We start from the raw sequence: 55280 nt of genomic DNA, 5'->3' as shown, positions 1-55280 counted from the left end.
CGTGAGCCGGATCAGCGGCGGGATCAAGGCGTTCGACGACGCGAAGCCGGACGACGGCTGGCTGGACGTCGGCGTGGCGACCGCGCAGGGTGCCCTGGAGTGGGCGCGGGCGCTGGGCACGATGGCCGTCGGCCGGTCCGATCATTCGCCGTTCGTGCGGACCACGCGCGCTCGCAAGATCGAGGTGAAGCTGGACGCGCCGATGCCCTACGAGCTGGACGGTGGTGGCCGTTCATCGACCCGGCGGTTCAGCGCGGCGGTCGTCCCCGGCGCGGTCAAGGTCTGCGTGCCCGCGGGCGGCTAGTCAGGCTGCCTACTAACCAGCTAGCCTACCTAGGTGACCACACCTCGGCCGTGGCTGCACGGCTTCCTCGACCTGTGCCTGCTGGCGATGCTCCGCGAGCGCGCCGACTACGGCTACGGGCTGTCCCAGCGACTTGCCGCCGCCGGAGTCGCCGAGGTGCCCGGCGGCACGCTCTACCCGGCACTCCTGCGCCTCGAACAGCAAGGACTCGCCCGCCCGAGCTGGGGGCCGTCCGAGTCCGGCCCCCGCCGGAAGTACTACGCGATCACCCCACCCGGCCTGGCGATGCTCGAGTCGCAGGCGGCCGAGTGGCAGCGCTTCCGCGACGGCGTCGACTGCCTGATCGTGACCTCGGAGTCGTCGCGATGAGTGACTGGCCGACGCTCTTCGAGACCGAGCTGATCCGGCTGGGCCTGCCGCCCGCGCGGGCTCGGCAGCTCAGCGACGAGACGGCGGCCCAGGCCGCCGAACAGACGGCGGCACCGTCCGAAGTATTCGGGCCGGCGCACCTCTATGCGCGGCATCTCGTGTCCGAGTTGAGCGCGTCTTCCGGGCGTACCCGGCTGGCCGCCGGCCCGATCTTCCTCAGCCTGACCGGGGTGGCGAAACGATATCGGCGACAGACCGTGTTCGCCGACGTGAACCTCTCCGTGCGTGGTGGCGAGGTGGCCGCGATCGTCGGGGCCAACGGCTGCGGGAAGTCGACGCTGCTGCGGATCTGCGCCGGGCTGGTCCGGCCGAGCGCGGGCACGGTCCGGCGCACCCGGCGGATCGGGTTCGTACCCCAGGACGGCGGGACGGTCGGGTGGTTGACCGCCGAGGAGCACTTCACGTTGTTCGGCGCGGCGGCCGGGATCGTGCCTCGGCGGGCGCGGTCCGCCGGCGTACATCTGGCCACCCGCCTGGCCTGGCGCCCGGGCCGCGGCCAGCGGGCCCAGCAGTTGTCTTCAGGCACCCGGCAGAAGCTCAACCTCGTGCTCGGCGAGCTGCACGCCCCCGATCTCCTCCTGCTCGACGAGCCCTACCAGGGCTTCGACCAGGGCACCTACCTGGATTTCTGGCAGCAGGTCTTCGCCTGGCGCGACGCCGGGCGGGCGGTCGTGGTCGTCACCCACCTGCTGCACGACCTGCAGAACGTCGATCACGTGCTCGATCTGGGGGCGGGAAAATGACAACCCTGGTGGTGGCCACCCTGTCGGCCCGCGAGGTCGGCCGGCGCCGCACCGCGCTCGTGCTGGTGATCGCGCTGCCGTTCTGGTTCTACCTGGTGCGGCGCGACCAGACCGGCCAGTCGATGCGCATGCTGACCCTCGGCATCGGCTGGGCCGTGTCGACGCTGACCCTGTTCGTGGTCAACGCCTCCCGCAGCGTCGACCCGCGGCTGCGCCTCAACGGCGCGCCGGTCGCCGGCATCATCGGCGGGCGGCTGGTCGCGATGACCGGCGTGGGCGTCGCGATCGCCCTCGGGTACTGGACGCTGACCGCCCTCGACCAGACCGTCCCGCACCCGTGGGCGGCGGCCGTGATGATGCTGGTCAGCGCGTTTGTCGCGGCGCCCTTCGGCAGCCTGATCGGCGCGCTGCTCCCCCGCGAACTGGAGGGCGCGCTGGCGTTGCTGAGCGTCTGCGCCGTCCAGATGCTGGCCGACCCGGCCGGCACCGTCGCCAAGCTGATGCCCTTCTGGTCGGCCCGCGAGATCGGCAACTACGCGGTCGACGGCGGCGGCATCGACATCGTCGGGCAAGGTCTCGCCCACGCCGCCGCCGTCTGGCTGCTCTGCACTCTCGGCTCGATCGCCGTCTTCGGTTACCGGCTCCGCCTGGCCCGCTACGAGGAGCCCTAGCAGTTCAGCGCGAGCGCGGCAGGCAGCACTTCTTGTATTTGTTGCCCGACCCGCACCAGCACTGCCCGTTGCGCTCGGGCGGCCAGGAGATCTCCTCGCCCGGCGTGTCGGCGTAGGCGGTGCGGGTCTTCGGGTCGGTCGGGTCGCCCAGCGCGGTCAGCCCGTCGGCCGTGCCCTTGAGCAGCGTGTGGCCGCCCAGCCGCACCAGGTCCTTTTCCAGGCGGGCGCGGTGGTCGTCCCAGTCCTTGCCGTAGGCCTCGGCCAGCGCGGGCCACTGCTCGATCAGCTTGGCGAACTCGGCCTGCGGGAAGAAGACCAGGTCGGCCTCCTGCGGGGTGGTCTGCGCGTTGGCCAGCCGTGTCTCCAGCCGCTCGGCCAGGTTGTCGTGCGCGTCGTGCGGCCGGCCCAGCGCGTGCCGGAGCCGATGCCGCTGCTGCAGCAGGAAGAACAGCTGCCCGGCGTCGTCGGCGTCGGTCGGCTCTTTTCGTTCCGCCAGCGACGCCTTGACCGCCTCGGTCAGCCACTCCTCGGCCAGGTCGGGTCGTCCACCGGCGGCCAGCGCGGCCGTGAGGTAGGCGGCGGCATCCGGGTATTCGGTGAGCGTCGGACGCAGCGACTCCAGGGCGGCCAGCGCCTCGTCGTTGCGCCCGACCCGGAACAGGATGCGCGCCCGCAACGCCTTCGCCGCGGCGACCTTGCTGTCGATCCGCTCCCCGAACGCCTCGACGGCGCGCTCCACGTAGGTCAGGGCGGCGTCCAGCTTGGTGCGGCTCTCCGCGATCTCCGCGGCCAGCGCCAGCGCGAAGCCCGCGTCACTCGGGTCGCTCAGCCGCCCGCTCTGAGCGGCATCGGCCAGCTCGGCCGCCACTCCCAGCGGGTCGGCGGCCCCCAGGGCGGACTGCCGGATCTCTTCAAGGTCTGCGCTGCTCAGCTCTGTCTTCGTCGACACCTCGTCAAACTACTGCCCCCGGCGCACCGACGACTGTTGATCTGCGTCTCACTCCGGTCAAGGAGTATTGCGGGAAGCGTAACCTGTTGGTTACGCTTCCCGGCGTGGACGAGGTGACGGGGGCGATCGCCGACCCGGTGCGACGGGAGATCCTGCTGATGCTGCGCGACGAGCCGCAGTCGGCGGGGCAGATCGCCGGGCGATTCGAGATCAGCCGGCCCGCGGTCAGCCGGCACCTGCGGGTGCTGCGCGCGGCCGGGCTCGTGCACGACGCGGTCGACGGGCGCCGCCGGGTCTACACGCTGGTCACCGGGCCACTCGACGAACTGGCCGGCTGGCTGGGGCGGCTGACGCGCCCCGCCGGCTGGGAGCACCACCTCGACGCGCTGCAGACCGAGGTCTACCGCACCCGCCGCGAACGCCAGGCGGCCGAAAACGAGAACGCCCGCAACACTGGGCAAAAGGAGAGCGCATGAGCCCCACCGGCCGGCTGTTCGGCAACGACCTCGTGCTGACGCGCGGCTTTCGCGCGCCGATCGATGACGTCTGGGCCAGTTTGACCGAGCCCGAGCGGACCGCTCGCTGGTTCGGACCGTGGCAGGGCGAGGGCGCGCCGGGGCGCACGATCAAGGTGCAGATGGTGCACGAGGACGGGCAGCCCTGGATGGACATGACGATCGACGCCTGCCAGGCGCCGCACCGGCTCGTCCTCTCGGCCGGAGACGAGAACGACCGGTGGCTGCTGGAGATGGAACTGGCCGAGAGCGCGGGGGTGACCGAGTTGCGGTTCACCCAGCATCTGACCACCACCGACGCGGTGGGCGAGGTGGGGCCGGGCTGGGAGTACTACCTGGACGCGCTGGTCGCCGCCCGCGAGGAACGACCGCTGCCCGTCTTCGACGACTACTACCCGGCCCAGAAAGCCTATTTCGAGGCGCAACGGTAAGCGCCGTCCGGACGCTCAGGCGATCTGTTGCCACCAGCCGTCGACCGCCGGCGGGTTGTCGACGTCGACGCGTTCGCCCGGGCGCGGGACGGCCAGGCGCACGTCGCGGGCTTTGGCTTCGCGCCAGGTGCGGTCGGCCGGTTCCGGCCAGTCGTGGAGGGCCAGGTTGAAGGTGGCCCAGTGGACCGGAATCATCAGGCCGCCGCGGACGTCGACGTGGGTGGCCACGCCGTCCTCGGGGACCATGTGAATGTCGGGCCACGCGTCGCCGTAGGCGCCGACCTGGATCAGCGTGACGTCGAAGGGGCCGTGGCGTTCGCCGATCTCGGCGAAGCCCGGGAAATAGCCGGTGTCACCGGAGTAGAAGACCTTGCGCGTCGGGCCGTTGATGATCCAGCTGGTCCACAGGGTTTCGTCGCGGCTGAAGCCCCGGCCCGAGAAGTGGCGGGCGGCGGTGGCGACGAACTCGAGGCCCGCGACGTGGTGGGTCTCGTTCCAGTCGAGTTCGACGATGCGGGTGGCCGGGACTCCCCAGCGCTGAAGGTGGGCGCCGACGCCCAGCGGGACCAGGAACGGCGCCGCCTGCAGGTCGACCAGGTTCTGGATGGTCTCCATGTCGAGGTGGTCGTAGTGGTCGTGGGAGATCAGGACCGCGTCGAGGGGCGGGAGTTCACGCAGGGGCAGCGGGGGCTCGTGCAAGCGCTTGGGTCCGCCGAGGCGGGAGGGGGAGCAGCGCTCGCTCCACACCGGGTCCAGCAGGACGCGCTTGCCCTCGATCTCGACCATCGCCGACGAGTGGCCGAACCAGGTGACGTGCAGCCCTTCGGCGTCCGCGCCGGTCGGCGGGGTGACCACCGGGATCGGCTGGTGCGGGTGCCGGGCCTCGCGGCCGGTCATCGCCGACAGCGCCAGCGACGGGATCGAGGACGCCGGCACCTCGGTCGCGGGAACCGTGTTGCGGAACTTGCCGCCCGAGTATTGCGGGGACGCCTGCATCCTCGCCAGACGTTCGCCCTTCGCCTTGGCGCCCATCTGCCGGGGGATGTCCCTACCGACCCACACCGCCGCCGCACCCAGGGCCAGCGCGATCAGAGATCCCTTGCGTCCTCGCTTCGCCATTCCGCCATTGTTCAGGCCTTCGCCACCTCTCGCCACCGAGGTGCTGAGGATCTCCACAGATTCGCGTGGCTGTGCCACACTCCCAGGCCGTGACGGTCACAACATTGCAGACCCAACAGCAACTCATCATGCGTCAGCGAGTGCGCCTGATGGTCAACCAATACGAAGTGCACGCGGTCAGCCCGGACGGGCAGGAGGCGGGCCTGCTCGCTTTCGCCCAGCAGAAGCGGCTGGCGTTCAAGGAGCAGGTCACCCTCTACACCGACGACACGAAGCAGACCCCGGTTCTCGCCTTCAAGGCCCGACAGGTGCTCGACCTGGGCGCGACCTATGACGTCTTCGACGCGGCCGGCGCGCCGGTCGGGCTGTTCCGGAAGAACTTCGGCAAGTCCCTGCTGCGCTCGACGTGGCACCTGGAGCAGCCGGGCTACGGCGAGATGATCGGGCAGGAGCGCAGCCTGGTAATCGCCCTGCTGCGCCGGTTCGTCGACTGGCTGTCCTGGCTGCCCTACCACTTCGAGTTCATGATCGGCGACCGGCCGGCGTTCTCAGTGGTCAAGAAGTGGGGTTTGCGGGACCGCTACACGATCACGATTCACGACCCCCAGCTGGACCGCCGGCTGATCGTGGCGATGGCCGTCGGTCTGGACGCGCTGCAGTCCCGGTAACGTCTGGGGGATGGACGATCCGCGTGCTCATCGGCTTTTCGGCTCTTCACTGATCGCGCCCGGCGATCTGGCCGGCAGCCCGTTCCGCGTCGATCGGGACCGGATTGTCAGTTCTCCGTTCTTCGCCCGACTGGCCGGCGTCACCCAGGTGATCAGCCCGGGTGGCGCCGGCCTTCTCGTGCACAACCGGATGACCCACAGCTTGAAGGTGGCGCAGGTCGCGCGTGCGATTGCCGAGCGCCTGTCGGATTTTTCCGACGTGACCGAGAAATTGGGCGGCTGCGACCCCGACGTCGTCGAGGCAGCCGCGCTCGCGCACGATCTCGGCCACCCGCCGTTCGGGCATCTGGGCGAGCGAGTTCTTGATCATCTGGCCCGGGTCAGGCTGCGTCTCCGGGACGGCTTCGAGGGCAATGCCCAGTCCTACCGCATCGTCACGAGCACCGAGATCCGGGGCCAGGCCACGATCGGGCTCAACCTGACCAACGCGGTCCGCGCGGCGATCCTCAAATACCCGTGGACCCGTCGCGGCTACCCCGACCCACACCCGCGGTTCATGGATCCCACCCCCCGGGGCGCCGCCGCACCACCCGACGACCCGGACGGCGGCTCGATGAAATTCGGCGCCTACTCCACCGAGGTCGACGACATGATCGCGGCCCGGGCGCCGTTCGCCGGCCGGGTCGCCGACTGGCAGCAGACCGTCGAGGCCTCGATCATGGACACCGCCGACGACATCGCCTACGCCATCCACGACCTCGAGGACGTGCACCGCGTCGGCGTCCTCCAGCAGGGGGCGGTCGCCGCCGAACTGATGGCCTGGCAGCGCTGGGGCCCCGACACCGACCTCGGACGGGCCGGCGGCGCCATCGAATCGCTGCGCCGCCAACTGCACCGCAAGGACGCCTGGATGGTCAACGACGAAACATTCGCCGCCGCGGTCGAACTCGTCCGCGCCGAACTGGTCGACGGCCTGCTGGCGCGCCCCTTCGACGGTTCGCTCGAGTCGGAGTCCCGGGTCGCCGCCTTCTCCGCCACCTGGACCCAGCGGCTGGTCGAGTCCATCGAGGTCATCGAGCAGCCCGCGATCCGCTCCGGCCACGTCCAGCTGGCCACCGCCCAGTGGCACGAGGTGCAGATCCTCAAGTTCATCCAGAACAAGTTCGTCCTCGCCCGCCCCGACCTGGCCCTGCACCAGCGCGGCCAGGGCCGCCTGCTCGCGTCGCTGGTCGAGGCGCTGCTGGAGTGGCTGACCGACCCCGACGAGGAGGAGCGCATCCCGCGCCGCCTGGCCGACCTGGTCGAGCTGGCCGAGGCCGAGCTCCCCGAAGGCACCCCCGAACGCATCACCCGGGCCCGCGGCCGCGCGGTGGTCGACTTCGTCGCCGGGCTCACCGACAACCAGGCGATCGCGTTGATGGAGGCCCTGTCGGGCCGGTCGCGGCAGCTGTGGACGGATGCGTTCGTGCTTTGAAGATCAGATGTCGTAGCGGGGTGGTGGGTGGCGGACCGTCGCTCCCGCCGAGGGCCCGGCCGGGGCGAGCAGGGCGCTGGCGCGCCCAGAACGCTCACCCCACCCGGGCGACGTGCGTAAATGGTTGCGCCCGAAACCCGAGAACCCGCTCCCGCGGAGTCAGAGTGCCCCGAGGAATTCGATGCTGCGCTGCCACGCCCGGCTCGCCGCCGCCTCGTCGTGCTCGTCGACGCCGGGGTCGGTGAAGAAGTGCCGCACGCCGGCATAGGTGAACACCTCGACCGCCGCACCGGCCGCCGTCATCGCGCTCCGCCAGGCCGCCACGTCCGCGGGCGGGAACATCGTGTCCGCCTCCCCCACGTGCACCTGCACCGGCAGTCCGCGGCGCACGTCGCGGGGCCGGCCACCGACGCCGTGCAACAGCAGCAGTCCGGCCGTGCCCGGGCGCTCGGCCAGCAGCTCCCCGACGACTCCGGCGCCCATCGACAGCCCGGCCAGCACCGCATCGGCCGGGACATCCCGCACCGCGTCGCGCGCCCGGCCCACGATGACCTCCCACCCGACGCGCTTACTGATCTCGAAGCCTTCCTCGATCGACCGCGCCACCGGCCCGTCGTACAGATCGGGCGCGGTGACCCGGTGCCCGGCCGCCCGCAGAACTTCGGCCGTGTCCAGGACGGCGTCCCGCAGTCCGTAGAGCGAATGAAACAGCACGACGTCCTTCACAACGGTCAGCGTAGGACCGGCTCAGGGCATGGCGGCGGCAACCAGCTCCTGATAGGCGGCGACACCGTCCGGGTCGGCGTAGCCGCCGGTCGGGACGGTTGTCGCGCCGAGGTACCAGTTGTCGAGCTGCCAGTAGCACACGATGTGGAAGTTGTGGGCTGTCAGCCACGTACGGGAAGCGCGGATCGCCGGGCCGCGAGAGGCCCGTGTGCCCTGGTCGTCGTCGATGCCCCACTCGGGCAGCGTGAGCGGCCGGCCGAGGCCGCTGACCGCGTTGTACCACCGGATCATCCGCGGGTCGCTGCCCACGCTGACCGGGTCGTCCGGCTCGCTGCCCCGGGTGCTGGCCTGCCAGTACAGGTCGAGGCCGTACGCGTCGGCGTACGCGGCCGGCACGAGCCAGTCCTGGATCTCGTTGTCGCCGCCGGTGCCGTTGTTGGTGACGTGGGTCGAGCCCGACCGCCACTGGTACGACATGTAGATCGGCACGACGTTGACCGCCGGGTTGGCCGTCTTGGCCACGGTGTGGACCCGCTCGAAGGCGGCGACGAACTGAACGCCGGTCATGTCGTTCTCGGGTTCGTGGTTGTAGGTCAGGTAGCTGTTCGCGGGCATCGCCGCCGCGATGTTCTGGATCTCGGTGTCGCAGCCGCCGGCCGCCACCACGCTCGGCGTGCACGAGGTCTTGAACGAATACCAGAGTGTCCCGCCGTACGTGTTCTGGCAGGTGACGGCGTCGGCGGGCGGCAGCTGCCCGGCCGAGGCGAAGACCCGCCGGATGCCGAGGGGGCCGAGGTGGGTTCGTTCGTCGAGGAAACCGGCGCAGGTGTTGCCGCTGCCGACGGTGTCGGAGACCGACGTCGTCGCGCCGACCGCCAGCGTGGGCAGCCCGGCCCGGGCCGGCGCCGGCCCGACCGCCACGACGAGTACGGCCGCGAGGACGACCACGAGAGAGCGATGAGCCATGCCCGAAAGGTAGGCCAAACCATAGATAGATCGCCATGTGTCTATGTAATTGATCTACCCGGCCACACTCGGGGCATGGAACGGGCTGAGCTGGTGGCCGAGGTGCTGAAGCGCGAACAGGTCCGGCTGGTGGCCGAGTTCGAGGCGATCGACGGGACAGCTTGCGCGGCATCGGAGGCATCTTCTTCGACCGGCTGTCCACGGTCGACGGCGCGAGCTGGGACGGCTGCCTGGCGTACGTACTCGACGCGCTCTCGATGCCGGTGGCCGCCTACGGCCCGGTCGTCACCCGCCGATCGGCGACCCCGTTCGGCGATCGGCAACGCCGGTGGCAATTGCTGCGCCGCGGTCGCTACGTCGAGTTCAACCACCCCGAGAGACTGGGCCGCGCCTAGTTGATGCAGAGGCAGAAGGGGTGGCCGGCCGGGTCGAGGAAAACGCGGAAGGTCGTGCCCGGCTGGTGTTCGTGCTTCGTCGCGCCCAGTTCGAGCACGGCCTTCTCCCCCGCGTCGAGGTCGTCGACGTTCACGTCCAGGTGCATCTGCTGCGGATGTTCCTGACCCGGCCACGTCGGCGCGTGGAATCCTTCGACCTGCTGGAACGAGATGCAGTTGCCGTTCTCGGCGCGGATCTCGGCCCAGCCGTCGGAGGTTTCGATCTTCCAGTCGAGCATCGTGCCGTAGAAGTTGGCGAGCGTGCCCGCGTCGGGGCAGTCGATGACGAAAGCGGGGTATCGAGCGATAGCCATCACCACATGCTAGGGACGGTTCCGGACGATCCGCGTCCGGATAAAGCCCGGACCACTCCCACTATCGCTTGATCGAAAGGCGAAACCGGCAGCCCCTGGCCGGGCCCGGTTCTAGCCTCGGAAATATGGACTATCAGGTAGCGATCACCTGCGAGCAGCTGGCCGCATGGTCTGTCCGGGCGCGCGGCCTCGCCGACGCCCATCACGGCCACCCGACGGCCGATCACCTCAACGCCTTGGCCGACGAGATGCGCGACATGGTCCCGGCGGAGTGGTGGGCGTCCCAGCCTCAACCGTTGGACAACAGAGTCCGCAACTGATCCACGCCCCGCACCTGCCGGTGCGGGGCTTTTTACTCTCGCGGCGAACATCCTGGCCACCGCTCGCATTACGGCGTAATCATGTAATCAAGTAATCCTCTGGGGAGGTCATGATGCGCTACCGTCCCACTCCGCCCGGCTCCCGCACCGAGCCGCCGCCCGCCGACGACGCACCCGCCTGGGTCACCGGGGCCGTCCCGGACGGCTGGTTCAGCGAACGGCCCGAGGTCGTCATCGACCGCGACGAAATCATCATCTGGGGCCGGCTGCCCGAGCCCGCGCTCGGCGACGACGCCACCGAGGCCGACCGGGCCGCCGCACAGGCCGGCCGGATCAACCAGTTCCGGGAGGACACCCGGGAGGACCGGATCCGGGTCGCCCGCCAGATCGAGCACCGCTACCAGCGCAAGGTCGCCTGGGGGCTGCGCTGCGGCGACGCCAACGAACTGTTCACCCACCTGGCCGCGCCGGTGATGACCCGGCTGCGCCAGCCCGAGCGGCAGATCCTCGACACGCTGGTGGACGCCGGTGTGGCGCGGTCGCGTTCGGAGGCGCTGGCCTGGTGCGTGAAGCTGGTCGGGGAGCACACCGAGGAGTGGCTGGCCGATCTCCGCTCGGCGATGACCAAGGTCGACGAACTGCGCCGCCAGGGACCGAATACTGTCTAACCGTGCTACGTCAGGTCACCGCCATCCGCTACGTCACCCCGCTCCGTGAGGGCGGGTCGCTGCCCGGCGTCGTCGAAGCCGACGACGAGGGGACGTACGTGGTGAAGTTCCGCGGGGCCGGCCAGGGCCCCAAAGCCCTGGTCGCCGAGGTGATCTCGGGAGAGTTGGGCCGGCGGCTCGGGCTGCCGGTCCCCGACCTCACCGAGATCCACCTCGACCCGATCGTCGCCCGCGCCGAGCCCGATCAGGAAGTGCAAGAACTCATCAAGGCGAGCGCAGGCTCCAACCTCGGCATGGACTTCCTGCCCGGCGCGCTCGGCTACGACCCGGTCGCGCACCCGGTCGAGGCGGGGCTCGCCTCCCGCATCATCGCGTTCGACGCTTTCGTGGAAAACGTCGACCGCAGCTGGCGCAACCCCAACCTGCTGATCTGGCACGACCAGCTGTGGATGATCGACCACGGCGCGACGTTGTACTTCCACCACAACTGGCCCCGGGCGGCCAACGTCGTACACCGCGCCTACAAGTGGGACGACCACGTGCTCCGGCCGTACGCGAAAGCCCTGCCCACCGAGGGCCCGCAGCTCGCCGCCCGGCTGACCCCCGGCCTGCTCGCCGAGGTCATCGACCTCGTTCCCGCCGAATGGCTCGACGACGGTGACCGCGACGCCTACCTCGCCCATCTGACCGCCCGCGCGGCCGAGCCGGGAGCGTGGCTGCCGTGAGGGTCCCCTACGAGTACGCGGTGATCCAGGCCGTCCCCCGCATCGAGCGCGGGGAGCTGATCAACGTCGGCGTGGTGCTCTATTCGCAGGCGAAAGACTTCCTGGCCGCCCGCACCCACCTGCACGAGAACCGCCTGCGCGCCCTCGACCCGAACGCCGACGTCGCCGCCCTGCGCACCGCCCTGTCGTCGTGGGACGCCACCTGCAAGGGGGCGGGTGCGGCGGCCGACATGCGCCCGGGCGAACGCTTCCGCTGGCTGGTCGCGCCGCGCAGCACCGTGCTACGAGCCGGCCCGGTGCACATGGGCCTGGCCGCGGACCCGTCGGCCGAGCTGGACCGCCTGGTAGTGCTGCTCGTCCACTGACAGCCGCGTCCCACTCGGACAGCGCCCGACCGGCGAGACGGTCAGCACCAGCTCGCCTTGGTCGAGCACCCCTCCCCTTCATGGCAACGAGCATGGCGTCCGCCCCAGGGGCTGAGTAAGGCCCGCAAAGGCGCGCGGGGTGTCCTTCCCAAAAGCGGCGGCCGTGCTCTAGCCTCTCCCTACCGGTTGCATGTCGCAACTGGTTCGACGGAGGGGCGCGACGATGACCGGACAGGTGCTGTGGCACTTCACGATGTCGCTGGACGGGTTCGTGGCCGGGCCCGGCCACTCGATGGACTGGATGACCGGCTTCACGTTCCGTCCCGGCCTGGTCGACGACTACGTGACGACCACCGGCGCCGTGCTCGGCGGCCGCGACGGCTGGGACATGGCGGTGGACGGCAACCGGCCCTACGGCGGCGCCTGGGACGGGGCGATCTTCGTGCTCACCCACCACCCCGAGGATGCGAAACCGGCCGACGGCGTCACGTTCCTCAACTGCGGGGTGGCCGAGGCGGTGCGGATCGGTCTGGACGCGGCCGACGGCAGGAACCTCGAGGTCTTCTCGCCGACGATCGGCCGCCAACTGCTCGGACTCGGCCTGATCGACCGGATCGACCTGCACGTGGTGCCGATCCTCCTCGGCGACGGCATCCGCCTCTACGACAACCCGGGCGGCGTGCCGATCCGCCTCGACCGCGCCGGCACCGACGACCCGCAGGGCGCCGTCGATCTCCGTTTCACCCCGATCCAGGCGCGCTAGCCGGGCGCAACCACGCACGCACGTCGCCCGGGCGGGGTGAGCGTTCCGGGCGCGCCAGCGCCCTGCTCGCCCCGGCCGGGCCCTCGGCGGGAGCGACGGTCCGCCACCCCCCACCCCGCTACGACATTTTGACCGGGGCTTCCGAAAGAGCGAAGAAACGGCAGACTGGGCGAATGGAATTGCCGCTGAATCCGCCGGTCAAGCCGATGCTCGCGAAACCCGTCGCCGAGATACCGGCCGGGCAGGTCTATGAGCCCAAGTGGGACGGGTTCCGGTCGATCATCTTCCGGGACGGTGACGAGGTCGAGATCGGCAGTCGCAACGAGAAGCCGATGACGCGGTATTTCCCGGAGGTCGTCGAGGCGATCAAGGCAAACTTCCCGCCGCGCGCGGTCATCGACGGCGAAGTGATCGTGGCCGACACGGGGCGGAACACGCTCGATTTCGAAGCTCTGCAGCAGCGGATTCATCCGGCGGCGAGCCGGGTCAAGCTGCTCAGTGAGCAGACGCCGGCCGGGTTCGTGGCGTTCGACCTGCTGGCGCTCGGTGACGAGGACCTGACCGAGCGGCCGTTCGCGGAGCGGCGGGCGCGGCTGATGGAGGCGTTGAAAGACGCGAAGCCGCCGGTCTATGTCACACCCGCGACCGAAGATCTCGACACGGCGAGAAGGTGGTTCGCCGAGTTCGAGGGGGCCGGGCTCGACGGGCTGATCGCCAAGGCGAAAGACCTCACCTATCAGCCCGACAAGCGGGTGATGGCGAAGATCAAGCACAAACGGACGGCCGATTGCGTGGTCGCCGGCTACCGGCTGCACAAGTCGGGCGACGACCGGATCGGGTCGTTGCTGCTGGGGCTGTACGACGAGCGGGACGTGCTGGTCTCGGTCGGGGTGATCGGCTCGTTCTCGATGGCGGTGCGCGCGGAACTGTTCCAGGAGATGCAGGCGCTGGTGACGACGTTCGACGGCCATCCCTGGAACTGGGCCGCGCACTCCGGTGGCGAGCGCACCCCGCGCAAGAACGAGATGAGCCGCTGGAACAACGGAAAGGACCTGTCGTTCGTGCCGCTGCGGCCGGAGCGGGTGGTCGAGGTGCGCTACGACTACATGGAGGGCCTGAGGTTCCGGCACACCGCACAGTTCGAGCGCTGGCGGCCCGACCGTGACCCGCACTCCTGCACCTACGACCAGCTGGAACGTCCGGTCCAGTTCAACCTGGCCGAGGTACTCACCAGCCGCTGAGGGCGGCACTCAGACGGACCGGCTAGCCTCGTGCCGAGTCAATGTCGTCGAAAGGCTCCGCTGTGCCGCGTCTTGCCCGACTGGTCGTCGCTCTTCCCGTCGCGATCGTGGTCGCGCTGGCCGGTTGCACCGTTCCGTCCTTTGCGCCGTCCGGGGGCGCGACCGCCGGCTCGGCGCAGTCCGGGCAGAACACCGACTGGAAGCCCTGCCCCGAGATCCCGCAGGATCTGGTCGGCCAGGGTGCCTCCGGCATGGAGTACGACTGCGCGTCGGTGCCCGTTCCCGAGGACTGGAACAATCCGGGCAGCGGGCAGAAATTCAACATCGCGATGATCCGCGTGCGCTCGAAGCGGCAGCACGACCGCGTCGGCTCCCTGCTGATCAACCCGGGCGGCCCGGGCGGCTCGGGCATCGACACCGCGGTCTACCTGTCGTTCGGGCAGACCCTGGGCGGCCTGCCGACCGCGATCACCGACCGGTTCGACATCATCGGCTTCGACCCGCGCGGCGTCGGCCGGTCCAACCCGATCAAGTGCATCAGCGACACCGACCAGGACGCCAGCTTCGCGGCCGCGCCCGACCCGGTCAGCCCGGCCGCCTTCGACTCCTACGTCGCGCTGAACAAGAAGATCGCCACCGAGTGCGGCCAGAAATACGGCTCCGAACTGCCGTTCTTCTCGACCGAGCAGGCGGCCAAGGACATCGACTCGCTGCGGGCCGCGGTCGGCGACCCCAAGCTGAGCTATCTCGGCTTCTCGTACGGCACGCTGCTCGGCGCGACCTACGCCCAGCTGTTCCCCGGCAAGATCCGGGCGATGGTGCTGGACGGGGCGGTCGACCCCAAGCAGAGCTACATCACGAGCTCCGAGGTGCAGGCCAAGGGCTTCGAGCGGGCGTTCTCCAACTTCGCCTCCTGGTGCCGGAAGACGCCGGACGACTGCCCGATCGCGCCCGACGCCCACAAGGCGGTCACCGACGCGCTGAGCAAGGCGGCCAAGAACCCCGTACCGGGTGCCGACGGCCGCAAGGCCACCCCGGGCTGGATCTTCGTGGCGGTGATCTCGTCGCTGTACAGCGAAACGGGCTGGCAGAAACTCGCCAACGCGGTCGCCGACCTGCAGCAGGGTGACGCGAAGGGCATTTTCACGCTGGCCGACCAGTACGCCGAGCGTGACACGAGCGGCCACTACAGCAACCTGTTCGACGCCAACCTGGCCGTCAACTGCGCCGACACCGACGCCGCGCCTTCGGTCGACGAGGTGCGCAAGCTGCAGGGCGAGTGGCGCCAGAAATACCCGCTGTTCGGCGGCTCGCTCGCGGTCGGCATGCTGCCGTGCACGTTCTGGCCGGGCAAGCGTGATCCCTACCCGGCGGGCGCGGCCAAGGGCGCCCCGCCGATCGTCGTGGTCGGCACCACCGGCGACCCGGCCACCCCCTACGAAAACACCGCCGACCTGGCCGGCATGCTCGGCGTCGGCCACGTGCTGACCTGGGAGGGCGAGGGCCACACCGCCTACCCGAGCACCACCTGCATCGTCTCGGCGGTCGACAACTACCTGCTCGACCTCACGGTCCCGCAGGAGGGCCTCCGGTGCCCGCCGAAGTGATCTTCCGCCGGGCCACGCGGGATGACCTTCCGGCCATCATGGCTCTGCTCGCCGACGACGACATCGCCCGGGCCCGGGGCGGCTACGACACCGACCTGCCGACGGAGGCTTTCGCCCGGATCGACGCCGACCCGCGCAACGAGCTGATCGTCGCGTCCACCGAAGACGACGGCGCGATCGTCGGCACCTGCCAGCTGACGTTCATCCCCGGCCTCAGCCGGGGCGGCTCCGAACGCATGACCATCGAGGCGGTCCGCGTGCGCACCGGCCTCCGCGGCGCCGGCATCGGCCGCCGCATGATGGAGTTCGCCCTCGACCGAGCGCGCGCCCGCGGCTGCACCCTCGCCCAGCTCACCACCGACAAACGCCGGGCCGACGCCCATCGCTTCTACGCCTCGCTCGGCTTCGTGGCCAGCCACGAGGGCATGAAACTGACGCTTTAAAGCATGTCGTAGCAGGGGAGTCTTCAGTCTGTTCTGGGCGGTGGGTGGGGCGGTCGGACGGGGGTGGCGGACCGCTGCTCCCGCCGAGGGCCCGGGGCGCTCACCCCTCCCGGGCGACCTGCGTGAGTGGTTGCGCCCGAAACCCAAAAAACTTTCCGGCCGGTGTCGAATGGGCCGGCGCCCGATCGACGCGTAGGTGAGACACCCCGATGAGGACGCACCTGACATTAGGAGACAACGATGCGGTTCATGGTGATCACCAAGGCCACCGCCGAGAGCGAGTCCGGCCGACCGGCCGCCACCGAGGATTTCGAGACGGTGGGTAACTTCATCCAGGAGCTGATCGACGCCGGCGTGCTGCTGGCCGCCGACGGTCTGCACCCCAGCTCCCAGGGCGCCCGGATCTACTTCGACGGCGAGAAGAAGACCGTGATGGACGGGCCGTTCACCGAGACCAAGGAGCTCATCGCCGGCTTCTTCCTGGTCGAGACGAAGTCGCTCGAGGAGTGCGTCGAGTGGTTCAAGCGCTACCCGGTTCTGCGTCCGGGCGCGACCGAGCCGACCAACATCGAGATCCGGCGGGTCATCCAGATCGAGGACGTCGGCGAGGAGCTCACCGCCGAGCAGCGGGAAACCGTGGAGCGGCGCGACCAGGGCGCCCGGTACAACTGATCACCACGGTTGCGTCCGATCGCGCGGTCGGGTAGACGAGGTCGGTGACCACTGACACTCACCGCGCGATCGAGGCGGTCTGGCGGATCGAGGCGCCCCGGCTCATCGCCGGGCTGACCCGGCTCGTCCGCGACCTCGGCGTGGCCGAGGAACTGGCCCAGGACGCGCTGGTCGCGGCCCTCGAGCAGTGGCCGGCCGAGGGTGTGCCGCGCAATCCGGGCGCGTGGCTGATGACGACCGCCCGGCGCCGGGCCGTCGACCAGATCCGGCGCAACGAGACCTTCCGGCGCAAGGTGGAGGAGGTCGGGCGGGAACTCGAGGAGTCCACCCCGGACATCGGCGCGGCGATCGCCGAGGACGACGGGATCGGCGACGACCTGCTGCGGCTGGTGTTCGTGGCCTGCCACCCGGTGCTGTCGGCGGAGGCCCGCGCCGCGCTCACCCTGCGGTTGCTCGGCGGCCTGACCACCGACGAGATCGCGCGGGCCTTCCTGGTGCCCGAGTCGACCGTGGCGCAACGCATCGTGCGGGCCAAGAAGACCCTGGCCAACGCGCAGGTCCCGTTCGAGGTGCCGGAGGGCGACGAGCTGGCGGCCCGGCTCGCCTCAGTACTCGAGGTCGTCTACCTGATCTTCAACGAGGGCTATTCGGCGACCGCCGGCGACGACTGGATGCGGCCGGCGCTGTGCGCGGACGCCCTGCGGCTGGGCCGGGTCCTGGCCGGGCTGGCCCCGCGGGAGCCCGAGGTGCACGGCCTGGTCGCGCTGATGGAGATCCAGGCGTCCCGGGCGGCCGCCCGCACCGGCGGAGACGGCGAGCCGATCCTGCTCGCCGACCAGAACCGGGCCCGCTGGGATCAGCTGCTGATCCGCCGCGGCCTGGCCGCGCTGGAGCGGGCCGAGCCCCTGATCGACGGCCGGCCCGGCCCGTACGTGTTGCAGGCGGCCATCTCGGCCTGCCACGCCCGGGCCCGGCGCTTCTCCGACACCGACTGGGAGCGCATCGCCGGGCTCTACGAGCTGTTGGCCGAGGCGATGCCGTCGCCGGTGGTCGAGCTGAACCGCGCGGTGGCGCTGTCGATGGCGTTCGGGCCGGAGGCCGGGCTGGCCCTGCTCGACCAGCTGGTGGCCGTCCCGGCCCTGCAGAACTACCACTTGCTGCCCAGCGCACGCGGCGACTTCCTGGCCCGGCTGGGCCGGCACGCCGAGGCGCGGGCCGAGTTCGAGCGGGCGGCGTCGCTGACCCGCAACGGGCGGGAGCGGACCCTACTGCTGGACCGCGCCGCCGCGTCACCACCCGACCACCAGTGACCGGCGGCGTCCCACCAGCAGCAACGCGAGGAGCAGGCCGCCGGCCGCGGCGACCCGCAGCGCGCCGGCCGATCCGAACCGGTCGGCGGCCACGCCCGCCAGGGCCGACCCGACGGCAATGGTGCTCAGCCCCGCCGCGGTGATCATCGTGAAGGCTTCGACGGCATGGCCGGCCGGCGCGAGACGTCCGGCCAGGGCGTAGCCGAGCACCCCCGCCGGCCCAAGGCAGCTGCCGACCAGAAAGAGCGAGCCGGCGAACACCACCGGCGCCGCCGCGACCGAGGCGGCGCCGACGGCAACCGCGCACCCGGCGGTCAGGGCGGCCAGGCGCCAGGCCGGTCGGCCGGTCTGCAGCCGGGTCCCGGACACGACGGCGCCGGTCAGGCTGCCCGCAGACAGAGCCGCATACATGAACCCGGCGTGCCCGGTGAAGCGCGCAGCCGCCGACACCTGAACCACCCCGATGATCACCCCGTGCCCAGCCGCGACCAGCAGCAGCATCCGCACTCCCGAGCCGGCCAACGCCCCGACAAGACCACTGCGCCCACGCAGCCGGCGGCCGCCCTGCCCGCGCCCGCCCTGCCTGCGCTGATCCTCCCCGCACTGGACCTCCCCGCGCTGGCCGACCCCGGGCTGGCCCACCCCGGGCTGGCCCACCCCGGGCTGGCCCTCTCCGTGCCAGGCTCGCGACGCGCGGCTGGTGGCCACCATCGCGGTACCCACCGCGAACAGCACCGCGCAGAGCAGGATGACCCCGGCGGGCTCGGTGACCAGGAGGAGCGCCGTCACCATCAGGGGCCCGAGCAGCAGGGTCGTCTCGAACAGCACCGACGACAGGGTCATCGCCGCGGGAAGCAGAGGCGGCGGCAGCAGGGTGGGCCACAGCGCCCGCAGGCTCGCATTGACCTGCGGCTCGCAGGCCCCGCTCAGGAACGCGAACACCTGCACGGCGGCGCCGGCACCGGACCGGCCGGCGACCACCAGCCCGGTCATCGCGGCCAACTGCGCGCCGGCCGCCCCGAGCAGGATCGGCGTCGGCCCGAACCGATCGATCAGCCGGCCCTGAACCAGCATGCCGACAGCCGTCCCGGCGCCAAGCATGCCGACGGCCAGCCCGGCCGCCGCGAATCGCCCTTGCGAGCGCTGCACGAGCAGCAGCACCGCCAGCCCGAGCATGCCGATCGGAACGGAGGCGATCGCCGCACCAGCGGCCGGGCGCCCAGCACCGGGCCGCCGCAGAACAGTGAGAAATGCACCCGAAGCCACCGGAGTCACCTCGAAAGACGAAGGTCACCGGTGTCCGGCCGGGCACCGCGCACGGTGACGACGAACGCACCGTGGCGCACCCCCATCCGAGCACGGCAGCGCCCGCCCGCACAACCCAGCAGCCGGGCAGGCCGTCGGCGCTCCAGGAAGACTTGCACCACGCTCCATTCCAAGAGCGATAGGTGCCGAACAGCCGATCGCGCTGCCGCAGAAACGACCACTGTGGTGCCGTGTGGCGGTCGCGAGTTTGACCGGTTCGGCAGCAGCCAGCCGCCGTAACCCAGCCTCGTGGAAGCCGACCGGCCTCCGGATCGCCCGCGCAGCGCCCGGATCGGGCCTAGCGGTGGCTGGGGGTGCGGCCGACGACGAAGTACGACAGCGGGGCGAGTCCGGCCGTGTTGATGAGCGCCGTTGACGCCCACAACCATTTCGGCCCGCGTACCTGGTTGGCCGGCCGGCGCCGGAGGTCGATCAGCATCGCCGTTTTGAGGGCGGTCTCGAAGACGGCCGCCACGATGATGATCTGACGTTGTCGGTCGCTGAGGTTGCTTCGCTGCTTGGCCATGACCGCTCCCGGCCTCCTGTTGCGGCTACCCGTGCAGCCTAGCGGCCCCGCGACGACCCGGCGGGGCGAGACGTTCGGTCACGGGATAACAGCGCCTGCTAGCTCTTGTCCTCCCAGTTGGCGTGGTTCATCTTGCTCGGCTGCACGCGGGGCGGCTCGCCCGGCATCTTGGGGTGGTCGGGCGGGTAGGGCAGGTCGCCCAGCCCCGCCTTCTCGTCGCGCTCCGACCACTCGAGGAGCGGGGTGATGTCGTGGGCCACGTCGTCGATCGTGGCGTGCGGATCGCCGATCTTGGCGAAGCGGGGCGGCATCGTGCGCAGGTCGAAGTCGTCCGGCTCGACGTCGGGCAGTTCGTTCCAGGTGACCGGGGCCGACACGGTCGCCCGGGGGTTGGCCCGCAGCGAGTACGCGCAGGCGATCGTGCGGTCGCGGGCCATCTGGTTGTAGTCGAGGAACACCTTCTCGCCGCGCTCCTCCTTCCACCACGCGGTGGTGATGTGGTCGGGGCGGCGCCGCTCGACCTCGCGGGCCAGCGCGATCGCCGCCCGCCGCACCTCGATGAACGACCACTGCGGGGCGATGCGGATGTAGACGTGGGCGCCGCGACCGCCGGAGGTTTTGGGGTAGCCCGTCCAGCCCAGGTCGGCCAGCACCTCGCGCACCACCTGGGCGGTGCTGACCACGTCGCCGAAGTGGGTGCCGGGCTGCGGGTCGAGGTCGATGCGCAGCTCGTCGGGGTGGTCGGGGGCGTCGCCGCGGACCGGCCAGGGGTGGAACACGATCGTGCCCATCTGGGCGGCCCACGCCACGTGGGCCAGGTCGGCCGGGCAGAGTTCCTGGGCCGTACGCATGCTGGGGAACTTGATCGTCGCGGTCTGGATCCAGTCGGGGACGCCGCGGGTGGGTATGCGCTTCTGGAAGAACGTCTCGCCGTCGATGCCGTCCGGGAAGCGTTGCAGGGTGGTCGGGCGGTGGCCCAGCGCCCGCATGATGCCGTCGCTGACCGACCGGTAGTAGTCGAAGACGTCGCGCTTGGTGTAGCCCGGACCCGGGAAGACCATCTTGTCGGGGCTGGTCAGCCGGACCGTGTGCCCGGCGATCTCGATTTCCTCGGCTGCGGCTTTCGGCATGATGCGAACCCTAGGCCACCGGACCGACAAAAAGGCCGCCTGGTGAGAACCAGGCGGCCTTGTGCGGCGTACGCGATCAGGCGTTGCGCCGCCGGCGCGTGTACCAGATCGAGGCCGCACCCGCGGCGAGCAGGATGCCGCCGAGGGAAGCGAGCGCACCGGTCGTCGGACCGGTCACCGGCAGGGCACTGCCGGCGCTGACGCCGCCGCCCGGCTTGCTGACGGTCGGCACCGGGGTGGCCGAGCTCGGGCTCACCCCGCCCGGCGGGACGGTGTTGGCGTGGCCGGTCGGCGTGGTCGTCGGCGGCGTGGTGGCCGGCGAGACACCGCCGTAGCCGCCGTGCCCGCGCGTGTGGGTGGTGCCCGGTGTGGTGGCGGCGGACGTCCGGTTGTGGGTCGGCGCCGGCGCGGTCGTGGTCGGCAGCGTGCCGCCCGGCGTCTCGTTGCCGTAGCCCTGGGCGCAGTTGGCGCGGTAGCCCCCGGTGCACGGCGTGGCCATGGCGACCGGGCGGAGTCCCGCGACGTCGGCCGGCGCGGCCGAGGCCGGCGCCCCGGAGAGGGCCAGCGCGGCGAGGACGGTCACGCCGGCCGCGGGCAGTCCGGCGGCGATCATCCGGCGAGTCAGGCTCATGAGGAGTATCCGTTTCTGTTGCGTCGGTTCCAGGTCCGAAAGGCGAGCTTAGCGCGGATCGCCCGATTTACCCGCTAATGGTGTCCGGCGGGTCATCATCCCGGAAGTCCACCGAAACGGTGACTACGCCACAGATGGGACAAAGCGAACATTTTGCTCTCGAAATGCGGGTCCGCGGCGAACAACTCGCCGCTGTAGGGGGCTTGAAGTTGCAGACTTGCCCCGGAATCGAGGTAGACCGAGACCACGGTCCGCCCGCCGCGCCGCTCGGCCCGCAGGTCGACGACCCGGTTCCAGGGTGCGATCCCGTCGGCGAAGACCGAGTGGATCCGGATGCCCCCGGCACAGATCTCGGTGCCGGTGCGCCGGGCGACCGGCGGCCCGAGCATCGCACCGGCCAGCGGCGGCCCGACCGCCAGCACCGCCCACACCCACGACGGTGGCGCCACCACCGCGGTCAAGGTCACCGCGGCCGCCGTGGCCAGGGCCAGCGAGACGACGCCGACCAGCGCGATCAGGGCGCCGAGGTAGAGGCCACGGGCCAGCGCCTGCTGCCAGGTGGGACGGAACGTTGCGGGCGACGCATCTTCCATAACCTTTCAACGGGCCCGGCTGTGTTGTTGGCCGCACTCGTCGTCCGTCAGCGCTCATCGACGTACATTTGTGCTATGGCAAACGAGACCACCCTGCCCACCACCGAGGACGAGTGGCGGGTCCGCCTTTCCCCGGCCGAGTTCCGGGTGCTCCGACAGGCCGGCACCGAGCCGGCCTGGTCCGGCGAGTACGTCGACACCAAGACCGAGGGCATGTACAACTGCCGCGCCTGCGGTGCCGCCCTCTACCCGAGCGACGACAAGTTCGACTCGCACTGCGGGTGGCCGTCCTTCGACGACGCCATCCCCGGCGCGATCCGCGAGATCGACGACACCAGCCACGGCATGGTCCGCACCGAGATCCGATGCGCCCGCTGCGACTCGCACCTGGGTCACGTCTTCCGCGGTGAGTTCATGACCGCGAAGAACACCCGGCACTGCGTCAACAGCCTGTCCATCAAGCTCGACCCCAAGGCCTGAGCCCGCCTGGCGGGTCGTCAGCGGCGACCCGCCAGCTCCACCGATTCGATCCCGTCGGCGACGCGGCGCGCCGCCTCGTCCTCGGTGTCCATCGCGACCAGGAACTGCGGCCGGTTCTGGCTCGCCGCATAGATCCGGCCGATGTATTCGCCCAGCAGACCCAGACAGATCAGCTGGATGCCGCCCAGCAGCAGCACGGCGATGTAGAGCGAGGTCCAGCCGGGCACGACCGCCCCGAAGCCCCACGCGGCCAGGCCGCTGACGATCAGCGCCAGGCAGAGCAGGAAGCTGAACAGGCCGAGCCACGTCGCGATGCGCAGCGGGGCGGCCGAGAAGCTGGTGACGCTGTCCAGCGTCAGCTTGATCATCTTGCTCAGCGGGTACTTCGTCTCGCCGGCCACCCGCTCGGCCCGCGTGTACGCCACCTCGGCGCTCGAGAAGCCGAGCGACGGCACCACGAGTCGATAGACCGGGCGCTGCTCGGGCAGATCGTTGAGCACGTCGACCACGGCCCGGCTCATCAGCCGGAAGTCGCCCGCGTTGTCGCTGACCCAGGGGCCGACCAGGCGGCGCATGACCCAGTAGTACAGGCCGGCGGTGTTGCGCTTGAACACGGTGTCGGTGCTGCGGTCGCCGCGCACGCCGTAGACCACGTGCACATCCTGCTGCCGGGCGGCATCGAGCATCTCGCCGATGACCTCGGGCGGGTCCTGCAGGTCGGCGTCGATGCTCACCACGTAGGCGCCGTGAGCACTCCGCAGCCCGGCCCGCAGCGCGGTCTGGTGACCCACGTTGCGCCGCAGCGCCACCACCCGCAGCTCGGGCCACTCCCGCCGCATTTCGATGAGACGGGCCACGGTGGCGTCGCGGCTGCCGTCGTCGACGGCGACGACCTCGTACGTCACTCCCAGCCCGTCGAGCACCGGGCGGAGGCGGGCCACGAAGTGGTCGACCGCCTCGCGCTCGTTGTACATCGGAGTGACGACCGACAGGGTCACTGATGCGAAGCGCTGCGGCATAAGAGTTTTTCCTCCGGCGTCGGACCGCCGAAAATTACGGCGTCGGCCGAGCAAATTAACCGGTCATTTCGGCCCTCGCAGGTCCGAACGGGTGAATTCTTCGATAACGAAGCGAGCCCCGCTCCGCGAAGTCTGCCACCCGGAGTCGCTGGTCAGCACCCAATCCGAACTTAGTTCAGGAGCGCGTACCCCGCCCTTAACTTCGAGGTCGACCCGCGTACGCAAAATGTGCTCGGCCTTCGGGAGAAATGCTTCGTAAACGGCGGCTCCGCCGCCGATCCAGATTTCACCGTCGGAGAGATCGACGTCGGCGGCATCGTGCACCACAACCGCGCCGTCGGCCGACCACTGCCGGTCGCGGGTGAGCACGACGTTGCGCCGGCCCTCGAGCGGCCGGAAGCGGGGCGGCAGCGAGTCCCACGTGGCGCGGCCCATCACGACGGTGCCGCCCATCGTGCGGTCGCGGAAGTTGGCCTGGTCCTCCGGGAGGCGCCACGGGATGGTGCCGTCGGCCCCGATCACCCGGTCGTGCGCCTCGGCCCAGATCATGTGCACGGTCACACTGCCACCGGGGCCTTCAGCGTCGGGTGATGCTGGTAGCCGACGACCGTGAAGTCTTCGTAGCGGTAGTCGAACAGCGACGGGCGCTCGGCGATCTCCAGGCGCGGGAACTCGTAAGGCGAGCGGCTCAGCTGCTCTTTCACCTGGTCGACGTGGTTGTTGTAGATGTGGCAGTCGCCGCCCACCCAGATGAAGTCGCCCGGCGCCAGCCCGACCTGCGCCGCCATCATCTGCGTGAGCAGCGCGTAGCTGGCGACGTTGAACGGCACGCCGAGGAACAGGTCGGCGCTGCGCTGATAGAGCTGGCAGCTCAGTTTGCCGTCGGCGACGTAGAACTGGAACATCGCGTGGCACGGGGCCAGCGCCATCGACGACAGGTCGGAGACGTTCCAGGCCGAGACGAGCATGCGCCGGGAGTCGGGGTCCTTGCGGAGCGTCTCGAGCACGCCGCCGATCTGGTCGATGTGACCGCCGTCGGGGGCCGGCCAGGAGCGCCACTGCACCCCGTAGACCGGGCCGAGCTCGCCGTCGGCGTCCGCCCACTCGTCCCAGATCGTCACGCCCTGGTCGCGCATCCAGCCGACGTTGCTGTCGCCCCGCAGGAACCAGAGCAGCTCGACCGCGATCGACTTGAAGTGCACCCGCTTGGTGGTGATCAGCGGGAAGCCCTCGGAGAGGTCGTATCGCAGCCGCTCGCCGAACAGGCTCACGGTGCCGGTGCCGGTGCGGTCGTTCTTGGCGGTGCCGCTGGTCAGCACCTTGCGCAGCAGGTCTTCGTACTGGGTGTCGACGGACATGGCCGCAACGGTAGCGGCTCTGCCGCCGCCACCCCAGGTGGCAGAGGGGATGGCGACGGCAGAGTGTCTTAACCCGCCCAGGATTCCGTCAGCGCGGGCACCGAGTGGCCGTTCATGTCCGCCGACTGCGGGTGAGCGGTCGCCGCGGTGGCCGCGACCACGAAGCCGAGGTCGGCTCCGAGCTGCTGCCAGCGGTCGTAGAGGACCTGGTCGTGCAGGATGTTCTTGATCTCCTGCTGGGCGGCCCGCATCTCGTCGAGCGCGGCCTCGTACCGCTCGACCCGCTTGTGCAGGTCGGAGGAGCCTTCGTACATGGTCATGTGCTCACGTTAAGCGATAAATGAGGACTTATTCGTGTTTTCAGTGAGACGGGAGGAGTCGCGCGGCGATCGTGACCACGCGCTGGGCCAGATGGGTCAGAGCGGCATCCTCGACCGGGGTGAGAGGCGCGTCGTTGGCCGGCCCGGTGACGTGCGAGACGCCGTACGGATTGCCGTCCGCGAACTTCAGCGGGTCGGTGTAGCCGGGCGCCACCACGATCCCGCCGAAGTGGTAGATCGTGTTGTACAGCGCGAGCAGCGTGGACTCCTGGCCGCCGTGCGCGGTCATCGACGCGGTGAAGCCGGCGTAGACCTTGTCGGCCGACTGCCGGCCCAGACCACGTCTGCCTGCAAAGTCCGAGCATCCCCGGGGAGGGCCGGCGAAACGGGTCAAACCCGCAATTCGCTCCCGGCCTGGTCGTCGTCGAGCCAGATGCCGTCGGACGCCAGGTAGCGGAACGAGTAATGACCGGGCGAAAGAGTCACGCTCACGGTCCGCGTGCCGTCCCGGCGCGGGACCAGCTCGTGCCGGCCCGGCTCCCAGTCGTTGAACGTGCCGACCACGCTGACCGCCCCGGCCGGCTCGCCGACCGGTAGGCAGAAGGTCACTCGGGTCTTGTTGCCGAAGAGCCTGCTCCGCTTGATCATCAGTCCTCCATCCCAACAACGCACGGGAGACGGTACGGGTGACGGGCGGCCGAACACCCCGGCCCGCATACCCTGGGCGGGTGCATCCGGAACCCCACGACGAACTGCGGTCGGCGACCTTCCGCGACCTCGACACCACCACTCTCTACGCGATCCTCAGGCTGCGCAGCGAGGTCTTCGTGGTCGAGCAGGAGTGCGCCTACGCCGACATCGACGGCCGCGACGACGAACCGGGCACCCGGCACGTCTGGTTCGAACGCGACGGCGAGGTACGCGCCTACCTGCGCATCCTCCGCGAGGACGGCCACGAGCGGGTGGGCCGCGTAGTCACGGCCAAGGACGCTCGCGGCGCCGGACTGGCCGGTCGGCTGATCACCGAAGCGCTGGAGATCATCGGCAACCGGCCGAGCACGCTCGACGCCCAGGCCCACCTGACCGCCTTCTACGCCCGCTACGGCTATCAGCCGTCGGGGCCGGAATTCCTGGAGGACGGCATTCCCCACGTCAAGATGTTCAGGGCAGCGACTCGACCAGCTCACTGATCGAGCGCCGGCGGCCGGTGTAGAACGGGATCTCCAGGCGCGTGTGCCGGCGCGCGCTCGCCGCGCGCAGGTCACGCATGAGGTCGACGATGCGGTGCAGCTCGTCGGCCTCGAAGGCGAGCAGCCACTCGTAGTCGCCGAGCGCGAACGCGGCCACCGTGTTGGCCCGCACGTCGGGGTAACCGCGGGCCAGCTTGCCGTGCTCGGCCAGCATGGAGCGGCGTTCCTCGTCGGGCAGCAGGTACCACTCGTAGGAGCGGTTGAACGGGTAGACGCAGATGTAGGACCGCGCCTGTTCGCCGGCCAGGAACGCCGGCAGGTGGCTCTTGTTGAACTCGGCCGGCCGGTGCAGGGCCATCTGCGACCAGACCGGGGACAGATGCCGGCCGAGGCCGGTCCGGCGGAACAGCCCGTACGCCTCCTGCAGCGCGTCGGACGAGCTGGAGTGCCACCAGATCATGACGTCGGCGTCGGCCCGCAGACCCGACACGTCGTACGTACCCCGGATGGTCACGTCCTTGCCCGACAGCTGCTCGAAGAGCGAGTCGACCTCGCCCGCGAGCCCGTCGCGCAGCGCCGGCAGCGGGGTGGACGCCTTGAAGACCGACCACATCGTGTAGCGGATCGTCGCATTCAACTCGTTGATGCGCGCCGCGTTGCTCTGCTCGCTCATGCTGCCTCCTCCAAGGCCTTGTGCACGTCTTCCGCCGCCCGCTCGCCGCTCGCGATGCAGGCCGGGATGCCGACCCCGTCGAGCGAGGCGCCGGCCACCGCCAGCCCGTCCGGCAGCGCCCCCCGCACCTGCGCGACCCGGTCGAGGTGACCCGGCGGGTATTGCGGCAGGCCACCACCCCAGCGCTGCAGGAACGTCTCCGCGGGCGCGGGCAGCGCAACACCGGTCAGCTCGCACAGTTCGCGGTGCGCCCGCTCGAGCAGCACCGTGTCGTCGAACTGCAGCCGCTCGGCCTCGCCGGCCCGGCCCAGCGACGCCCGCACCAGCACCGGATCGTCGGCGCCGGCCAGGTGCGGCCACTTGCGGGTGACGAAGGTGGCCGCCTTGACCAAGGTGCCCTCGCTCGGCGGCACCAGCAAACCCGACAGCTCGGGAAGCTTCGTGCCGGCTGGGAACGCCATACCGACCAGGGCCACGCTCGCGTAGTCCAGCACGCCGATCGCCTCGCCCGCCTCCGGGGCGACGCCGGTCAGCAGCTTGGCGGCTGCCCGCGACGGCACGGCGAGCACCACGGCGTCGACCTCGTCCAGCTGCGGCGCCGCGGTTGGACCCAGGACCAGACGCCAACCGTCGCCGGTGCGGGCCACCTCGCGTACCGGAAGACCGAGAGAGATCCGCGCACCGCTCGCCGCCGCCGCGGCGGCGACCAGGCGACTCATGCCGCCGTCGAGCGCGCCGAACACCGGCCGGCCGGGGGCGCGCCGGGCCGCCGCCTCGGCCTGAGCCGTCCGCACCGCCGCTTGCAGAGTGTGTTCGATCCGGGCGGTGCGAGCCAGCTGAGGAATGGTCACCGCGAGTGAGAGCCGGTCGGCCCGACCGGCATAGATGCCGCCGAGCAGCGGGTCGACCAGGCGATCCACCACCTGGTCGCCGTAGCGCGCTCGAACCAGCTCACCGACCGCGACATCTTCGCCTGCGGCGAGCAACGGACGGCCCTCGTCGAGGTCACGGTCCGTCGCCGGCTGCGCGACGCTGCCCACGTCCGCCACATTTCCCGGTACGCCGATGAGCGTCCCGCCGGGAATGCGCGCCAGGTCGCCGCCGATCGCCAGCGCGGCCGGGACCGCCGCCGGGTGCCGCAGAGCGCCCTCGAGCTCGAGCCGGCGCACCAGCGCGAGAGCGGCCGACTCGCTGCCGTCGGGCGCCGACATCAGGAACGACTCGGCGCCGCGCTCGGCCGTCACCCCGCCCAGCTTGCCGGTGCGGAGCTTGCCGCCCAGCGCGCCCGACTGCTCGTAGACGATCAGCTCGGTCCCCGGCGGCGTGAGATCACGCAGGCGCACCGCGGCGGCCAGGCCGGACACGCCCCCACCGATGATCGCGACTCGCTTGCGCACGTTCTCAACCCTCGCAGGTCAGTTCGTCCTGCCACCACCGGGGTAGCACGGGTGTGACGCCCGGATCAGCGGGCCGACTCCTCGTGGATCAGCGCGACCAGCCGGGTCAGGACGTCCGGGTCGGTCTCGGGAAGCACGCCGTGGCCCAGGTTGAACACGTGACCGGGGGCCGCGCGGCCCTGGTCGAGCACCCGCCGGGCCTCCCGGGCGACCACCTCCCAGTCGGCGAACAGAACGGCCGGGTCAAGGTTGCCCTGCACGACCCCGACCCGCTTGGACGCCTCGTCGAGCGGCGTACGCCAATCGACGCCGACCACGTCCGCCCCCGCCTCCCCCATCGCGCCGAGCAGCACCGTGGTGCCGACGCCGAAGTGGATGCGGGGCACTCCGGCGTCCGCCAGGCCACCGAGCACCTTGGCCGAGTGCGGCATCACGTACTGCCGGTAGTCGGCCTCGGAGAGCGCGCCGGCCCACGAGTCGAACAGCTGGACCGCACTCACCCCCGCCGCGACCTGGGTCCGCAGGAAGGACAGCGCGATGTCGGCGAGGCGGTCGAGCAGGGCGTGCCACAGCTCGGGCGCGCCGTACATCATCGCCTTGGTCTTGAGGTAGGTGCGCGACGGCCGACCCTCGATCAGGTAGCTGGCCAGCGTGAACGGGGCGCCCGCGAAACCGATCAGCGGAGTCGCTCCGAGCTCGCCGACCAGCATCCGCACGGCCGCGTCGACGAAGCCGACGTCGTCGCCGCTGATCGGCCGGAGGCGGCCCAGGTCGGCCTCGCTCCGGATCGGCTCGGCGACCACCGGTCCGGTGCCGGGCACAATGTCGAGGTCGACGCCGGCTGCCGCCAGGGGCACCACGATGTCGCTGTAGAGGATCGCGGCGTCAACCTGGTGACGGCGCACCGGCTGCAGGGTGATCTCGGTGACCAGCTCGGGTCGCCGGCACGACTCGAGCATGCCGATCCCCTCCCGGATCTTGTGATATTCCGGCAGCGAGCGCCCGGCCTGCCGCATGAACCAGACCGGGGTGTGCGGCACGTCCCGCCCCCGGCACGCCCTGACAAACGCAGAATCCTCGAGCACTGAAGTCACCGAGCCATCGTGCACCACCCAGACCCCACACCCCCCGCCGCCCTCACAACCACGCGAAGCACACCAGCAACCGTGCGATCGCCAGCCACCGCACAACCACGCGAAGCACGCCAGCAACCGTGGCGATCGCCGCCGGTGTTATGGCACGCGGTTCCCGCCGCTCGCCGGGTTTGCGAGTGTCGGAAACCGCGAGTCATGACACCGGGTCAAAGGCGATCGCCCGCGCAGCGAAGCGGAGCGGAGCCAGCAAACACAGCGATCGCCCGCGCAGCGCAGCGGAGCCAGCAACACAGCGATTGCCCGCGCAGCGAAGCGGAGCCAGCAACACAGCGATTGCCCGCGCAGCGAAGCGGAGCCATTAAACAGAGACTCGCCGTGTTGCTATCGATGGAGTCCAGCACGTAACGGCATACGCTTCGTTCATGGCGTCCCCCTCCGCTGTCCCCGAGGCGTTCACCCGCGCCGTCGCTGGGCTGCGGGCCGCCGCACCCCGTCCCGAAATCCTGCTCGAAGAGATCGCCGCCCCGCAGAAGCTGGCGCCGTGGGCCTTCGCGCTCAGCGCCACCGTCCTGCGCAGCGGCGAGGAGGTGGCCGGCGGGCGGCTGATCCTGCTGCACGATCCGGCCGGGCACGAGGCGTGGCGCGGCAATCTGCGGCTGGTCACGCTGGTCACCGCCGAGCTCGAGGACGATCTGGCGAGCGATCCGCTGCTATCGGCGGTGGCTTGGACCTGGCTCATTGACGCGCTCGACCAGCAGTCGGCGGCCTACACCGCGATCGGCGGCACGATCACCCAGACCACGTCGACCAGGTTCGGTGAGCTGGCCGGGCCGGCGCCGACGGCCGATCTCGAGGTGCGCGCGTCGTGGACGCCGACCAGCGACGGCCTCGAGACGCACCTGCTCGGCTGGTGCGCGATGCTCGCCTCGACCGCGGGGCTGCCGCCGCCGGGCGTGACCGACCTGAGTGACCGCCAGCGGGCGTCCGCGAGCTAGCAGACCGACCGAGCCAGCAGACCGACCGAGCCAGCAGACCGACCGAGCTAGCAGACGGAGAAGGTGTCGCAGGCCGTCTTGATCGGGATGGCCAGGCCGATGCCCTCGGCGTCTTTCGCCTTGGCCGTCGCCACGCCGACCACCTGGTGGTCGGCGTTGAGGAGCGGGCCACCCGAGTTGCCGGGGTTGATCGCCGCGTCGAACTGGATTGTCGTGCCGTCGGGGTCGCCCGGCCGGTAGGCGCTGATCACCCCGCTGGTCACCGTGTCGTCCAGGCCGAGCGGGGCGCCGACCACGACCACCTGCTGACCCGGCTTGACCTGTCCCTCCGAGGTGCCGAGCGGGGCGATGCCCTGGCCGGCCTGGAGCAGCGCGAGATCCTTGCCCTTGTTAACCTTCACGATCGTCGCGTCGATCTGTGTGCTGCCGCGCTCCAGGGACACCTTGCGGCCGCCGTCGCTGTAGATCTCGGCGACCACGTGATAGTTCGTGATCAGGTTGGCTTTGCCGCCGGACGCCTTGTCACCGACCGAGAACGCGGTGCCGGTGAAGTCGCCGGCCCGCACCCGGAAGACGCTCGGCAGCGCCTTCGACGAGACCGCCTCGGGGTCGAAAACTCCGGCCAGCTGCTTCTCCAGCTGGTCGGTACGGTTGCGCTCGTCGCTCAGGCCGGACGTCAGCGACTGGTTGTCGCGGGTCATTCCTTCGATCCGGTACGCCTGCCACGCCGCGACCACGATCAGCACCGCGACCAGTCCGGCGACCGCCGGGCGCACCCAGGAGCCCCGGGCCGGCTGCTCGCGAGGGGCGTCCTGCAGCGGGGCGCCGGACACGGGGTAGCCGGATGTCGGCGCGTACGCCGGACGGCCCGGCGCCGGGCGCGCATCGCCCGACCACCGCGGGTCCTCGGTCCAGTGACCGGCGGGAACGCCCTGCTGCTGCTGGCCCCAGTGCTGGTCTTCGACCCAGGTGGCCTCTTCGGCGCGCCGCCGCCCGCCGTAGCCGCCCTCGCCGGACGCACCAGCGGGAACGAACGGGTCGTACGTCGTGGTCATCCGGCACGGCCTCCCGGTCTCGGCGCTGGCGCCAGGTAGTACGGACGCCACTGTCATTCGGTTGAATGCGGGTCGTCCGGATGTCCCAAGTCGATCGAGAACCGACGCGCCGGGAGCCTGCTGCGCGCGCCGGGGGCGGTACCCCCGTACGGTTACGGAGTGACCGACGAAGCACCCCTGGGCCGTCGGGACGCGCCGGAGTCTGCAGATAACGGACCGCACGCAGTGCCGCCCGACCCGACGTCTGGTGGTCCCGAGTCCGTTGCCGCCCCCACCGCGGTTCCGCTGACCGCGCCCCGCGAGGGCACCCCACGCCCGGTTGAGACCGCGTCCGAACTGGCCGAGGTCGTCGCCCGGATGGCCGCCGGCAGCGGACCGGTGGCCGTGGACGCCGAGCGAGCCTCCGGCTACCGCTATACCCAACGCGCCTATCTCATCCAGTTACGCCGGGCCGGCGCCGGGACTGTTCTGATCGACCCGATGCCGCTCGATGACCTGCGCACCCTCGACGCCGCCCTGGCCGAGACCGAGTGGGTGCTGCACGCGGCCAGCCAGGACCTGGCCTGCCTGGCGGAGATCGGCATGCGACCGCGTCGCCTGTTCGACACCGAGCTGGCCGCGCGGCTGGCCGGCTTCGAGCGGGTGGGCCTGGCCGCGCTGACCGAGCAGCTGCTCGGCTTTTCCCTGGAGAAGCATCATTCGGCGGCGGACTGGTCGACCCGGCCGCTGCCCGAGTCGTGGCTGACGTACGCGGCGCTCGACGTCGAACTCCTCACCGACCTGCGCGACCTCCTGGCCGGTGAGCTGGAACGCCAGGGTAAGGCGGCGTGGGCGGCCGAGGAGTTCGCGGCGCTGGTCGCGGGGGCGGATCGTCCGCCGCGTGTCCGCCCCGACCCGTGGCGCCGCACGTCGGGCATCCACCGGGTTCGCGGGGCCCGGGCCCAGTCGCGGGTGCGCGCTCTGTGGTACGCCCGTGACGGCGTGGCCGCCCGCCGCGACTCCGCTCCTGGCCGGGTCCTGCCGGATTCGGCGATCGTGGCCGCGGCCGAGTCCGATCCGAAGGACGAGCGGACGCTGCTGGCCATTCCCGGTTTCGGCGGCCGATCGGTGCGCCGGCTGGCCCGGGTGTGGCTGGACGCGCTCGACGAGGCCCGGTCGCTGCCCGACGACGAGTTGCCGGTCAATCAGCCGGTCGACGGGCCTCCGCCGCCGCATCGGTGGGCGGAGCGGGATCCGGTGGCGGCGGCCCGGTTGCAGCGCTGCCGGGGTGTGGTCGTGGGCACCGCCGAGGCGCACACGTTGCCGCCGGAAAACCTGATCAGCCCGGACTTCATCCGGCGGCTGGCCTGGTCGCCGCCGGAGGAGATCTCGGTACAGACGGTGGCCGACACGCTGCGGGGCTTCGGCGCCCGCAACTGGCAGGTCGGCCTGATCGCCGACGGCCTGGCCCGGGTGCTGCCGGAACCGACCGACTGAGCTGCCGGGGGCGCTTTCAGCGCCCCCGGCTGCGTGTGCAGGGCCTGGGAGTGCTGCGCCACGAGTTCGGCGTACGTGCCGTCGCGCTCGGCCCAGCGGTGCATGAGGCGTCGATGACGCGATGGTCTCCTGACCCCGAGCCCGGCATCGGCGGGCTGGGGTAAGAAGTGCCTTGCTGTTCCGGGTACTGCCGGACGGGTCCCGCGTTGTCCGCGATGGTGGTCGTATGGCGTTTGGTTTTCGGGGTTTCGGGTCCGCTTCGATGAACTCTCTCCTGGGGTCGATGTGACGTTTCCGGATCGCTCTGGCACCCTCTAGTTACTGACGAGTAGCATTTCGCACACTGATGGGCTCGCCCGCAAGGAGGCATGCTGTGCCCCGTGAAGTACGTGAGGTCGTCTTTGTCGACGGCGTCCGCACACCGTTCGGCAAGGCGGGCGGCATGTATGCCGAGACCCGCGCCGATGACCTGGTGATCCGTTGCATCCGTGAGCTTCTGCGCCGCAATCCGCAGCTTCCGCCCGAGCGGGTGGACGACGTCGCGATCGCGGCGACCACCCAGATCGGCGACCAGGGTCTGACCATCGGGCGCACGGCGGCGCTGCTGTCCGGCCTGCCCAAGACGGTGCCCGGCTATGCGATCGACCGGATGTGCGCCGGCGCGATGACCGCGGTGACGTCGGTGGCCGGTGGCATCGCGATGGGCGCCATGGACATCGCGATCGCGGGCGGTGTCGAGCACATGGGCCGGCACCCGATGGGTGAGGGCGTCGACCCCAACCCGCGCATCCTGGCCGAGAAGCTCGTCGACCCGTCGGCACTGGTCATGGGCTCGACGGCGGAAAACCTGCACGACCGGCTGCCCGGGATCACGAAGGAGCGGGTCGACCGCTACGGGCTGAACTCGCAGCTCAAGACCGCCAAGGCGTACGCCGACGGCAAGCTGCAGCCCGATCTCGTGCCGGTGGCCCTCCGCAGCACCGAGCAGGGCTGGGGCCTCGCGACCGCCGACGAGGCGCCCCGCGAGACGTCGATGGAGAAGCTGGCCACGCTGAAGACTCCGTTCCGCCCGCACGGCCGGGTGACCGCGGGCAACTCGGCCGGCCTCAACGACGGTGCCACCGCGGCGCTGCTCGCCGACGAGGCGACGGCACGCTCGCTGGGCCTTCCCGTGGCGATGCGGATGGTCAGCTACGGCTTCGTCGGTGTCGAGCCGGAGGTCATGGGCTACGGCCCGATCCCGTCGACCGAGAAGGCGCTGAAGAAGGCCGGCCTGACGATCGACGACATCGGCCTGTTCGAGCTGAACGAGGCGTTCGCCGTGCAGGTGCTGGCGTTCCTCGACCACTACGGCATCGCCGACGACGACCCGCGGGTCAACCCGTGGGGCGGCGCGATCGCGATCGGGCACCCGCTCGCCTCGTCCGGCATCCGTCTGATGACCCAGTTGGCGCGCGAGTTCGCCGAGCACCCCGAGGTCCGCTACGGCCTCACCGCCATGTGCATCGGCATCGGCATGGGCGGGACCGTCATCTGGGAGAACCCGAACTGGGAGTCGAAGTGATCGAGCACCCTAATGAGGTAGTGACCAAGGCTCTCGTCCGGTTCGTCGGAGTACCCGGCCTCGATCGGCAGGCCGCGATCATCACGCTGGACAACGGGTTCGACTACAAGAAGCCGAACAGCTTCGGGCCGGCCGGGCTGCGGTCGCTGGACGCGGCGTTTGCCACAGCGGCCGCCGCGGAACCGGCATTTATTGCCATCACCGGCAAGCCGTTCATCTTCTGCGTCGGCGCCGACATCACCGGCATCCCGTACCTGACCACCCGCGAGCAGGCCCTGGAGCTGGGCGAACTCGGTCACCGGGTGTTCGCCCGGTTCAAGGACTCGACGATCCCGACCTTCGCGTTCATCAACGGCGCGGCGCTCGGCGGCGGCCTCGAGGTCGCCCTGCACTGCCACTACCGGACGGTCTCCAGCGGTGCGGCCGCGCTCGGCCTGCCCGAGGTGGCGATCGGCCTGGTTCCCGGCTGGGGCGGCAGCCAGCTGCTGCCCAACCTGATCGGCGCGCCCGGCGCGGCCCAGGTCATCCTGCAGAACCCGCTCACCCAGAAGGTGCTGCGCCCGTCCCAGGCAACCGAGCTCGGCGTGGCCGACGTGCAGTTCGAGGCGGCCGACTTCCTGGAGCGCTCGCTCGAATGGGCGGCGGGCGTCGTGCGCGGCGAGATCGAGGTGAACCGGCCTGAGGTCGACAAGGACATGTGGGACGGCGTGCTGTTCTTCGCCCGGCAGCAGCTCGACGAGAAGCTGCACGGCGCCGTCCCGTCGGCCAACAAGGCCCTCGAGCTGCTTGCCGCGGCCAAGGACGGCCTGCACTTCGAGAAGGAGACCGAGGCCCTCGCCGACCTACTCATGGGCGAGGAGTCGCGGGCCAGCCTGTACGCGTTCGACCTCGTCCAGCGCCGGGCCAAGCGCCCGGTCGGCGTGCCGCCCGCGGACCTCGCCCGCAAGGTGACCAAGGTCGGCATCATCGGCGCCGGCCTGATGGCGTCCCAGCTCGCCGCCCTGTTCGTGCGGCGGCTCGAGGTGCCGGTGATCCTGACCGACCTCGACCAGGAGCGGGTCGACAAGGGCGTCGCGTACGTGATCGGCCAGATCGACAAGCTCGCCTCGCGCAACCGGATCAGCGAGGGCACGGCGGCCAAGCTGCGCGGCCTGATCAGCGGCTCGGTCGACAAGTCCGGCTTCGCCGACGCCGACTTCGTGATCGAAGCGGTGTTCGAGAACCTCGACCTCAAGAAGCAGATCTGGGCCGAGATGGAGAAGATCGTCGGGCCCGAGGCGATCCTGGCCACCAACACCAGCTCGCTCTCGATCACCGAGATGGCGGCCGACCTGGAGCACCCCGAGCGGGTCGTCGGCTTCCACTTCTTCAACCCGGTCGCCGTACTGCCGCTCCTGGAGATCATCCGGGGCGAGCGGACCGACGACGCCGCGCTGGCCACCGCGTTCGAGGTCGGCAAGCTGCTGAAGAAGTCGTCGGTGCTGGTCAAGGACGCCCCGGCGTTCGTGGTCAACCGGCTGCTCACCCGCTTCACCAGCGAGGTCTTCCACGCGATCGACGCGGGCACGCCGCTCGACGTGGTCGACGTGGCGCTCGACCCGCTCGGCCTGCCGATGCGGCCGATCGCGCTGCTCCAGCTGGTCGGGCCGGCCGTCGCCTACCACGTGGGTGAGACGCTGCACAGCGCCTTCCCGGACCGGTTCGGCGACAGCCCCAACCTGAAGAAGATCGTCGACGCCGGGATTCCGCTCATGGTCGAGGACGAGATCAACCCCGAGGTGGTCAAGCTCATCGACGGCGGTTCCGCTCCGCTCACCGCCGACGACGTACGCCGTAAAGCCCTCGACGCACTCGCGGAAGAGATTCGCCTCATGCTCGGCGAGGGCGTGGTCGCCGAGGCACAGGACATCGACCTGTGCATGATCCTCGGGGCCGGATGGCCGTTCCACCTGGGCGGCGTCACGCCGTACCTGGACCGCAGCGGAACCTCGGAGAGGGTGACCGGCAAGCGGTTCCTGGCCAAGGGTGTGGCCGACCTCCCGGCGTGATTTCGCCCTCATCGAAGTCGGATCGCCGACGCCCCGCGCCCCTCCGGCGCGGGGCGTTGTCGTAGTGCGCGATGATTTGTCGGCACGCGGAGGCCGTTAGGGGGACCTCGTCGATAGCTACCGGCCGATAGGATTTCGCCTGGTAACCCGATCAATGGAGCCTTGATGTCGCAGCCGCCTTACCCCGGCCCGCCCTACGGCGAGCAGCCGACTTCCGGCCAGCCCTATCAGGGGCAGCCGCCATATCAGGGCCAGCAGCCCTATCCGGGGCAGCCTTACCCCGGGCAGCCTTCCTCGGGCCAGCCCTACTCCGGCCAGCCCTATCCGGGGCAGCCCTATCCGGGGCAGCCCAACCCCGACGTGCCGAGTTCGGTGCCGCCGGGTTACCCGCCCACCCAGCCTTTCGGCCAGCCCGACTACGGGCAGCAGCCGCAATACGGGCAGCCCCAATACGGCCAGCCCGAGTACGGCCAGCAGCCGCAGTACGGCCAGCCGGAGTACGGGCAGCAGCCGGGCTACGCGACGCCCGGTTTCCCGCCGCCCGCGCCGCCGAAGAAAAACCGCACGCTGCCGATCGTGCTGCTCTCGATCGCGGTCGTGCTGGTGCTGTGCATCGGCGGCACCGTCGCGCTCGTGCTGGTCGGCAAAAACTCCGACAAGAACAAGGACAAGGTCACCACCTCGGGCACCACCGCCCCGGCGGTCCCGACCAAATCGACTGACGAGCCGTCCGCCCCGGCGACCAAGAACGCCGCCTCGGTGAAGATCGTCGAGCCGAAGACGCTGGACGGGCTGCCGAAGCTCAATTACAAACAATTCGACAGCACGGTCAAGCTGCTCAAGTCGATCATGTCCACCTATCCCGGCGCCACCGGCACGGTCGGCGCCGTCTACGGCCGGCTCGGCACCAAGGACGCCGTGCTGATGACGGCGACCAAGGCCGACGTCACCGACCCCGAACTCGCGGTCGACGGCGTGGTGGCGAGTGGCGGCCAGTCCGTCAAGGTCACCGGCGTCACCCGGGTCTCGACCGGAAGCCTGGGCGGCACGGCCAAGTGCGGCAACGCCACCGACTCGGGCGAGAAGATCGCGGTCTGCTCCTGGGCCGACGAGGGCAGCATCGGGGTGGTCTTCTTCTATTTCAAGAGCACGAGCCAGATCAAGGACGACTTCCCGAAGGTCCGCGCGCAGCTCGAAAAGAAGTCCTGACCTGCGTTAAGGCGCAGTCAAGCCGACACACCGGGCGACCCGGTCACAAGGTCGCATCGCTCCCGGCACGGACCGGTCACGGTTCCGGGCCGGGGGCGGTTCTGTCACGTTCGGCCGTCAGGATGGGGCCCGCCCACGATTCCCCGACGGCCAAGGAGCGTCCCCCGTGCTACTCCCGCAACTGCGTCGCATCCGCTGGGCGGTACGAGCCACGCTGCTGCTGGGGGTGGCCGCATCCGTCCTGGCCAACATCCTGCATGCCCTCGACAACCCGATCAGCCAGGCAATCGCGGCGTGGCCGCCGGTCGCGCTCCTGCTCACCGTCGAGCTGATCTCCCGCGTGCCGGTACACCGCCGCCTGCTGGCCGCCACCCGCCTGATCGCGACGGCCACGATCGCCGGCATCGCCGCGTGGGTCTCCTACTGGCACATGGCCGGCGTGGCGGCCCGCTACGGCGAAACGGGCGCGTCGCCCTACCTGCTGCCACTGTCGGTCGACGGCCTGATCGTCGTCGCCAGCATCTGCCTGGTCGAACTGGGCGGTCGCATCGCGTCCCTGGAGCAGCCGGCCACCGCCCCGGTGACTCAGGCCGCCGCCGCGTCCCCGACGGCTGTGCCCGCCGCCGCCGCGTCCCCGACGGCTGTGCCCGCCGCCGCCGCGTCCCCGACGGCTATGCCCGCCGCCGCCGCGTCCGGGTCGGTGCCGGGCCACGAGGCCTCGCACATCATGGTCGACGCTCTTCCGGAGGAACCCGCGGACGCCGGGGTGCCCGACCCGGGCTTGATCCGGGCGGCCGCAGCCCGCACCGGCGCCAACCCGATCGTGGCGGCCAAGCCTGCTCGAGTTGGCCAGGATCGTTCGGGCGGGGTCGAGATGCCATCGCCGCTGCGGCGAAGCAGCGCCGCGGCACCGGCCCAGACGGCGCTGCCGCGGTCGACGACCGGCCTCACCCCGACCGCCACCCGCAGCGCAGGCAACGCCCAGCACCTGGGCCGGAGCCCGGTCGGCGCCTCCGGCAACCACCGTCCCGCTCCCACCCAGCGTCAGAACCGCTCGTCCGGCACGAACAGTTCCGCCACCCGGGCCCGGCGCAGCCCGGCCGAGACGGTCGCCGCGGCCGCCCGAATCAAGGCCGAGCGTCCGACCATCACCGAGGCCGAACTCGCCGCCGAGCTGGGCATCAGCCCGTCCCGCTGGCGAACCGTCCGCCGCGAGGCCGCCGACCGCGACCTCGCCGCCTGACCTTCCCGCGCCGGCCCACCGGGCCAGCGCGGTCTACCGCGTCGCCCGGCCCGGCGCGACGCGGTGTGCCAGGCCGTCCACGACGAGCGCCAGCCCGGCGTCGAACGCCGCCTCATGGCTGATCGGCGCCGCACCCGGGTCGGGATCCGCCTGTTCCTCCAGGACGCTGCCGACCGTGAAGCGACTGGCGGCGAGCATCGCGATCTGCGCCTCCCGTTCGGGCAGGCCCGAGCCGGTCAGGAACGCCATTTTGTCGGCCACCCGGTCGAGGTCGGCCGTTCCGGGGGTCGTCCCGGCGTGCAGCCGTGCGCCGTCGCGGCGCATCAGCAGCGTTCGCCGGAAGCTGCGCGTGTTTTCGAGGAACCATTCGCGCCAGTCGTCGGCCGGTGTCGGTAGCGGGGCAGTCGCGTGCGGCGCCATCGCGGCCTCCGCCATCGCGCTCAGCAGGTCTTCTTTCTTGCGGAAGTGCCAGTAGAGCGACGGCTGCTCTACGCCGAGCCGTTTCGCCAGGGCTCTCGTGCTGACCGCGTCGAGCCCGACCTCGTCGAGCAGGTCGAGGGCTTCGGCGATGACGGTCGCCCGGGTCAGCTTCGGCACCTTGACAACCTATCGGTGATAGGTGACGGTGTAAAGCAACCTATCACCGATAGATAAGGGGCAGGACATGAAGGTTCTTGTCTGTGGCGGCGGGATCGCGGGCCAGGCACTGGCCTACTGGCTGGCCCGCGGCGGCCACCGGGTCGTCGTCGTCGAACGCTTCCCGGCGCTGCGGGCCACGGGGGCCCAGGTCGACCTTCGCGGCCAGGGCATCGACGCGGTCCGGCGCATGGGGCTCCTCGACGTGGTCCGGAGCAAGCTCGTCGACGAAGCCGGCGTCGCGTTCGTCGACAACCGGGGCCGGACGCGCGCGACGATCATGGCTAACACGTCCGGCCGCGGCCGGCAGTCCCTGACCTCGGAATACGAGATCATGCGCGGGGATCTGGTACGCATCCTCCACGACGCGACCAAGGACGACGCGGAGTACGTTTTCGGCGTGAGTGTCGAGGGCTTCGAGCAGCACGGGGACAAGGTCGTCGCCCGGTTCTCCGACGGCTCGTCCGGCGAGTTCGACCTTCTGGTCGGGGCGGACGGTCAGGGATCGCGCGTCCGCCGGGCCATCCAACCCGACCCGTACTGGCGGGTGGGCATCCACATGGCCTACTGGTTCGTGGAGCGCACCGCGTCGGACACCAACATCCGGGACACCTACCTCGCCCCCGGCGGCCGGATGATCATGCGCAGGAGCCACAACGAAACCGAGACGCAGGTCTACTTCGTGTTGCGCGAGCAGTCCGGGGAAGCCTCGGCGGTGCACCGCGAGCCGGTCGAGCGGCAGAAGCAGTTCTGGGCCGGCCGGTTCCGCGACGCGGGATGGCAGACCGATCGGTTCCTCGCGGGCATGGAGACGACCGGAAGCTTCTATTCACAAGAGGTGCTGCAGGTACGGACGGACACGTGGTCGCAGGGGCGCGTGGTCCTCGTGGGCGATGCCGCACACTGCGCTTCGCCGTACAGCGGCATGGGAATCTCCGGCGGTCTGGTCGGCGCGTACGTCCTCGCCGGCGAGATCAACCGCAATGCACACGACCTGCCCGCGGCTCTGGCCAACTACGACACCGTCCTGCGTCCGTTCGTCGACGCGATCCAGGCCGAGGTCAAACCCCACCTCCTGCGGCTGGGCATGCCGACCGGGCGGCTGGGCATCGGAGTGCTGCACAACGTGACGGCGCTGGCCTGCTTCCTGCGCATCCCGGAGCTGGTCACCAGGCTGGCGAAGGATGACCGGGGCGGCGATTGGCAGCTGCCGGAATATGCGCCGGCCGGCCCGTCAGGAGGCGGCCACGCCCAGGTTCTTGGCTCGGGGAACGCTCGCTGAGGCGGCCACGACCGGGGTGGTGTCGGCCGTCGGGAGAGCGACCGTGACCTCCAGGCCGCCGCCGTCCTGTGCGACCGCCGAGACCGTGCCGCCGTGGGCGTCGCACACCGCGCGGACGATCGACAGGCCCAGGCCGGAGCCGCGGGAGCCGGTGCGTTCCCAGCCGCCCCGGCGGAACGGCTCGAACAGCCCCGGCACGTCGGCCGGCTCGACCTCGTAGCCGGTGTTGCCGACGATCAGGCGGGCCTGGCCGTCGACCGAGTCGGTGCGCAGCCAGAGCTTGCCGAGCAGGTGGTTGTAGCGGATCGCGTTCTCGATCAGGTTGCCGGCCAGGCGGTCGAGCAGGCTCGGGTCGCCGACCACGTGGGCCGGCTGGAGGTCGGTGGTGACGTCGAGTTTGAGGCGCTCGGCCTCCGCCCGGACCGCGGAGAGAGCGTTGTAGACACTGGTGGCCAGGTCGGCCGGGACCTTGCGTACCAGGCGGCGGCCGGACTGGGCTTCCGAGCGGGCCAGCACCAGCAGGGCGTCGACCAGCCCGTTGGCGCGTTCCGAGGCGTTGCGCACGACCTGGGCCATCCGGCGGTATTCGGCGACGTCGGCCTCGTCGTCGCTGAGGGTCACGTCGATCTCGGTGCGCATGACGGCGAGCGGGGTGCGCAGCTCGTGGGAGGCGTTGGCGACGAAGCGTTTCTGCGACTCGAACGCCCCGGCCAGCCGGTCGAGCATGGCGTCGAACGTGCGGGCCAGTTCGGCCACCTCGTCGTCGGCGCCGGAGTAGCGGATGCGCTGGTCGAGGGTTTCCTCGCCGAGGCGCTGGGCGGTCTGGGTGACCCGGTGCAGCGGGCGAAGGGCCCGGCCGGCCACCGCGTACGCCCCGGCGATGCCGATGATGCCGATCGCCACCAGCGCGACCAGGCCTTTGACCAGCACCTCCCGTGAGGCGCGGTGAACCAGGCCGGTCTGCCAGGTCAGCGCGTCGCGGGTCGAGCCGTCGGCCAGCGTGACCGTCGAGCCGTGCTGGAGGGCGTCGACCGGGTGCATCGCGTCGCCGACCAGCAGCCAGGCCAGCAGCACCAGGATGGCGCCGGCCCCGACGAGCAGGATGCCGTTGAGCAGGGTGAGCCGCAGCCGCAGGGTGGGGCGGAGGCTGAGCTCGAGCCGTCGCCGGCTTTGACCGAGGTAGACGGTCATGAGAGGACCACCGGTTCGGGCACGCGATAGCCGGCCCCGACCACGGTCTCGATCAGCGGTGGGTCACCGACCTTTTTGCGCAGCGTCATCACGGTGACGCGCACGGTGGTGGTGAACGGGTCGGTGTTGGCGTCCCACACGCGTTCGAGCAGTTCTTCGCTGGACACCACGCCGCCGCGGGCCTTGAGCAGTTCCTCGAGGACGCCGAACTCTTTGTTGGTGAGGTCGATCGGCACTCCTCCGCGGGTGACCACGCGCCGGGTCTGGTCGAGGATCAGGTTGCCGACGGTGAGCACGGGCGGGGCGGCCGGGGTGGCCCGCCGGCCGAGGGCCTGCACCCGGGCCACCAGTTCCTCGAAGGCGAACGGCTTGGCCAGGTAGTCGTCGGCGCCCAGCTGGAGCCCCTCGACCCGGTCGGCCACGGTGCCGCTCGCGGTGAGCATCAGCACCCGGGTGAGCGCGCCCGAGGTGACCAGGGCGGCGCAGATCTCGTCGCCGTGCATGCCCGGCAGGTCGCGGTCGAGGACCACCACGTCGTACCTGGTCACGTAGGCCATCTCGTGGCCCTGGAGACCGTCGTAGGCCACGTCGACGGCCATGCCCTTGCGCCGCAGACCGCGCGCGATCGCGTCGCACAGGTTTCGCTCGTCTTCCACCACCAGGACGCGCACCGCTGACCTCCGTCTATTACTTACGGGCCCCCGTTGACTACCGGCCGGCCCAGCCTCGTCGGCGAGGTGTGAAGAGACCGTAAGAGAAGGCTACCGAAGTTGCCAGATGCCGACCGAGGCGTCGACGAGGCGGCAGACGAGCGCGTCGGCGCTGGTCTGGCAGTTGCCGTTGACCGCCTCGCCGCGGCCGAGGATCGTCGCGGTGCGCCGGACCGGGTCGAGCCGGCCATAGAAGATGGTGCTCTGCCCCGGTACGAGGTGAATGCCGTACAACGTCCGCGGCACGGTGTCCGAGACGACCACGTTCCAGTTGCCGAAGGTGCCGAGCACCCGGCCCGTACGCGGTTCGAGCACCCAGTACGCCGGGGCGTCGGCGGTCCGGTTGAGCATCGCCGCGACCAGGTAGGGACCGGCCGGTTCGGCGTACGCCCAGCGGCCGGACTGCCAGAGCAGATGCCCGTCGGCCGGGTCGAGCACGATGATCCCCTGCTGCGGCCGGAACGCGCAGAGCACCGGACCGCAGTCGGTCTGCATCCAGGTCTGGCCCAGGTCGAGGTGGGTGTTCCAGATCGGCGTGAGGCCGGGCAGCCGGTAGGCGGTCACCTCACCGGCCGGCCCGCCGACGATCACGAGATCACCGGCCGACCAGACGATCGAGTCGGCGTGGGGGTCGATCGGCGGCCCATCGCGGGTGGCGGTGATCCGGCCGGTCAGCGCGTCCCGGGTCTCGACCCGCCCGTCCGCGTGCACGGTGACGAACCACTGCGGATATTCGTCGATCGGCCCGGTGACCATGGTGTAGCCGTCGGCCGGCTGGGTGGTCGCCCAGCGCACCGCGCCGGTGTGCAGGTCGACGGCCTGCCAGACGGCCTCGTTGCGGGCGCCGTAGCCGGTGCTGAGCAACGCGGTGCCGCCCGTTGCGGATGCGCCGACGAGGCCGACGGGGCGCCGCCAGAGCACCCGGTCGGTGCCGGCGGTGACGGCGAGCGTGCCCTGGCTGCCGTCCTCGTCGACCTGGTAGGAGACGAGCAGTGTGTCGCCCGCCTCGACGACGTTGGAGACCGGACCGCTGACGAGCACGGTCGTACGGCTGACCAGGTGCCCGCCGGGCAGCGAGTAAGTCGCGACGGCACCCCGGCCGACCAGGAACAACCGATCGCCGTCGATGAACATGCTGTCGGACAGGCGGGCCGGGATGACCGTGGCCGCCGGGAAGGGCACGATCGCCGCGCTTCCACCGGCCAGGGCGAGCAGCACGACCGACAGCGCCGCGAGGAGAGTCCGCCACGGCACCGGCGGGCCGGCTTCGGCCACCGGTTCGACGGAAGCCTCGCCGAGGTCGATCATCGTGTTGGCCACACCGCACTCCCACCTGTGCGGAAGACCTTCATTGTCACCCGCGGTAGGAGAAAACCTGAAGCACTCCGGTGCCCCGGCAGACGACGAACGAGGAATCGCTCGCGCAGTCGCTGACCGCGCCGTGCGTCGTGCCGAGCGGCCGCAGAGCGACCGGTGAGTCGTCGATCAGGGCAAACATGCTGTCCCTGGACTCGCCGATGCGGCGCAGCAGCAGCGGGCCGTCGTCGGCCGTCGGGGTGTCGCTGGACCAGCCCCTGAGCGCCAGCTTCTGGTCGCCGTTGCGCAGGTCGGACACGCGCAGCGCCTCGCTGGTGCCGGTGTCCTGCTCGAGCACGTCGGAGCCGATCCGCACGAGGTCGGCGCCGGAGGCGTGCCAGAGCACGTGGCCGGTCGCCGGGTCGAGCACCGAGGTCCCCGACCGATCGTCGGCGCACACCAGGCCGGAGCAGGCCCCGGGGTCGGCGACGTCCTCGGCCTGCGGCACCTGCCAGAGCGGCCGGAACGTCCGCACCGAGTAGGCGACCAGGCTGCGCCCGTACGAGACAAGCAAGACGTCGCCGACCAGGCGTCCCGACTGGGGTCTCTGCCCGGACAGAACGGGCAGCGTGGTCGTGCGCAGGACGGAGCCGGTGGCGGACGAGAGCAGCGTCAACCGGTCGGACGCCAGCACCACCACACCGGAAGGATGGTTGAAGAAAACCACTGAGCCGGGTGCCGAGGCCGTCCACGCCGTCGCGCCGGTCCGCAGATCGACGCCGCGGAACTCGGTCGTCAGCGGCGGCTCGATGTGCGGCACACCGGCGGCGCTGAAGTAGATGTCGCCGGGGGCACCGCCGGCCTGGTTGTATTCGGTGCCGGGGCGGAACTTCGGGTCCTCCACGAGACCGAACCGGTCGCCGGTCAGCGGGTGCACGCCGATCTCGCTGTGCCACCTGGTCTCGCCGGTGCGGCCGTCGACCACGGTCGTCGACGGCCCGTCGGTGATCACCACGACGTCGCCGGCGGTGCGGGCCCGCACGTCGCCGTAGGGGACCTGGTCGGGGCCGACCTCGCGGGCCGGCACCGGGGCGCTCCACAGCTTGACCGGCGGGTCGGCCAGGCTCCAGGCGCTGACCGTGCGGTCGCCGCCGAGGCCGCCGGCGGTGTAGACGCGGTCGCCGTCGAGCTGGAACGGCGACTCGGGGATCGGCGGCGACGGGATCGCTCCGAGGAACCGCCAGCGCAGCGCGTCCGGCGCCGCGGCGCCGCCGAGCACGAGAACCAGCGCCAGGGCGAGGAGCAACCCGGCGGTGCGGTAACGCCGGGCGGGTGGGATCGAGGTGGGCGCGGGGCCGGGCCGGGCGGTGAGGTCCAGCTCGATCAGCGCCAAGGGGTCACACCTTTCCGTACGCCCAGATCGTCAGCTGCCCGTACATCGAGCGGCAGACCAGCCGCCCGGGGGCCGCCTGGCAGTCGCCGGTGCCGGTGGGCAGCGGGGCCAGCACCTGCGGTTGCGTGTCACCCGGCCGGGCGACGGCGACCATCGTACGGGCTCCGCCCGCCTCCGTCCGTGTCACCAGCAGCCCGTCGCCGCCACTGCCCTCGACCGGCCGCCAGCCGTGCAGTTGCACCTGGACGATCCCGGTCTGCGGGTCGACCACGCCGATCGGGTTGTCGGTGCCCTGCCCGCCGTACGCGACGAACACCCGCCCCTGCTGCTCGATGGTGGTCCAGCCGGGCTGCGACCACAGCCGGTCACCGGTTGCCGGGTCGATGCCGGTCAAGCCGTGCGAGCTGACCAGGCACGCGACGTCACCGCAGGGCTCGACGGCGAACGTGCCCGCGACCGGGATGGTCCAGACCTGCTTGAGCGTCGCCGGGTCGTACGCCGAGAGTTCCACGTTCTCCGTCCCGGCATGCCGCACCAGGATCTCGCCGCCGGCCACCACCGGGTTGTCGGTGCCGTAGTCGGCCAGGGTCAACTTGGCCGTGGCCAGCACCGAGCCGTCGCTCAGGTCGTGCAGGGTGGCGGTCCGGTCGTCGCGGATCAGCAGCATCCGCCCGCCCTCGTCACCCGGCCCGGGCACCCCGACCAGCACGGCCGTTCCCGGCACCGCCACGCTCCAGAGGGTCAGCCCGGTGTACGGGTCAATCGCGTCGACGGTCCCGGTCACCCGCCGCACGTTGCCGCTGCTGCTGGTGAAGCTGCGGAGTCCGCTGACGCCGAGCAGGGTCGGCGACCCGGGCACGGTCACGACGTTGCCGGCGCGGGCCCAGCGGCCGGCACCGTTGTTGATCGAGACAGCGGTGGTGCCGGGCGCGGCGCCGCCGATTGCCAGCGGCCGCATCAGCACCAGGTTGCCGACCGTGCGCAGCCGGTAGGACGGTGTCGACTCGCCGGCTTCCCAGCGCAGCCGGCCGGTGCGCAGGTCGTACGAGCTGAGCTGGCCGTAACTCTGGGCGAGCAGGGTGCCGGTTTCGGTGAGCGCGTAGCCGTCGGCTGGTCCGACCGGCAGCTGGAAGACCGCCGAGAGCGGTGATTTGGCCGGTCCGGCCGAGGCGCCGGCGAAGAGCAGCACGAGCGCCGAGAGCATCGCGACCGGGAACCAGGACGGTGTCGTCGAGCGCTGCCGGGATCGGTACGTCGGCGGTTCGCCCCGTTCGTAACCGAGATCGATGATGATCGGGGCGCTGCCGACGTCGACGTCCATGCCCCAAAGGTAACGAGACGATAACGAAGCCGCCTCGCGCGCGCCCCTTTAGGACGCGTATAGGGCGGCCTCGCCGAATTATCAAATCGTGGCAGGCGCCTCGTCGGACGTCGCGTCCAGGCCCGACACCCACTCGGTGACGTCGCGGGCCACGTCCTGCGCGGTCAGGCCGAGCCCGGCCAGGATCTCGGCCCGGGTGCCGTGCGGGTGGAAGCCGGCCGGCACCCCGATCGCGCGCAGCGGCACATCGACGTGGGCATCGCGCAGACCGGCCGCGACCGCCTCGCCGACCCCGCCCGTACGCACCCCGTCCTCCACGGTCACGACCAGTCGGTGCCGGGCGGCCAGACCGGCCAGCTCGACCGGCACCGGGCGCACCCACCGCGGATCGACCACGGTCACGCCGTATCCCTGGCCGGCCAGCCGGTCGGCGACCTCGAGACCGAGCCCGGCGAACGAGCCGATCGCGACCAGCAGCACGTCCCGCCGGGTGTGCTCGCGCAGCACGTCGACCGAGCCCACCCGGCGCACGGCCGGCATGTCGGGCGCGACCGAGCCGGTCGGGAAACGCACGATCGTCGGGCCGTCCTCGACCGCGACCGCCTCGCGCAGCTCCTCGCGCAGCGTGGCCGCGTCACGCGGGGCGGCGATGCGCAGGCCGGGCACCACGCCGAAGACGCTCATGTCCCAGATGCCGTAGTGGCTCGGGCCGTCGGGACCGGTGATACCGGCCCGGTCGAGCACGAACGTGACCGGCAGCTCGTGCATCGCCACGTCGAGCAGCACCTGGTCGAACGCCCGGTTGAGGAAGGTCGCGTAGACCGCCACGATCGGGTGCAGACCGCCCAGCGCCAGGCCGGCCGCGCTCGTCACGGCATGTTGCTCGGCGATGCCCACGTCGTACGCCCGTTCGGGATACTTCCTGGCCAGCGCGGCGATGCCGGTCGGCTCGCCCATCGCGGCGGTGATGCCGACGACGTCGGGCCGCTCGTCGGCGATCGCGACGAGCTCGTCGGCGAACACGTTTGTCCACTTCACCGACGGCTTGGCGGTCAGCGCGCCGGTGCGCGGGTCGAATGCGCCCGGGCCGTGCAGGCAGTCGGCCTCGTCCTGCTCGGCCGGGCGGTAGCCGTACCCCTTGCGGGTGACCGCGTGCACGATGACCGGGGCGTTGAAGCCCTTGGCCCGGCGCAGCGCCGACTCCATCGCGGCGACGTCGTGGCCGTCGACCGGGCCGATGTATTTGAGGCCGAGGTCCTCGAACATCGGCTGCGGGCTGACCGCGTCCTTGATGCCCCTCTTGACCGCGTGGAGCACCTCGTAGACCGGCTTGCCGACCACCGGTGTCGAGCCGAGCGCGTCCTTGACCAGGTCGAGCACCCGCTCGTAGCCCGGGTTGAGGCGCAGCGTGGAAAGGTGGTCGGCCAGGCCGCCGATGGTCGGAGCGTACGACCGGCCGTTGTCGTTGACGACGATGACCAGCCGGTTCTTCGCCGCCGCGATGTTGTTGAGCGCCTCCCAGCACATGCCGCCGGTGAGCGCGCCGTCGCCGACCACCGCCACGACGTGCCGGTCCTCGCCCCGCAGCGCGAACGCCTTGGACAGGCCGTCGGCGTACGACAGGGCGGTCGAGGCGTGCGAGTTTTCGATCAGGTCGTGCTCGCTCTCGGCCCGGCTCGGGTAACCGGAGAGCCCACCGTGCTGGCGCAGCAGGTCGAACGCCTCCTGCCGGCCGGTCACGATCTTGTGCACGTAGGCCTGGTGCCCGGTGTCGAACAACACCCGGTCGCGCGGCGAGTCGAAGACCCGGTGCATGGCCAGGGTCAGCTCGACCACGCCCAGGTTGGGACCGAGGTGGCCGCCGGTGCGCGACACCTTGGCAACCAGGAAGTCGCGAATCTCGGCCGCCAGCAGGATCAGCTGCTCGGAGGAGAGGCGCTTGAGATCACCGGGCGAAGTGATGCTCGAAAGGACGCCGGAGGGGGCAGACGGAGATTCACTCATGGGGGGCAAGTCTATCGGCGCGAAGCCGTCGCGCATCCGGCCCGAAGGGCGGATGCGACCTCCTACACACAACCTGCACACACCGGCCGGATAAGGTTGCCGCCAAGCGCGACTGGCGGCACGAGGATGGTCCAACCATCGGGGAGCCTGTCATCGGGAGTCGACCGCCTGGGCTCCCGAGGTTGGAGAAGCGCATGACCGACGCACTCATGATGCCCGGCGCCCCGGTCGCCGAGGCGGTGCTGACCGACGTCTCCGAGCGGGTCGCCCGCCTGAAGGAGCGCGGCGTCACCCCGAGCCTGGCCACGATCCTGGTCGGCGACGACGACGCGAGCGCCGGCTACATCCGGGTGAAGCAGCGCCAGGCCGCCGGCCTCGGCTTCGACTCGCCGCACGTGCATCTGGCCGCCGACACCAAGCAGGAAGACCTGCTCGCGGTGATCGCCGACTTCAACGCCGACAAGAACGTGCACGGCGTCCTCATCCAATACCCGATCCCGGCCCACCTGGAATACGACGCGGCGCTGATGACCCTCGACCCCGACAAGGACGTCGACGGCATGCACCCGCTCAACATGGGCCGGCTCGCGCTGGGCCTGCCCGGCCCGCTACCGTGCACCCCGGCCGGCATCGAGGCGCTGCTCGCGCACTACGAGATCCCGGTGTCCGGCCGCGAGATGGTCATCCTCGGCCGCGGCGCCACCCTCGGGCGGCCGCTGGCCATGCTGATGGCCCAGAAGCGCCCGACCGCCAACGCCGCGGTCACCGTCGTGCACACCGGGGTCAAGGACTGGCCGCGCTACACCCGGCGGGCCGAGATCCTCGTCGCCGCCGTCGGCGTGCCCGGCATCATCCAGCCCGAGCACGTCAAGCCGGGCGCGGTCGTGGTCGGTGCCGGCGTGCGCTACGAGGGCCGCCGCCTGCTGCCCGACGTCGACGAGTCGGTCGCGCAGGTCGCGTCGGCGATCACCCCGCGGGTCGGCGGGGTCGGCCCGACCACGATCGCGATGCTGTTCCGCAACGCGGTCGCGGCGGCCGAGCGAGCTACTCCGCAGGAGTAAGCAGAGCGACGCTCTCGATGTGCTGGGTCATCGGGAAGCAGTCGAACGCCCGGATCTCCCTCATCTGGAAGCCCAGCGACCGGAAGGTCGCGATGTCCCGCGCCAGGGCCGCCGGGTCGCAGGCCACGTAGGCCACGGCCCGCGGTCCGGCGGCGGCGATCGCCTTGACCACGACGGCGCCGGCCCCGGAGCGCGGCGGGTCGAGCACCACCAGGTCGACCGGCGCGGTGACCCGGCGGCGGCGCAGCGCGACGTCGACCCGGGCCTCGACGACCTCGACCGGCAGGTCGGCCAGGTTGCTCCGGGCCGCTTTCACCCCGGCCGCGGACGACTCGACCAGCGTGGTGCGGGCTCCGGTGTGGGTGGCCAGGACCGCCGCGAACAGCCCGGCCCCGCCGTAGAGATCCCATGACACCTCCCCGGCCTGCGGCCGGAGCATTTCCACGACCGTTGCGGTCAGCGTCTCGGCGGCGGCCGGGTGCACCTGCCAAAATCCTTCAACCGGTACGCGCCACAACCGGCCCGCCGCACGTTCCTGCACGTCCGCGGGCCCCTGCAGGAGAACGGGCTGGCCGTCCCCGACACCGGGCCCGTCGATGAGATCGTCACCGGGCAGCGCGCCGCGACCCACCGGACGGGAAAGCACCGCAACGTCACCGCCGCTGGAGGCGACAACCTCGACGGCGTCGGCCTCCGGCCATTCCCGGGCCAGCAGGTCAAGCTCCTGAATCGCCGGATGCGCGATCCAGCACCGGTCAATAGCCACCACCTGATGCGACCGGTGCTGCAGCAGCCCCGGCCGCCCAGCCGCATCCACCGCATACCGCACCCGGCTCCGCCACCCGAGCAGCCGAGCCGCCCCGTCGTCCGGCGCCGTGGCCGCTCCCTGGGTGTCAGCACCCGACGGCACGGCCTCGACCGGCCCGTCGGAGCCGGCGCCCGACGACACGGCCCGGGCGGCCGGGAGGTGCACGCCAGGGTCGGACACCGCCGGGCGGTCCGCGCCGGGCGACGGATCGCGCTTCGGCGGGGGCGAGCTCTGGTCGTCGGGCCGGGGGCGCGGCGTTGCGGTTGGGAGGGCGACGACGCGTACGTCTGCGTCGCGGAGGCCGGCCAAGCGGTGGAGCTGTTCGTTGACCACGTCGCTCTTCCACCGCAGCTGCGCGTCGCCTGCGACGTGCTGCAGGTCGCAGCCGCCGCAACCGCCCGGGTGGGCGAACGGGCACGGCGGCTCGACCCGGTCGGGCGACGGCTCGTGGATCTCGACCGCGTCGGCCCGCAGGTAGCCCTTGTGCACCTCGGTGACCTCGGCGGTGATCCGCTCGCCGGGCAGCGCGTGGCGCACGAAGACCACCCGGCCGTGTTCGCCGCCCAGCCGGGCCACGCAGTGGCCGCCGTGCGCGGGTGCGCCCACCGTGAGCTCGAAGCGGTCGCCCTCGACCGGATCTTCGTCGAAGTAGGGGTCGGTCACGAGGCTCCGTCCGTGGGGGCCGGCTTCGGGGCGGGCTCGCCGGCGGTGCGCGTGCGCGGGCCGCGAGCCGGACCGCGGCGCAGGTTGTTGTCGAGGCGGTCGAGGTTGCGGTCCTGGCTCGACTGCAGCTGCCAGGGCACGCTGGTGACCATCACGCCCGGCTCGAACAGCAGCCGGCTCTTGATGCGCAGCGCGCTCTGGTTGTGCAGCACGTTCTCCCACCAGCGGCCCACTACATATTCCGGCACGAACACCGTGACCACGTCGCGCGGCGAGCCCCGGCGCATGCTCTTCACGAAGTCGATGATCGGCCGGGTGATCTCGCGGTAGGGCGAGTCGACGACGGTCAGCGACACCGGGATCTGCCGGCGCTCCCACTCCTGCTGGATCGCCCGGGTGTCCTTGTCGTCGACGTTGACCGTGATCGCGGTGAGCGTGTCCGGCCGGGTCGCCTGGGCGTACGCGACGGCCCGCAGGGTCGGCATGTGCACCTTGCTGACCAGTACGACCGCGTGGTTGCGGGACGGCAGGATCGGCCGTTCCTCGGTCGGCTCGAGCTCGCGGGCCACGCTCGTGTAGTGCTTGTGGATGCCGAGCATCGTGACATAGATCACGATCATGGCGGCGATCGCGATCCAGGCGCCGAGCAGGAACTTCGTGATCAGCACGACGATCAGGACGGCGCCGGTCAGGCCCATGCCGAACGCGTTGATCGCCCGCGAGCGGATCATCTGGCGGCGCCGGGCCGGGTCGCGCTGGGTGCGCAGCAGCCGGTTCCAGTGCCGGATCATGCCGCCCTGCGACAGCGTGAACGACACGAAGACGCCCACGATGTAGAGCTGGATGAGCTTACTGGTCTGTGCGTCGAACGCGATGATCAGCGTGCAGGCGGCCACTGCCAGGAAGATGATGCCGTTCGAGAACGCCAGCCGGTCGCCCCGGGTGTGCAGCTGGCGGGGCAGGTAGCGGTCCTGGGCGAGGATCGAGCCGAGCACCGGGAAGCCGTTGAACGCGGTGTTCGCGGCCAGGAACAGGATCAGCGCCGAGACTACGCTGACCGTCACGGCCATCCACGACCCGTGCCCGAAGACGACGTTGGCCAGCTGGGCGAGCACCGGGTCCTGATCCGCGTCGAAGAACTTCAGGTGGGTGAGCCGGGCCAGGGCGACGATGCCGAACAGCATCGTGATCGCGACCACGCCGAGCAGCAGCAGCGTGGTGGCCGCATTCTTACTCTTCGGCGGCTTGAACGCGGGCACGCCGTTGGAGATCGCCTCGACGCCGGTGAGCGCCGCACAGCCCGAGGAGAACGTCCGCAACAGCAGGTAGCCGAAGGCGAACTGGCTCAGGTTGCTGTGCTGGGCGGTGAAGGTCAGGTTCGCCGACTCCGCCTGCAGGTGATCGCCGAGCGCGAAGATGCGGAACAGCCCGGTCCCGACCATGATCACGACGACGACGATGAACGCGTAGGTCGGCACGGCGAAGGCGGTGCCCGCCTCGCGCAGGCCACGCAGGTTGAGCGCGGTGAGGATGGCGATCGCACCGACCGCGAACTCGACCTTGTGGTCGGCGGCGAACGGCCACATCGCGCCCAGCAGCGCGACGCCCTGGGAGCTCGAGACGGCCACCGTGAGGATGTAGTCGACGAGCAGGGCGCTCGCCACACCGAGCCCGGCCCGTGGCCCGAGGTTGACCGTGGCCACCTCGTAGTCACCGCCGCCGGACGGGTAGGCGTGCACGTTCTGCCGATAGCTGGCCACCACGGTCAGCATCACGACCGCGACCGCGAGAGCGATCCAGGGCGAGATGGTGAACGCGCCGGCGCCGGCTATCGAGAGGGTCAGCAGGATCTCGTCCGGTGCGTACGCCACGCTCGACAAGGCGTCGCTGGCGAACACGGGCAGGGCGATCCGCTTGGGCAGCAGCGTGTGCTGCAGCTTGTCGGAGCGGAACGGTCTGCCCAGCAGCAGCCGCTTGGCGAGGGACGTCGTACTTGCCACGAGTGCCAAGGGTACGGCCGAGCGCCACATCTCGTATCGCGCCCCGGGCGCGGTCCGTCGCGGGAGCATGCGACCCTCACACATGTGAGCACGGATTCGGAGGGACGCCTACCTTGCACGTGGTGATCATGGGCTGTGGCCGGTTGGGTTCGACCCTGGCGCAGAACCTCGACCGGCGCGGCCACTCGGTGGCGGTGATCGACCAGAACGCCGACGCGTTCCGACGGCTCCCGGCCGAGTTCAGCGGGACCACGGTGACCGGCATCGGCTTCGACCGGGACGTGCTGCGCGAGGCCGGCATCGAGCGGGCCGACGCCTTCGCGGCCGTCTCCAGCGGCGACAACTCCAACATCATCTCGGCCCGGCTGGCCCGCGAGACGTACGGCGTGTCCCGCGTCATCGCCCGCATCTACGACGCCCGCCGCGCCCTGGTCTACGAACGCCTCGGCATCCCGACGGTGGCGACCATCCGCTGGGCGGCCGACCGCATGATGAAGCAGCTGGTGCCCGAGGGCACGGTCGAGGTCTTCCGCGACCCGACCAGCGTGATCTCGATCGTCGAGGTCCCCCTGCACAGCGACTGGGTCGGCAAGACGATCAAGTCGCTGGAGGAGAGCACCGGCGCCCGGGTCGCCTACCTCATGCGGTTCGGCATGAGCATGCTCGGCACCCCGTCCACCACGATCCAGGACGGCGACCAGATCTGCATGCTGGTCACCGACGACACCGTGGCCGATGTGCTGGACGTCGCGGCCGGCGCCGAGAAAGAGGGGCACTGACCATGCGGATCGCCATCGCCGGGGCCGGCAACGTCGGCCGGTCGATCGCGCAGGAGCTGATCGGCAACGGCCACCAGGTCATGCTGATCGAGCGCCAGCCCCGCCAGCTGCGGCCCGAGCGGGTGCCCCAGGCCGAGTGGGTGCTCGCCGACGCGTGCGAGCTGACCAGCCTGGAGGAGGCCGACGTGGCCGGTTGCGACGTGGTCGTGGCCGCCACCGGCGACGACAAGGCCAACCTGGTCGTCTCGCTGCTGGCCAAGACCGAGTTCGCGGTGGGCCGGGTGGTCGCCCGGGTCAACCGGGCCGAGAACGAGTGGCTGTTCACCGAGCAGTGGGGCGTCGACGTCGCGGTCAGCAAGCCGCGCCTGATGGCGGCCCTGGTCGAGGAGGCGGTCACGGTCGGCGACCTGGTCCGCCTGATGACGTTCCGGCAGGGCGAGGCCAACCTGGTCGAGATCACGCTGCCGAAACACGCGCCGTACGAGGGCAAGCCGGTGCGGACCGTGCCGCTCCCCCGCGACGCCGCCCTGGTGGCGATCCTGCGGGGCAAGCGCGTGGTCGTGCCGACTCCGGACGACCCGCTGGAGGCCGGCGACGAGCTGATCTTCGTCTGCACGACCGAGGTCGAGGACCAGATCCGCGCGGTGGTGCTGGGCAGTTCCTGACGCTCAGGCCTGAGCGGGCTGCTGATCTTCCGGCGCCCGCTCGGTGCTGGTCACCCGGTGGATGGCCCACGCCGAGTAGGCGAACGTGGCGGCGTAGATCGGCCAGCTGATCAGGATGCGGACGATGCCGAGCGCGTTCGCCTCGTGCTGCGACCACAGATAGAGCTGCACGCCGGCCCGCACGGAGAGCGAGACCACCCAGACCAGGCTCAGCCACTGGAACGTGCGGAACAGCTTCCGGTTGTCCAGCCAGTCCTGACGACCCTTGTTGGCCATCACGCCCCAGACGTAGCCGATCAGGGGCTTGC

The 55280-nt window shown here is 70.9% G+C and carries 61 protein-coding genes (2 of these 61 running past the window's edge); 31 read left to right on the top strand and 30 right to left on the bottom strand.

Annotated features, from left to right (window positions below; all coding sequences use genetic code 11):
• The 4 genes in view from ACIA5C_RS16240 to ACIA5C_RS16225 are tightly spaced (at most 33 nt apart) and all read left to right on the top strand, a layout consistent with a single transcriptional unit that may run on beyond the window.
• Nucleotides 1-304: the 3' portion of a diacylglycerol/lipid kinase family protein gene (locus tag ACIA5C_RS16240; RefSeq protein WP_396055153.1), read on the top strand. Its footprint begins 599 nt before the window's first position; only the last 304 of its 903 coding nucleotides appear in the window; the start codon falls outside the window, past its left edge; it ends in the stop codon at nt 302-304.
• Between the two features lie 33 nt (nt 305-337).
• The gene (locus tag ACIA5C_RS16235) at nt 338-673 is read left to right on the top strand and encodes a PadR family transcriptional regulator (protein ID WP_396055150.1); all 336 of its coding nucleotides are present in this window, start codon (nt 338-340) and stop codon (nt 671-673) included.
• A complete protein-coding gene (locus ACIA5C_RS16230; protein WP_396055148.1) occupies nt 670-1476 on the top strand; it encodes an ATP-binding cassette domain-containing protein in 807 nt (268 codons plus the stop codon). The genes ACIA5C_RS16235 and ACIA5C_RS16230 overlap by 4 nt, the downstream gene beginning before the upstream one ends.
• The gene (locus ACIA5C_RS16225) at nt 1473-2147 is read left to right on the top strand and encodes a hypothetical protein (protein ID WP_396055146.1); all 675 of its coding nucleotides are present in this window, start codon (nt 1473-1475) and stop codon (nt 2145-2147) included. The genes ACIA5C_RS16230 and ACIA5C_RS16225 overlap by 4 nt, the downstream gene beginning before the upstream one ends.
• 4 nt (nt 2148-2151) lie before the next feature.
• Here ACIA5C_RS16225 and ACIA5C_RS16220 read toward each other — a convergent pair whose 3' ends face one another.
• Entirely contained in the window at nt 2152-3096 is a 945-nt protein-coding gene (locus ACIA5C_RS16220) for an SEC-C domain-containing protein (RefSeq protein ID WP_396055144.1), read from the bottom strand.
• 104 nt (nt 3097-3200) lie between these two features.
• Between ACIA5C_RS16220 and ACIA5C_RS16215 the strand changes: the two genes are divergently transcribed.
• On the top strand, nt 3201-3572 hold the full coding sequence (locus ACIA5C_RS16215; RefSeq protein ID WP_396055142.1) for a metalloregulator ArsR/SmtB family transcription factor: 372 nt from the start codon (nt 3201-3203) through the stop codon (nt 3570-3572).
• Nucleotides 3569-4042 carry an SRPBCC family protein gene (locus tag ACIA5C_RS16210; RefSeq protein ID WP_396055140.1) on the top strand — a complete coding sequence of 158 codons (474 nt, stop codon included), beginning with the start codon at nt 3569-3571 and terminating at the stop codon, nt 4040-4042. Before ACIA5C_RS16215 ends, ACIA5C_RS16210 begins: the two co-directional genes overlap by 4 nt.
• Nucleotides 4043-4057: 15 nt before the next feature.
• On the opposite strand, the gene ACIA5C_RS16205 is transcribed toward ACIA5C_RS16210, so the two are convergent.
• Complete coding sequence (locus ACIA5C_RS16205) at nt 4058-5161, bottom strand: MBL fold metallo-hydrolase (protein ID WP_396055138.1); 1104 nt, start codon at nt 5159-5161, stop codon at nt 4058-4060.
• A gap of 128 nt (nt 5162-5289) precedes the next feature.
• On the opposite strand from ACIA5C_RS16205, the gene ACIA5C_RS16200 reads away from it, so the two are divergent.
• Both ACIA5C_RS16200 and ACIA5C_RS16195 read left to right on the top strand, forming a co-directional pair.
• Nucleotides 5290-5829: a hypothetical protein gene (locus tag ACIA5C_RS16200; protein WP_396055136.1), complete on the top strand. Its 540-nt coding sequence runs from the start codon at nt 5290-5292 to the stop codon at nt 5827-5829.
• Nucleotides 5830-5839: 10 nt separating this feature from the next.
• Nucleotides 5840-7303 carry a deoxyguanosinetriphosphate triphosphohydrolase family protein gene (locus ACIA5C_RS16195; protein ID WP_396055134.1) on the top strand — a complete coding sequence of 488 codons (1464 nt, stop codon included), beginning with the start codon at nt 5840-5842 and terminating at the stop codon, nt 7301-7303.
• Nucleotides 7304-7462: 159 nt separating this feature from the next.
• Here ACIA5C_RS16195 and ACIA5C_RS16190 read toward each other — a convergent pair whose 3' ends face one another.
• Both ACIA5C_RS16190 and ACIA5C_RS16185 read right to left on the bottom strand, forming a co-directional pair.
• Complete coding sequence (locus tag ACIA5C_RS16190) at nt 7463-8029, bottom strand: dienelactone hydrolase family protein (RefSeq protein WP_396055132.1); 567 nt, start codon at nt 8027-8029, stop codon at nt 7463-7465.
• A gap of 21 nt (nt 8030-8050) precedes the next feature.
• A complete protein-coding gene (locus tag ACIA5C_RS16185) occupies nt 8051-8995 on the bottom strand; it encodes a hypothetical protein (protein ID WP_396055130.1) in 945 nt (314 codons plus the stop codon).
• Between the two features lie 161 nt (nt 8996-9156).
• On the opposite strand from ACIA5C_RS16185, the gene ACIA5C_RS16180 reads away from it, so the two are divergent.
• Nucleotides 9157-9390: a coproporphyrinogen III oxidase gene (locus ACIA5C_RS16180; protein ID WP_396055128.1), complete on the top strand. Its 234-nt coding sequence runs from the start codon at nt 9157-9159 to the stop codon at nt 9388-9390.
• On the opposite strand, the gene ACIA5C_RS16175 is transcribed toward ACIA5C_RS16180, so the two are convergent.
• Complete coding sequence (locus ACIA5C_RS16175) at nt 9387-9743, bottom strand: VOC family protein (protein WP_396055126.1); 357 nt, start codon at nt 9741-9743, stop codon at nt 9387-9389. The two genes, ACIA5C_RS16180 and ACIA5C_RS16175, sit on opposite strands and share 4 nt — an antisense overlap.
• A 125-nt stretch (nt 9744-9868) precedes the next feature.
• On the opposite strand from ACIA5C_RS16175, the gene ACIA5C_RS16170 reads away from it, so the two are divergent.
• The 10 genes from ACIA5C_RS16170 to ACIA5C_RS16125 all read left to right on the top strand — a co-directional run bounded on the left by ACIA5C_RS16170 (nt 9869) and on the right by ACIA5C_RS16125 (nt 17857).
• Nucleotides 9869-10063, top strand: a complete 195-nt coding sequence (locus ACIA5C_RS16170; protein ID WP_396055124.1) for a hypothetical protein — start codon at nt 9869-9871, stop codon at nt 10061-10063.
• Nucleotides 10064-10176: 113 nt separating this feature from the next.
• Nucleotides 10177-10731, top strand: coding sequence for a hypothetical protein (locus tag ACIA5C_RS16165; protein ID WP_396055122.1), 555 nt, complete (start codon nt 10177-10179; stop codon nt 10729-10731).
• Nucleotides 10732-10733: 2 nt separating this feature from the next.
• Entirely contained in the window at nt 10734-11456 is a 723-nt protein-coding gene (locus ACIA5C_RS16160) for a HipA family kinase (RefSeq protein WP_396055120.1), read from the top strand.
• Complete coding sequence (locus ACIA5C_RS16155) at nt 11453-11821, top strand: DUF3037 domain-containing protein (protein WP_396055118.1); 369 nt, start codon at nt 11453-11455, stop codon at nt 11819-11821. Before ACIA5C_RS16160 ends, ACIA5C_RS16155 begins: the two co-directional genes overlap by 4 nt.
• 223 nt (nt 11822-12044) lie before the next feature.
• Nucleotides 12045-12584 (top strand): dihydrofolate reductase family protein, encoded by a 540-nt coding sequence (locus tag ACIA5C_RS16150; protein ID WP_396055116.1) that lies wholly within the window; start codon nt 12045-12047, stop codon nt 12582-12584.
• Nucleotides 12585-12757: 173 nt separating this feature from the next.
• Nucleotides 12758-13825: an ATP-dependent DNA ligase gene (locus ACIA5C_RS16145; RefSeq protein WP_396055114.1), complete on the top strand. Its 1068-nt coding sequence runs from the start codon at nt 12758-12760 to the stop codon at nt 13823-13825.
• A 41-nt stretch (nt 13826-13866) separates the two neighbouring features.
• Nucleotides 13867-15432: an alpha/beta hydrolase gene (locus tag ACIA5C_RS16140; protein ID WP_396055112.1), complete on the top strand. Its 1566-nt coding sequence runs from the start codon at nt 13867-13869 to the stop codon at nt 15430-15432.
• Between the two features lie 38 nt (nt 15433-15470).
• Nucleotides 15471-15875, top strand: a complete 405-nt coding sequence (locus tag ACIA5C_RS16135; protein WP_396055629.1) for a GNAT family N-acetyltransferase — start codon at nt 15471-15473, stop codon at nt 15873-15875.
• 240 nt (nt 15876-16115) lie between these two features.
• The gene (locus ACIA5C_RS16130; protein ID WP_396055110.1) at nt 16116-16547 is read left to right on the top strand and encodes a YciI family protein; all 432 of its coding nucleotides are present in this window, start codon (nt 16116-16118) and stop codon (nt 16545-16547) included.
• 44 nt (nt 16548-16591) lie between these two features.
• Entirely contained in the window at nt 16592-17857 is a 1266-nt protein-coding gene (locus ACIA5C_RS16125) for an RNA polymerase sigma factor (protein ID WP_396055108.1), read from the top strand.
• Here the strand turns inward: ACIA5C_RS16125 and ACIA5C_RS16120 are convergent.
• The 5 genes from ACIA5C_RS16120 to ACIA5C_RS16100 form a co-directional block, all read right to left on the bottom strand.
• Nucleotides 17837-19123 (bottom strand): MFS transporter, encoded by a 1287-nt coding sequence (locus ACIA5C_RS16120; RefSeq protein WP_396055106.1) that lies wholly within the window; start codon nt 19121-19123, stop codon nt 17837-17839. The genes ACIA5C_RS16125 and ACIA5C_RS16120 overlap by 21 nt on opposite strands.
• Before the next feature lie 337 nt (nt 19124-19460).
• Nucleotides 19461-19688 carry a hypothetical protein gene (locus tag ACIA5C_RS16115; RefSeq protein ID WP_396055104.1) on the bottom strand — a complete coding sequence of 76 codons (228 nt, stop codon included), beginning with the start codon at nt 19686-19688 and terminating at the stop codon, nt 19461-19463.
• Between the two features lie 98 nt (nt 19689-19786).
• Nucleotides 19787-20818, bottom strand: a complete 1032-nt coding sequence (gene ligD / locus ACIA5C_RS16110; protein ID WP_396055102.1) for a non-homologous end-joining DNA ligase — start codon at nt 20816-20818, stop codon at nt 19787-19789.
• Nucleotides 20819-20894: 76 nt separating this feature from the next.
• Complete coding sequence (locus ACIA5C_RS16105) at nt 20895-21449, bottom strand: LPXTG cell wall anchor domain-containing protein (RefSeq protein ID WP_396055100.1); 555 nt, start codon at nt 21447-21449, stop codon at nt 20895-20897.
• A gap of 95 nt (nt 21450-21544) precedes the next feature.
• Entirely contained in the window at nt 21545-22042 is a 498-nt protein-coding gene (locus ACIA5C_RS16100) for a hypothetical protein (protein ID WP_396055098.1), read from the bottom strand.
• Nucleotides 22043-22117: 75 nt separating this feature from the next.
• Here ACIA5C_RS16100 and msrB point away from each other — a divergent pair, with 75 nt between their 5' ends.
• Nucleotides 22118-22522, top strand: a complete 405-nt coding sequence (msrB, locus tag ACIA5C_RS16095) for a peptide-methionine (R)-S-oxide reductase MsrB (protein WP_396055096.1) — start codon at nt 22118-22120, stop codon at nt 22520-22522.
• A 17-nt stretch (nt 22523-22539) separates the two neighbouring features.
• Here the strand turns inward: msrB and ACIA5C_RS16090 are convergent, their stop codons facing one another.
• The 6 genes from ACIA5C_RS16090 to ACIA5C_RS16065 form a co-directional block, all read right to left on the bottom strand.
• Nucleotides 22540-23541 carry a glycosyltransferase family 2 protein gene (locus tag ACIA5C_RS16090; RefSeq protein ID WP_396055094.1) on the bottom strand — a complete coding sequence of 334 codons (1002 nt, stop codon included), beginning with the start codon at nt 23539-23541 and terminating at the stop codon, nt 22540-22542.
• 63 nt (nt 23542-23604) lie between these two features.
• Nucleotides 23605-24102, bottom strand: a complete 498-nt coding sequence (locus ACIA5C_RS16085) for a dihydrofolate reductase (protein ID WP_396055092.1) — start codon at nt 24100-24102, stop codon at nt 23605-23607.
• Nucleotides 24099-24899 carry a thymidylate synthase gene (locus ACIA5C_RS16080; RefSeq protein WP_396055090.1) on the bottom strand — a complete coding sequence of 267 codons (801 nt, stop codon included), beginning with the start codon at nt 24897-24899 and terminating at the stop codon, nt 24099-24101. The genes ACIA5C_RS16085 and ACIA5C_RS16080 overlap by 4 nt, the downstream gene beginning before the upstream one ends.
• 68 nt (nt 24900-24967) lie before the next feature.
• Entirely contained in the window at nt 24968-25219 is a 252-nt protein-coding gene (locus tag ACIA5C_RS16075; protein WP_396055088.1) for a hypothetical protein, read from the bottom strand.
• A gap of 40 nt (nt 25220-25259) precedes the next feature.
• The gene (locus tag ACIA5C_RS16070; protein WP_396055086.1) at nt 25260-25508 is read right to left on the bottom strand and encodes a hypothetical protein; all 249 of its coding nucleotides are present in this window, start codon (nt 25506-25508) and stop codon (nt 25260-25262) included.
• Nucleotides 25509-25609: 101 nt separating this feature from the next.
• On the bottom strand, nt 25610-25867 hold the full coding sequence (locus tag ACIA5C_RS16065; protein ID WP_396055084.1) for an isoamylase early set domain-containing protein: 258 nt from the start codon (nt 25865-25867) through the stop codon (nt 25610-25612).
• A gap of 80 nt (nt 25868-25947) precedes the next feature.
• Here ACIA5C_RS16065 and ACIA5C_RS16060 point away from each other — a divergent pair, with 80 nt between their 5' ends.
• Nucleotides 25948-26409: a GNAT family N-acetyltransferase gene (locus tag ACIA5C_RS16060; RefSeq protein WP_396055082.1), complete on the top strand. Its 462-nt coding sequence runs from the start codon at nt 25948-25950 to the stop codon at nt 26407-26409.
• Here the strand turns inward: ACIA5C_RS16060 and hemQ are convergent.
• The 3 genes from hemQ to hemE all read right to left on the bottom strand — a co-directional run bounded on the left by hemQ (nt 26381) and on the right by hemE (nt 29573).
• Entirely contained in the window at nt 26381-27082 is a 702-nt protein-coding gene (gene hemQ, locus ACIA5C_RS16055; RefSeq protein ID WP_396055080.1) for a hydrogen peroxide-dependent heme synthase, read from the bottom strand. The two genes, ACIA5C_RS16060 and hemQ, sit on opposite strands and share 29 nt — an antisense overlap.
• Nucleotides 27079-28479, bottom strand: coding sequence for a protoporphyrinogen oxidase (gene hemG, locus ACIA5C_RS16050; protein ID WP_396055078.1), 1401 nt, complete (start codon nt 28477-28479; stop codon nt 27079-27081). Before hemG ends, hemQ begins: the two co-directional genes overlap by 4 nt.
• Nucleotides 28480-28544: 65 nt before the next feature.
• Nucleotides 28545-29573, bottom strand: coding sequence for a uroporphyrinogen decarboxylase (gene hemE / locus ACIA5C_RS16045; RefSeq protein ID WP_396055076.1), 1029 nt, complete (start codon nt 29571-29573; stop codon nt 28545-28547).
• 422 nt (nt 29574-29995) lie between these two features.
• On the opposite strand from hemE, the gene ACIA5C_RS16040 reads away from it, so the two are divergent.
• Nucleotides 29996-30568: a DUF3000 domain-containing protein gene (locus tag ACIA5C_RS16040; RefSeq protein WP_396055073.1), complete on the top strand. Its 573-nt coding sequence runs from the start codon at nt 29996-29998 to the stop codon at nt 30566-30568.
• Nucleotides 30569-30615: 47 nt separating this feature from the next.
• On the opposite strand, the gene ACIA5C_RS16035 is transcribed toward ACIA5C_RS16040, so the two are convergent.
• Nucleotides 30616-31623: a S1C family serine protease gene (locus ACIA5C_RS16035; RefSeq protein WP_396055071.1), complete on the bottom strand. Its 1008-nt coding sequence runs from the start codon at nt 31621-31623 to the stop codon at nt 30616-30618.
• A gap of 159 nt (nt 31624-31782) precedes the next feature.
• Here ACIA5C_RS16035 and ACIA5C_RS16030 point away from each other — a divergent pair, with 159 nt between their 5' ends.
• From ACIA5C_RS16030 to ACIA5C_RS16010, 5 genes are all read left to right on the top strand, one after another.
• Complete coding sequence (locus tag ACIA5C_RS16030; protein ID WP_396055069.1) at nt 31783-33099, top strand: HRDC domain-containing protein; 1317 nt, start codon at nt 31783-31785, stop codon at nt 33097-33099.
• Between the two features lie 373 nt (nt 33100-33472).
• Entirely contained in the window at nt 33473-34663 is a 1191-nt protein-coding gene (locus ACIA5C_RS16025) for a thiolase family protein (RefSeq protein ID WP_396055067.1), read from the top strand.
• A complete protein-coding gene (locus ACIA5C_RS16020) occupies nt 34660-36711 on the top strand; it encodes a 3-hydroxyacyl-CoA dehydrogenase NAD-binding domain-containing protein (protein WP_396055065.1) in 2052 nt (683 codons plus the stop codon). The genes ACIA5C_RS16025 and ACIA5C_RS16020 overlap by 4 nt, the downstream gene beginning before the upstream one ends.
• Nucleotides 36712-36876: 165 nt before the next feature.
• Nucleotides 36877-37920 carry a hypothetical protein gene (locus ACIA5C_RS16015; RefSeq protein ID WP_396055063.1) on the top strand — a complete coding sequence of 348 codons (1044 nt, stop codon included), beginning with the start codon at nt 36877-36879 and terminating at the stop codon, nt 37918-37920.
• 166 nt (nt 37921-38086) lie between these two features.
• On the top strand, nt 38087-39163 hold the full coding sequence (locus tag ACIA5C_RS16010; protein ID WP_396055061.1) for a DUF2637 domain-containing protein: 1077 nt from the start codon (nt 38087-38089) through the stop codon (nt 39161-39163).
• Between the two features lie 33 nt (nt 39164-39196).
• On the opposite strand, the gene ACIA5C_RS16005 is transcribed toward ACIA5C_RS16010, so the two are convergent.
• The gene (locus ACIA5C_RS16005; protein WP_396055059.1) at nt 39197-39760 is read right to left on the bottom strand and encodes a TetR/AcrR family transcriptional regulator C-terminal domain-containing protein; all 564 of its coding nucleotides are present in this window, start codon (nt 39758-39760) and stop codon (nt 39197-39199) included.
• Nucleotides 39761-39827: 67 nt separating this feature from the next.
• On the opposite strand from ACIA5C_RS16005, the gene ACIA5C_RS16000 reads away from it, so the two are divergent.
• Nucleotides 39828-41081 (top strand): FAD-dependent oxidoreductase, encoded by a 1254-nt coding sequence (locus ACIA5C_RS16000; protein ID WP_396055057.1) that lies wholly within the window; start codon nt 39828-39830, stop codon nt 41079-41081.
• Here ACIA5C_RS16000 and ACIA5C_RS15995 read toward each other — a convergent pair.
• From ACIA5C_RS15995 to dxs, 6 genes are all read right to left on the bottom strand, one after another.
• Complete coding sequence (locus ACIA5C_RS15995) at nt 41034-42272, bottom strand: sensor histidine kinase (RefSeq protein WP_396055055.1); 1239 nt, start codon at nt 42270-42272, stop codon at nt 41034-41036. The two genes, ACIA5C_RS16000 and ACIA5C_RS15995, sit on opposite strands and share 48 nt — an antisense overlap.
• Nucleotides 42269-42943: a response regulator transcription factor gene (locus ACIA5C_RS15990; protein ID WP_396055053.1), complete on the bottom strand. Its 675-nt coding sequence runs from the start codon at nt 42941-42943 to the stop codon at nt 42269-42271. The genes ACIA5C_RS15995 and ACIA5C_RS15990 overlap by 4 nt, the downstream gene beginning before the upstream one ends.
• 90 nt (nt 42944-43033) lie before the next feature.
• A complete protein-coding gene (locus ACIA5C_RS15985; protein WP_396055051.1) occupies nt 43034-44302 on the bottom strand; it encodes a hypothetical protein in 1269 nt (422 codons plus the stop codon).
• Between the two features lie 34 nt (nt 44303-44336).
• Complete coding sequence (locus ACIA5C_RS15980) at nt 44337-45671, bottom strand: PQQ-binding-like beta-propeller repeat protein (protein WP_396055049.1); 1335 nt, start codon at nt 45669-45671, stop codon at nt 44337-44339.
• A gap of 4 nt (nt 45672-45675) precedes the next feature.
• Nucleotides 45676-46992: a PQQ-binding-like beta-propeller repeat protein gene (locus tag ACIA5C_RS15975; protein ID WP_396055047.1), complete on the bottom strand. Its 1317-nt coding sequence runs from the start codon at nt 46990-46992 to the stop codon at nt 45676-45678.
• 81 nt (nt 46993-47073) lie between these two features.
• Nucleotides 47074-48996: a 1-deoxy-D-xylulose-5-phosphate synthase gene (dxs, locus tag ACIA5C_RS15970; RefSeq protein ID WP_396055045.1), complete on the bottom strand. Its 1923-nt coding sequence runs from the start codon at nt 48994-48996 to the stop codon at nt 47074-47076.
• Nucleotides 48997-49190: 194 nt separating this feature from the next.
• Between dxs and ACIA5C_RS15965 the strand changes: the two genes are divergently transcribed.
• On the top strand, nt 49191-50057 hold the full coding sequence (locus tag ACIA5C_RS15965) for a bifunctional 5,10-methylenetetrahydrofolate dehydrogenase/5,10-methenyltetrahydrofolate cyclohydrolase (RefSeq protein WP_396055043.1): 867 nt from the start codon (nt 49191-49193) through the stop codon (nt 50055-50057).
• On the opposite strand, the gene ACIA5C_RS15960 is transcribed toward ACIA5C_RS15965, so the two are convergent.
• Nucleotides 50041-51528, bottom strand: a complete 1488-nt coding sequence (locus tag ACIA5C_RS15960; protein ID WP_396055041.1) for a class I SAM-dependent RNA methyltransferase — start codon at nt 51526-51528, stop codon at nt 50041-50043. The two genes, ACIA5C_RS15965 and ACIA5C_RS15960, sit on opposite strands and share 17 nt — an antisense overlap.
• Nucleotides 51525-53528 (bottom strand): APC family permease, encoded by a 2004-nt coding sequence (locus tag ACIA5C_RS15955; RefSeq protein WP_396055039.1) that lies wholly within the window; start codon nt 53526-53528, stop codon nt 51525-51527. The genes ACIA5C_RS15960 and ACIA5C_RS15955 overlap by 4 nt, the downstream gene beginning before the upstream one ends.
• Nucleotides 53529-53641: 113 nt before the next feature.
• Here ACIA5C_RS15955 and ACIA5C_RS15950 point away from each other — a divergent pair, with 113 nt between their 5' ends.
• Nucleotides 53642-54307, top strand: a complete 666-nt coding sequence (locus ACIA5C_RS15950) for a potassium channel family protein (protein ID WP_396055037.1) — start codon at nt 53642-53644, stop codon at nt 54305-54307.
• Nucleotides 54304-54972, top strand: coding sequence for a potassium channel family protein (locus ACIA5C_RS15945; protein ID WP_396055627.1), 669 nt, complete (start codon nt 54304-54306; stop codon nt 54970-54972). Before ACIA5C_RS15950 ends, ACIA5C_RS15945 begins: the two co-directional genes overlap by 4 nt.
• A 3-nt stretch (nt 54973-54975) precedes the next feature.
• Here ACIA5C_RS15945 and ACIA5C_RS15940 read toward each other — a convergent pair whose 3' ends face one another.
• Nucleotides 54976-55280 carry the final stretch of a DUF3159 domain-containing protein gene (locus ACIA5C_RS15940; protein WP_396055035.1) on the bottom strand. Its footprint extends 550 nt past the window's final position, so 305 of the gene's 855 nt are visible here — the last part of the coding sequence; the start codon falls outside the window, past its right edge; its stop codon occupies nt 54976-54978.

It is taken from the genome of Actinoplanes sp. NPDC051343 (assembly GCF_044455125.1).
Lineage (GTDB): Bacteria > Actinomycetota > Actinomycetes > Mycobacteriales > Micromonosporaceae > Actinoplanes.
This window is presented reverse-complemented; position numbering and strand designations above follow the sequence as displayed.

Coding starts and splice junctions, on each gene's coding strand:
- ACIA5C_RS16070 (WP_396055086.1), bottom strand. CDS start 25,508: ATGACCGCGCACGGCGGCCAGGAGTCCACGCTGCTCGCGCTGTACAAC.
- ligD (WP_396055102.1), bottom strand. CDS start 20,818: ATGCCGAAAGCCGCAGCCGAGGAAATCGAGATCGCCGGGCACACGGTC.
- ACIA5C_RS15965 (WP_396055043.1), top strand. CDS start 49,191: ATGACCGACGCACTCATGATGCCCGGCGCCCCGGTCGCCGAGGCGGTG.
- ACIA5C_RS16195 (WP_396055134.1), top strand. CDS start 5,840: ATGGACGATCCGCGTGCTCATCGGCTTTTCGGCTCTTCACTGATCGCG.
- ACIA5C_RS16080 (WP_396055090.1), bottom strand. CDS start 24,899: ATGTCCGTCGACACCCAGTACGAAGACCTGCTGCGCAAGGTGCTGACC.
- ACIA5C_RS16075 (WP_396055088.1), bottom strand. CDS start 25,219: ATGACCATGTACGAAGGCTCCTCCGACCTGCACAAGCGGGTCGAGCGG.
- ACIA5C_RS16165 (WP_396055122.1), top strand. CDS start 10,177: ATGCGCTACCGTCCCACTCCGCCCGGCTCCCGCACCGAGCCGCCGCCC.
- dxs (WP_396055045.1), bottom strand. CDS start 48,996: ATGAGTGAATCTCCGTCTGCCCCCTCCGGCGTCCTTTCGAGCATCACT.
- ACIA5C_RS15975 (WP_396055047.1), bottom strand. CDS start 46,992: ATGGACGTCGACGTCGGCAGCGCCCCGATCATCATCGATCTCGGTTAC.
- ACIA5C_RS16040 (WP_396055073.1), top strand. CDS start 29,996: ATGGCGTCCCCCTCCGCTGTCCCCGAGGCGTTCACCCGCGCCGTCGCT.
- ACIA5C_RS16105 (WP_396055100.1), bottom strand. CDS start 21,449: ATGAGCCTGACTCGCCGGATGATCGCCGCCGGACTGCCCGCGGCCGGC.
- ACIA5C_RS16205 (WP_396055138.1), bottom strand. CDS start 5,161: ATGGCGAAGCGAGGACGCAAGGGATCTCTGATCGCGCTGGCCCTGGGT.
- ACIA5C_RS16175 (WP_396055126.1), bottom strand. CDS start 9,743: ATGGCTATCGCTCGATACCCCGCTTTCGTCATCGACTGCCCCGACGCG.
- ACIA5C_RS16115 (WP_396055104.1), bottom strand. CDS start 19,688: ATGGCCAAGCAGCGAAGCAACCTCAGCGACCGACAACGTCAGATCATC.
- ACIA5C_RS15995 (WP_396055055.1), bottom strand. CDS start 42,272: ATGACCGTCTACCTCGGTCAAAGCCGGCGACGGCTCGAGCTCAGCCTC.
- ACIA5C_RS16200 (WP_396055136.1), top strand. CDS start 5,290: ATGCGTCAGCGAGTGCGCCTGATGGTCAACCAATACGAAGTGCACGCG.
- ACIA5C_RS16210 (WP_396055140.1), top strand. CDS start 3,569: ATGAGCCCCACCGGCCGGCTGTTCGGCAACGACCTCGTGCTGACGCGC.
- ACIA5C_RS16035 (WP_396055071.1), bottom strand. CDS start 31,623: ATGACCACGACGTACGACCCGTTCGTTCCCGCTGGTGCGTCCGGCGAG.
- ACIA5C_RS16135 (WP_396055629.1), top strand. CDS start 15,471: ATGGCTCTGCTCGCCGACGACGACATCGCCCGGGCCCGGGGCGGCTAC.
- ACIA5C_RS16140 (WP_396055112.1), top strand. CDS start 13,867: ATGTCGTCGAAAGGCTCCGCTGTGCCGCGTCTTGCCCGACTGGTCGTC.
- ACIA5C_RS16015 (WP_396055063.1), top strand. CDS start 36,877: ATGTCGCAGCCGCCTTACCCCGGCCCGCCCTACGGCGAGCAGCCGACT.
- ACIA5C_RS16230 (WP_396055148.1), top strand. CDS start 670: ATGAGTGACTGGCCGACGCTCTTCGAGACCGAGCTGATCCGGCTGGGC.
- ACIA5C_RS16100 (WP_396055098.1), bottom strand. CDS start 22,042: ATGGAAGATGCGTCGCCCGCAACGTTCCGTCCCACCTGGCAGCAGGCG.
- ACIA5C_RS16150 (WP_396055116.1), top strand. CDS start 12,045: ATGACCGGACAGGTGCTGTGGCACTTCACGATGTCGCTGGACGGGTTC.
- ACIA5C_RS16000 (WP_396055057.1), top strand. CDS start 39,828: ATGAAGGTTCTTGTCTGTGGCGGCGGGATCGCGGGCCAGGCACTGGCC.
- ACIA5C_RS16170 (WP_396055124.1), top strand. CDS start 9,869: ATGGACTATCAGGTAGCGATCACCTGCGAGCAGCTGGCCGCATGGTCT.
- msrB (WP_396055096.1), top strand. CDS start 22,118: ATGGCAAACGAGACCACCCTGCCCACCACCGAGGACGAGTGGCGGGTC.
- ACIA5C_RS16225 (WP_396055146.1), top strand. CDS start 1,473: ATGACAACCCTGGTGGTGGCCACCCTGTCGGCCCGCGAGGTCGGCCGG.
- hemQ (WP_396055080.1), bottom strand. CDS start 27,082: ATGAGCGAGCAGAGCAACGCGGCGCGCATCAACGAGTTGAATGCGACG.
- ACIA5C_RS16145 (WP_396055114.1), top strand. CDS start 12,758: ATGGAATTGCCGCTGAATCCGCCGGTCAAGCCGATGCTCGCGAAACCC.
- ACIA5C_RS16185 (WP_396055130.1), bottom strand. CDS start 8,995: ATGGCTCATCGCTCTCTCGTGGTCGTCCTCGCGGCCGTACTCGTCGTG.
- ACIA5C_RS16130 (WP_396055110.1), top strand. CDS start 16,116: ATGCGGTTCATGGTGATCACCAAGGCCACCGCCGAGAGCGAGTCCGGC.
- ACIA5C_RS16065 (WP_396055084.1), bottom strand. CDS start 25,867: ATGATCAAGCGGAGCAGGCTCTTCGGCAACAAGACCCGAGTGACCTTC.
- ACIA5C_RS16090 (WP_396055094.1), bottom strand. CDS start 23,541: ATGCCGCAGCGCTTCGCATCAGTGACCCTGTCGGTCGTCACTCCGATG.